Genomic DNA, 57,671 nt, shown 5'->3' on the forward strand with positions numbered 1-57,671 from the left:
GATCTCCTCGTGGGTCAGGCCCTGCCAGGCGCCCGCGTACGTCTCCCGAAGGGCCGAGTCATGGGTCACCGCCAGCCCGGAGATCGCAGCCAGCTCGCCGGCGGTCGCCGCGGCCCGCTGAAGGTCGGAGGCGATGATCGCGTCCGGCTTCAGGGCCGCCAGCAGGCGCGCCGCGCGGCGCGCCTGTCCGAGACCGGCCTCGGTCAGCTCGATGTCCGTGGAGCCCTGGAAGCGGCGCTCCAGGTTCCATGCGGTCTGGCCGTGCCGCCACAGGACGACCCGGCGGCCCCGGCCCGGCTTCGCGTCGCTGCTGTTCAGCTCAGCTCACCGTCCTCCGTCCCACCGTGCAGCTGGGCGTGCTCGGCGGCCTTGCCGCGGGTCTTCTTCGCGTCCTCGGGAAGCGGCAGCTCGGGGCAGTCCTTCCAGAGCCGCTCCAGGGCGTAGAAGACGCGCTCCTCGCTGTGCTGGACGTGCACGACGATGTCGACGTAGTCGAGCAGGATCCAGCGGGCGTCGCGGTCGCCCTCACGGCGCACCGGCTTGGCGCCGAGCTCCTTGTTCAGGCGCTCCTCGACCTCCTCCGCGATGGACTTGACCTGGCGGTCGTTGGGCGCGGAGGCGAGCAGGAAGGCGTCGGTGATCGACAGCACGTCGCTGACGTCGTACGCGATGATGTCGTGCGCGAGCCGGTCGGCGGCCGCCTGAGCGGCGGCGGTGATGAGCTCGATGGAACGGTCCGTGGCGGTCACAAGCTGGCTTTCGTCGGCGGTCAGATCGATTCAGATCGTTCTCCAGGGTCTCACGGACCGCCGACAGCCCCGAAAGGATTACTTGATCTTGTAGTCCTTGCCGAGCACCACGGTGACATCCGCGTTCGCCGCGGCCTTGCCCTGCTTGACCGCACCGGCCGGCAGACCCAGCGTCTTGGCGACCTCTTCGGCCTTCGCCTTCTGCGCCGCGTCACCGTAGGTGACGGAGGACGACGCCGCCGTACTCGCGCCGCCCGCGTCAATGAAGGCGTAGCCGCCGTTGACCAGGTCGACCCGGGCCTTGTCGGCCGCCTTCGGGTTGCCGCTGGCGTTGCTGACACCGACGCGGACCGCGGCGCCCTTGTCGGGGGCCGTGACCGAGCCGCCCAGGATGTCCTTGACCACGCTGTCACTGGCCTGCGCGCTGAGCGTGCCGTCCTGCTGGACCGGCAGCGCCGCGGTCTTGTAGGCGCCGACCTTGGCGTGCTCGGCGAGCTTGGCCAGCGAGGCGCCGAGGTCCGACTCGGGCAGCGAGGGGTCGAGGATCTGCGCCAGCGTCTGCACGGTGATCGTCGCGGCCTTGGGGTCGTCCGAGATCTTGCGCAGCACCCCGTACATCACCTGCCCGAACCGCTGCAGCTGCTTGGCCTCGGCCTCGCCGGGCCCCTTGTACGTGGCGTACGCCACAGCCATCTGCCCGGTCAGCGTCTGGTCGTCACCCTTCTTCACCACGGGGGGCGCGCCCGCCTTGGTGCCCGGCACATCGGCATCCGTACTGATGTCGATGTTGCCGACCAGGTCGACGAGGTTCTCCAGGAAGGGCGTGTCCAGACGCCAGGTTCCGGTGATCTTGGTGCCGAGCAGGGTGCCGAGCGCCTCGCGGGTGCCCTGCGAGCCGTCGCCGTCGACGGACTTGCCGAGCGTGGTGCGGGTGCCGTCGTCGTTGGAGACGGCGAGGGAGTTGGGCAGCAGGACGGTGGTGCCCTGCTTGGTGGTCGCGTTGTTGACGAGCAGCGCCGTGGAGGTGCCGCCCTTCGCGGTGTTGTGCAGATGGACGACGATCACGTCCCGCTTCTGCGCCCCGGTCGCGACCGCCGGCTTCTTGGAGTCCGAGGACGAGGAGACGCCGGGCAGCTTGCCGGCCGACCAGAGGTAGCCGACGCCGCCGACCGCCGCGAGGGCGAGGACCACGACGAGCGCGACCACCCGGTTGCGGCCGCGGCGCCGCGCCTCCTCGCGCCGCTCGGTGCGGCTCTCGGTGAACTTCAGCCAGTCGATGACGTCTTCGGAGTCCTCGTCGGGCTCCTCGATGAACGAGAACTGCTCGGTGCGGTAGTCGCGTTCGTCCTTGCGCTGCTGCGGCAGCACCGGGATCTGCTCGGCCACCGGCTCGGGCTCGGGCTCGGCTTCCCGTACGGGGGCCTGCGCCTGGCCGGACGCCTGGCCGGCCTGCTGGGCCGGGGGCTGCTCGCGGTTCCACTGCTGCGTGGTGTCGTAGCCGTACCCCTGGTTCTGCTGGGGCACGGACGGCTGCGCGGACTGGCCGTACGCGTCGTAGCCGTAGTCGTACGAGGGCTGCTGCTGGGCGTACGGGTCGTACCCGTAACCGCCCTGCTGCTGGCTCTGCTGCCCTTGGTGATCCTGCTGGGGCGGCTGGGCTTGCTGAGACTGGTGGGTCTGCTGCGGCTGGGCCTGGGCGTACGGGTCGTACGAAGCCTGCTGGGGCACCTGTTGGTACACCGGCTGGCCGTACTCGTCATAACCGACAAGTTGCACCTGCGGCGCATAGGGGTCGTACGGGTCCTGTCGGTCGTTCACCGGGTGCCCTTCTCTCACTCGCCGCGGTAGAGCTGGCGCTTGTCGATGTAGCGCACCACGCCGTCCGGAACCAGATACCAGACCGGGTCGCCCTGCGCGACCCTCTCCCGGCAGTCCGTCGACGAGATCGCCAGGGCGGGCACCTCCACCAGCGACACCCCGCCCTCGGGCAGACCGTCGTCCGTCAGTATGTGGCCGGGCCGGGTCACCCCGATGAAGTGGGCGAGCGAGAACAGCTCGTCCACGTCACGCCAGGTGGTGAGGATCTGCGAGAGCGCGTCGGCGCCGGTGATGAAGAACAGGTCCGCGTCGCTGTTGAGGGCGCGCAGATCCCGCAGCGTGTCCACGGTGTACGTCGCGCCGCCGCGGTCGATGTCGATCCGGCTCACCGAGAACTGCGGGTTGGAGGCGGTCGCGATGACCGTCATCAGATACCGGTCCTCGGGCGCGGAGACGTTTTTGTGGCTCTTCTGCCACGGCTGCCCCGTCGGTACGAACACGACCTCGTCCAGATGGAACTGAGAGGCCACCTCGCTGGCGGCCACCAGGTGTCCGTGGTGGATCGGGTCGAACGTTCCGCCCATCACGCCGATGCGCCGCTTGACCGGACCGGTAGGCACTTCCTGCTCTCCCATGCGTGCAGAGCCTACTGGCCCGGTGGAAACGCCCCGACTCAGCGGTCGCGGTTGAAGCGCGTGGTGATCCACAGCAGGAGCAGCAGCACGAACAGGGCGCCACCGCCGGTGACGTACGGGCTGAGGCTTTCGTGGTTGCCGCCGTGCTCGGTGCCCTCGGCGAGGGTGACCAGGTGCGTGGCGGCGGTGCTGGTGAGGCTCATCGTCAGCAGGACCTATCCGGGAGTCGGAGCGGAGACTTCGGGCTCATCGTATGCGGGCCGCCCGGGCACTCTCACGCCGACTCAGCCGTTCAGTCCTTGACGGCGCTCTCCGCGTCGGGGTTCGCGCCCCGGCCCGCCTCGCCGTCCGGCCCGGCCGCGGCCGCGTCGCCACCGTCGTTCGAGCGGTAGCCACGCAGCAACAGCCAGGCCAGGCCGCCCGCACCGAAGATCGACACCAGCAGCAGGATCCGCAGCACATTGCCGGGTCCCTGCTGGTCCGAGGCGGCGGCGAGAAGCGTGACGGCGTCCGTCATGGCAGGTGTCTCCTTGGTTATCCACAGGCCCCCGCCCCACGGTAGCCCCACCGCCTAGGGTGGATGTCGTCAGGGGGACGAGCCGAGACTCTCAGACAGGGGGACACCATGACCGATGACATCCAGGACAGCGTGCCGAGCAGGCAGCGCCGACGCTTCCCCGGGATCTCCTCCCGGGCCTACGAACACCCCGCGGACCGGTCGGCGCTGGTGGCGCTGCGCAAGCTCAGCGGCTTCGACACGGTCTTCAAGGCGCTCAGCGGGCTGCTGCCGGAGCGCAGCCTGCGCCTGCTGTTCCTCTCCGACTCCGTGCGCGTGAGCGACGCCCAGTTCGCGCACCTCAACGCCATGCTGCGGGACGCCTGTTACATCCTGGACCTGGAGAAGGTCCCTCCGATGTACGTGACACAGGACCCCCGGCCGAACGCGATGTGCATCGGTCTCGACGAGCCGATCATCGTCGTCACCACCGGCCTCGTGGAGCTGCTCGACGAGGAGGAGATGCGCGCGGTCGTCGGCCACGAGGTGGGCCACGCCCTGTCCGGCCACTCCGTCTACCGCACGATCCTGCTCTTCCTCACCAACCTGGCGCTGAAGATCGCCTGGATCCCGCTGGGCAACGTGGCGGTGATGGCGATCGTGACGGCGCTGCGGGAGTGGTTCCGCAAGTCGGAGCTGTCCGCCGACCGGGCCGGGCTGCTCGTCGGACAGGACTTGCAGGCCTCGATGCGGGGCCTGATGAAGATAGCCGGTGGCAACCACCTCCATGAGATGAACGTGGACGCGTTCCTGGAGCAGGCCGAGGAGTACGAGGCGGGCGGCGACCTGCGCGACTCGGTCCTGAAGATCCTGAACGTGCTGCCCCGCTCGCACCCGTTCACCACCGTGCGCGCGGCCGAGCTGAAGAAGTGGGCCGCGAGCCGCGACTACCAGCGACTCATGGACGGCCACTACCCGCGTCGTGAGGAGGACAAGGACACCTCAGTCTCCGACTCGTTCCGCGAGTCCGCCGCCTCGTACGCCGAGACGGTCCGGACGAGCAAGGACCCGCTGATGAAGCTGGTCGGCGACATAGCCGGAGGCACGGCGGACCTGGGCGGCAAGCTGTACGGCAAGTTCACGGGCGCGGGCTCCTCCTCGCGCACCTCGGACCGGCCGGCGGACGGCCCCCCTGCCGACGGGGCGAACGGCAAGCCGCAGAACGGACCGCAGGACCGGCCTTCCGGCCCGGCGGCGGACGGCGACGGGCCGCAGGACGAGTCGGGCGGGAAGGCGTAGGAGAGTCCGGACGGTCCGGACTCCGGCCTGACTCGGCCGAGGTCGGCCTGGGGCGCGGGGAGTCCGGGAGGCCCTGCCTATGGTGTCGGCTGGGCGCTGGTGGAGAGGGTGCCGCAGAGGGCCGCGGTGGCGGGGCCGGTCGCGTACGGATCGGTGCCCGCCGGGCCGGTCGCGCTGGTCCGCTCGCCCGCGAGCAGCGGCCGCAGCTGTGCGGACACATCGGCCGAGCAGGCCTGCGGCCCGGCCTCCACATAGCTGAACTGCAGCTCGACCCGGTGCAGCCGCAGGTCGTCGCGGTCGAAGCGGAAGTGCAGCTCACGGCGGACGGTGAAGAGCGAGGCCGCCTTGTCCGGGCCGGTCGCGGCCGGGCGCAGGGCGTACGTGAAGGTGTGGTCGGACGTCACGTCGAGGGTGTCCCGGCCGGACTCGGCGTAGTGGAAAGTGCCCTGCACCCGCACCTGGGAGTCGGCCAGCGCCACTTTGGCCGGATCGAAGCGCACCAGCCAGCCGGTGGCGGCGTGGCGGCCGTCGTCGGCCGGGTTGTCGACGCTCTGGTCGAACTGGGCGAGCAGCTCCGGATCGAGCAGTGCCCGCACCTGGTGCACGGACTTGCCGGTGAGGACCTGGGGGTCGAGGGACGACTGGACCAGATACTCCTTGGCGGTGGTCACACCGGCGATGATCTGGCTCTCGGAGAAGTGGGCGGTCCTGCGGACGGCGGGGAGGTTGATGCCGTCGGCGCCGGTGCGGAACTGGGCGGCCGGGCTGTGGTCGAACAGACGGGCGACGTCGATGCCGGGGACGACGCTCTGCGGGGCCAGAGGTATCACGGTCATCCGCAGGGGCTCTGCGGCGACGCTGCCGCCACCGGGCTGGTAGGGGTGACGCAGGCCCATGTACACGGCGGTACCGAAGGCGATGAAGAGGAGGACCACCAGCGCGACTATCTGCTTGGTGAAGGGCCGCAAGGACCAGCTGGGACGGCTGCGCACCGCACGCGCGTGCTCACGCATCCGTTCCTGGGCGGAGAACTCCTGCAGGCGGGCAGCACGAACGAACGACTCGTCGAATACGACGGATCGGTACTCGTCCTCACCTCCGCCGGGGAGGCCCTCCGGTGTCCCCTCGGGTGGCTCTCCACGCCCTGCCATACCTTCAGGGTAGGTCGCCGGAGGGGCCGGTAAACGCGCTGCTACGCGACAAGTTCTGACGAGTTCCCACGCGGTTGTGCAGGGCGGGGTCAGAGGACGGTCAGAAGGTCGTCGGGACGCGGAAAAGCCGAGGTCAGGGGTGGGGTGGGCGGGGGGCGTGGGGTGGGTGGGGAGGGGGCGGGGGGGGAGGCCCCCCTCCCCCCTCAAGGCCTTCGAGGCACAGCCGCGACCGCCGGCGCCGAGTAGTCGGCCGAGGCGGTCGGGCCGACGCTGGCCGGAATGGGTAGCCCTGATTTGTCCACGTTGCTGGTGGCCGGGGGCGGGACGGGCTCGTCGCGGCTGCTGGAGGCGCTCCGGTAGACGGCCGCGAAGGCCAGGGCGACCATGCCGATGCCCATGATCAGGGCGAGCAGCCAGGCGACGGGGCGGTGCCAGCGGGCCCGGCCGCGGTAGGGGCGCAGTGCGCCGCCGTGCGGGCCGTAGGGGCCGGCTTCGGCGCCGCCGGGGAAGGCGGAGCCGTAGGCGTCGGGGTCGCGGGGGGTGTAGGGGAAGTCGTCGTCGGTTCCGGCGCCCGCGCGGGCTCTGGCCGCTTCGGCCTCGGCGCGGGCCTGGGCGGCGGCCAACAGCCGTTCCACGGCGCTCGGTTCGTGGATCTCGGCGGCCCGTACGAAGTCCTCGTCGAAGACCACGGAGGCGAATGCGTCGTCCGCGCCCCCGCGGTCGTCGTCGGGCTCCCAGCCGTCCGGGAACGGCCTGCCCCCCACGTCGTCCGGCACGGGTTCAGCGTAGCCCCGGCGCGGTCGTTTTGGGCAGGGAGTGGCCGAACTCTGCCCCTCGGGCGTCCCTCGGGGAGGGTTCAGGGCTGCGTTCCCGCTGTTCCCGCTATCGCACGTGCCCGTCCCCGGTGACGATGTACTTGGTGGAGGTGAGCTCCGGCAGGCCCATGGGGCCTCGGGCGTGGAGCTTCTGGGTGGAGATGCCGATCTCGGCGCCGAAGCCGAACTGGCCGCCGTCGGTGAAGCGGGTGGAGGCGTTCACGGCGACGGTGGTGGAGTCGACCAGTTGGGTGAAGCGGCGGGCCGCGGCCTGGGAGGTGGTGACGATCGCCTCGGTGTGGCCGGAGGTCCACTGCCGGATGTGGGCGACGGCCGCGTCCAGGGAGTCGACGACGGCGGCGGCGATGTCGTACGAGAGGTATTCGGTCTCCCAGTCCTCGGCGGTGGCCGGGACGACGGTCGCCTTGGTGGCGGCGGCGTAGGACTGGACGCGCTCGTCGGCGTGGACGGTGACGCCGGCTTCGGCGAGCGCGTCGAGGGCGCGGGGCAGGAAGGCGTCGGCGATGTCCTGGTGGACGAGGAGCGTCTCGGCGGCGTTGCAGACCGAGGGGCGCGAGGCCTTGGAGTTGATGAGGATGTCGACGGCCATGTCGAGGTCGGTCTGGGCGTCCACGTAGACGTGGCAGTTGCCGGTGCCGGTCTCGATGACGGGGACGGTGGACTCCTCGACGACGGTGCGGATGAGGGAGGCGCCGCCGCGCGGGATGAGGACGTCGACGAGGCCGCGGGCGCGCATCAACTCCCGTACGGAGTCGCGGGATTCGCCGGGGACGAGCTGGACGGCGTCGGCGGGCAGTCCGGCGCCGCCGACGGCGTCGCGCAGCACCTGTACGAGCGCGGTGTTGGACTCGTACGCGGAGGACGAGCCGCGCAGCAGGACGGCGTTGCCGGACTTGAGGCAGAGGGCGGCGGCGTCGACGGTGACGTTCGGCCGGGCTTCGTAGATGATGCCGACGACGCCGAGGGGCACCCTGATCTGGCGCAGGTCGATGCCGTTGGGGAGGGTGGAGCCGCGGACGACTTCGCCGACGGGGTCGGGCAGCGCGGCGACGTGGCGTACGTCGGCGGCGATGGCGCGGACCCGTTCGGGGGTGAGGGTGAGCCGGTCGATGACGGTCTCGCTGGTCCCGGCTTCGCGGGCCTTGGCGATGTCGAGGGCGTTGGCCTCGACGATCTCCTTGGTCCGCACTTCGAGCGCGTCGGCGATCGCCAGGAGCGCGTCGTCCTTGGCCGAGCGCGGCAATGGCGCGATATCGGCGGCGGCCGCGCGGGCCCGGTGGGCGGCCTGGGTGACCGGGGACATGTTCTCGTACGGGGGAAACGCGCTCATGTCCGCAGGGTAGTGCTCCGGGCGGGCGCGTTCCGCACCGATTCCACTCCCCGAGACGGCGCTCTCACGGTCCGGTCGCTGCCGTGTCCGGGTGGCTGGTGCCTCAGAAGCCGGGGCCACAGGAGCCGGGGCGTCAGGACGGGCCGGGGCGTCAAAAGGGGTGGACGCCGACGGGTGCGGCCGGTGGCGGCCCGTAGCCCTCGGCGAGGCGCTGGTGGTAGGTCTCGCGGTCGATGACTTCCAGGCCGACGATCTCCCAGGGCGGGAGTTTGGCGGTGGAGCGGTGCTCGCCCCAGAGCCGGAGGGCGACGGCGGCCGCGTCGTGCAGGTCGCGGGCCTCTTCCCAGTAGCGGATCTCGGCGTGGTCGTTGGCGTATCTGCTGGTCAGTAAGAAGGGGTGGTCGTGGGCGAGCTGTTCGAGGCCGCGCCGGACCTCTTTGAGCGGGGCCTCGGCGCCGGAGACGCTGAGGGTGATGTGCCAGAGCCTGGGGGTGTCCCCGGGCTGCTCCCGCTCCTCGGTCTCCGCTATGTCGGCTCCCGTGCCGACGCTGGTCAGGGTCGGCCCGTCCTCTCCCACGGCCCTGCGGGCGTGGGTTCCCCCGACTCGGGGCGCCGCCCCCGGGCGCGCTCGTCTCACCGGCGGCCTCCTGTGATGCTGTGATGCGATGCAGTACCCCTCGCGGGTCACCCCCGCGAGTACCCCGCAACAAAGTTGACCAGTCCGGGCCGGGTCGCGGGGCGGTTTTCGTGAAGGTGTCCGCCCGAAGGCCGGACTTTCAGCCGTTTCAGGGGTGGAGAACGACCAGATCGTCCCTGTGTACGACTTCGCGCTCGTACTCCGGGCCGAGTTCGCGCGCGAGCTCGCGGGTGGAGCGGCCGAGGAGTTGGGGGATCTCCTTGGCGTCGAAGTTGACGAGTCCGCGGGCGACGGCGCGGCCCGCGGTGTCGCGGAGTTCGACGGGGTCGCCGGCGCTGAACTCGCCCTCGACGGCGGCGATTCCGGCGGGCAGCAGGGAGGAGTGGCGTTCGACGACGGCGCGTACGGCTCCGTCGTCGAGGACGAGGTGGCCCTGCGGGGTGGAGGCGTGGGCGAGCCACAGGAGGCGGTCGGCGGAGCGGCGGCCGGTGCGGTGGAAGTAGGTGCCGGTGTCGCGTCCGGCGAGGGCGTCGGCGGCCTGGCTGGCGGAGGTGAGGACGACGGGGACGCCGGCTGCGGCGGCGATGCGGGCGGCCTCGACCTTGGTGACCATGCCGCCGGTGCCGACGCCTGCTTTGCCGGCGCTGCCGATCTGTACGTGGGCGATGTCGTCGGGGCCGTGGACTTCGCCGATGCGGGTGGTGCCGGGTTTGCTGGGGTCGCCGTCGTAGAGCCCGTCGACGTCGGAGAGCAGGACGAGCAGGTCGGCGCGGACGAGGTGGGCGACGAGGGCGGCGAGCCGGTCGTTGTCGCCGAAGCGGATCTCGTCGGTGGCGACGGTGTCGTTCTCGTTGACGACGGGCAGAGCGCCCATGGCGAGGAGCTGGTCGAGGGTGCGGTAGGCGTTGCGGTAGTGGGCGCGGCGGCTGGTGTCGTCGCTGGTGAGCAGGACCTGTCCGACGCGTACGCCGTAGCGGGCGAAGGAGGCGGTGTAGCGGGCGACGAGGAGGCCCTGGCCGACGCTGGCGGCGGCCTGCTGGCGGGCGAGGTCGGTGGGGCGGCGGCGCAGGCCGAGGGGGGCGAGTCCGGCGGCGATGGCGCCGGAGGAGACCAGCACTATTTCCTTCTCGCCGCCGCTGCGGGCTTTGGCGAGGACGTCGACGAGGGCGTCGACGCGGTCGGCGTCGAGGCCGCCGGATGCGGTGGTGAGGGAGGACGAGCCCACCTTGACGACGATCCTGCGGGCCTGGGTCACGTACTGCCTTGCCACTGTCACACCGGGGAATCTATGCCAGGCGGGGGCCTGGGCGCACGGCCGTTTCGAGCGTTGGACGGGCCCCCGCCGGGCGGGGCGGGGGCCTTGTGGGGTCCGGGAGCCGGGTCTCGGGTCCCGGGTGGCTCAGTCGCGCGGGTGGCGCAGCAGCCAGCCCTCCCAGGCGGAGGTGATCATGGCGCGGATGTCGTGGTGGGCGCTCCAGTCGAGTTCCTTGGTGATGAGCTCGGCGGAGGCGACGACGCGGGCCGGGTCGCCGGGGCGGCGCGGGGCGACTTCGGGGGCGGGCTCGGTGATGCCGCTGACCTCGCGGATGATGTCGACCATCTCGGCGACGGAGGCGCCTTCGCCGCGGCCGATGTTGAGGATGAGGGCGGCGCTGGGGTCGGCGGTGAGCCGGCGGGCGGCGGCGACGTGCGCGGTGGCGATGTCCTCGACGTGGATGTAGTCGCGGACGCAGGTGCCGTCGGGGGTGGCGTAGTCGTCGCCGAAGATTAGGGGTGCCTTGCCCTCGGTGAGGCGCTCGAAGACCATCGGGACGAGGTTGAAGATCCCGGGGTCGCCGAGCTCGGGGGAGGCGGCGCCGGCCACGTTGAAGTAGCGCAGCGAGGCGGTGGCCATGCCGTGGGCCTTGCCGACGGCGCTGACGAGCCATTCGCCCGCGAGCTTGGTCTCGCCGTACGGGCTCATCGGCAGGCACTCGGTCTGCTCGGTGACGAGGTCGACGTCGGGCATGCCGTAGACGGCGGCGGAGGAGGAGAACAGGAAGCGGCGTACGCCGGCTTCGGCGGCGGCCTCCAGGACCGTGCGCAGGCCTTCGACGTTCTCGCGGTAGTAGTGGAGCGGGCGTTCGACGGATTCGCCGACCTGCTTCTTGGCGGCGATGTGGATGACGCCGTCCACGTCGTTCTCGCGCAGTACGCGGTCGAGGACGTCGCGGTCGAGGACGGTGCCGTGCTCCAGGCGGACGCCTTCGGGCAGCCGGGCCGGGTCTCCGGTGCTGAGGTCGTCGAGGACGACGACCTGCTCCCCGCCGTCGACGAGGGCCTTCACCACGTGAGATCCGATGTAGCCGGCACCGCCTGTGATCATCCAAGTCATACGGACAGTCTAGGAGGCCGGACCCGCCGACCCGGCCTGCTGTGACTTTTCGTACGAACGTGAAGGCGGCGTAAGCACGACCGCGTGGAAGCCGCGTGGAGGCCCGCGCGGGGGTCTGCCCGGAAGTCCGCTCGGGCGTGCGGAGGTCGCGTACGGAAGTGGCATGCGGAAGAGGCGTACGGGATGGTCCCGTACGCCCCTGTTCGCTCCCGGTCCGCCCGGCTTCGTCCGCCGGTGCGGTGTGTCGGTCAGACGGTGCCCGCGCGCGGCGGGACCCTGGTGACGGCGGGGGTGGTGTTCAGGCCGAGCGTGACCAGGGCGACGCCCGCGCTGGCTCCCTGGACGACGGCGGGGGCACCGACCATGAAGCCGGAGGACGCGTCGCCGTGGAGGGTGACCTGCTTGCCGCTGTCGACCATCTCGATGGAGCCGGTGCCGCTGCGCGAGCTGAGCATGACGCCGCCGGTGGCGAGGTCCTGGCCGTCGACGAGGGCGACCGGGCCGTAGCCGGTGACCTTCTGGTCGGGCAGTTCGGTCCAGCGGCCGGCCTGGCCGCCGCGCAGCTGGGCGACGTTGATCTGGTCGCTGGAGGGCTTGTGGTAGGCGAGCAGGACGGAGCCGTCGTCGGCGGTGGCCGCGTCGGGTGCGTCGCCGGGCCGGGTCTTGAGGCCGCGGGCGCCGCGCACCATGGCGCCGCCTGCGTCCTTCTGGGTCCAGTGCTCGACCCAGCCGAAGGTGGAGCCGAAGACGTGGACGCGGCCGTCGCCGTCGACCGCGGCGGCCAGGCCCTCCTGGAGCTGTCCGCCGCCGGGCAGCTTCTGCCACGGCGACCAGGTGCCCTGCTTGTCGCGCACCCGGGTGCTGATGCCCTTGGCGGCGTTGCGCACGAAGACGTGGACGGTGCCGTCGGGGGCGGTGACCGCGGTGGGCGGGCCGGTGAGGCGGCTGCGGCGGGGGTCGGTCTCGGGGTTGCCGAGGCTGGTCCACCGCTCTTCGAAGTCGCCGCCGGCGCTTTTCTGCTGCAGGACGACTATCTCGCGGGTGTCGTCCTTGTCGGTGGCACCCAGGTTGGTGAAGCGCAGGCCGAAGACGAGGTGGCGTCCGTCGGGGGCGGCGATGGCGCTGAGGGCGGGGGCGAGCGGGCCGCCGCCGAGGTCCTCGGCCGCGCCCCAGCCGCCGCTGTAGGGGCCGGACTCGCGCCAGCGGGCGGCGCGGGTGCCGAGCACGGCGTACGCGCTCATCCGGCCGTCCTTGTCGACGACGACCTTCGGGCCGGCCGTCGGGTAGCGGCGGTGGGTGGAGCGGACCCAGCCCTTCTTGGACTTGAGGACGCCGTTGACGCCGACCGAGTAGTCGCCGCAGCCGGAGGCGTTGCCGCACTGCCAGCTGGAGGCGCCGCCGTAGGCGTTGAGGTACTCGGTCTTCTGGTGGACGGTGTCGTTGGGCAGGTTGTAGGGCCAGCGCTGGTTGTAGTAGCCGCGGAACGCCTCGGTGAGGAAGCCCGGGGTGCGCGCGCCCTGGGGGGTGCCCTGGCCCCACTGGGCGAGGGCGCGCCAGGTGAAGAGGGCGACCGCCGTGTGGTCGGGGTGGTCGGAGTAGCCGACCTGGTCGCTGCCGCGCGGGTGCAGCTTGTCGTGGACCTGGGCGTCCGGGTCCGGGTCGAGGGTGCGCACCAGCGTGGGCCGGTACTTGCGCATCAGGAACAGCAGCGCGTCGGTGAGCTCGTCGCGGCTGTAGGTGTACTTCTCGCGGACCGGGGACTCCGGGGTGGGCTGGGTGCGCAGGACCACGCCGGGGGTGTTCCACAGCTGGGTCATGCCGACCCAGCCGCGGCCGGTCTTCTCGTGCATCCGCACACCGAGGAAGATCAGCTCGGCGCGGCGGCCGTTGTACTCCAGGACGTTGAGCTCGGCCTCGCGCCCGCCCGGCAGCTTCAGGGCGGTGCGGGTCCACGGCGTGAACAGGGTCGCGCCGAGCATCCGGGCGTACGCCTGGCGAAGGCCCTGCTGGCGCGCGGAGACGTAGGCGGGCACGTCGGGGCGGGCCTTGGGCTCGCCGGGTGCCTGGTTGACGCCGAAGGAGCCGCCGCCGGTGACGTACACGGAGACGACCGGGACGCCTCGCTCGATGGTGTGGAGCGTGTCGGGGTTCATGAAGAACAGGTCGTCGTCCGGGTGCGCGACGATCGCCATGGCGAGCGGCCGGCCCGGGGTGTCGAAGCTGCTGCGGTGGTCGACCGGCAGCAGCGAGACGGGCTTCGGTGGTTCACTTGTGACAGCAGCGCCTCTGGCCGACGGGTGCTTGCTGTCGCACCCGGCGATCGCACCGGCTGCCACTACCCCCGCCATCGAAGCCAGCACGGCACGCCGGGAGGCCACTTGGCGTCCCATCTTCGGCCAGCGTCCCATGTCCTTTTCCCACTCCCCGCTCCACGTTCATCTGCGATCAAGCAGACCGCCACCCGAGGAGAGGGCGGAAACTTCATTTGGGTTCCACTCGATGAAGCAATCGTGATGCATCGATAGAATTACGAAGCAACTTGCCGATCTTACGCATTATTGGCAGCATGCAACGCTGACCATTAGCCCAGACGAGAGCTAGGTTCACCGTGAGTGACTCACTGCTGCCCTATGCGGTGGGCGCCGCCAAGCGGGCGCGCCGCGCGGCAGTACGTATGCGCCGACGTGTCGAGCAGATGCATACCGTACCGGCCATCGACGGAGTCAAGCCGCGGCCGCTGCTCAAGGCCGTGCACTTCTCGGTCTCCGGTGGGCGCACCCTCAACTTCGCGGTGACGTTCCCGCGCCGCCCCGGTGCGGTCGGTGCGGCCCATCTGGAGATGTCGCGCGGGCGCAAGGTCGTCCACGTGGAGCTGGAGCAGGAGCCGCAGAGTGACGGAAGTCTCCTTCTGACGGCCACCGCGCCGCTGCGCCATGACGATCCGTCGGAGACCGGCACCCGCGGTCCGGTGCTCTCGTCCGGTATGTGGCGCATGGAGGTCGTGGTCACCGAAAGTGACGGCCGTGAGCTGCGGGCGAAGATCGCGTCGGCTCCCGTGGAGTCGTCCGACGGTCCCACCCTGTCCACTTCGCCATCACCCACCAGCGGCGCCGTCTTCCGTCCGGTGCGTTCGGTCGACGGCCGCTCGATGCTGAACGTGCGCGGCCCGCGCCACCAGGCCGAGCTCTCCTCGTTCGAGCTGCGCTGGGACCGGATCGTGGTGCACGGCCGGCTCATCGCGCCGAAGGCCCCCGTCGAGGAGTACGTCGCGGAGGCGGTGCTGCGGCGCAGCAGCAAGGCGGCCGCGGCCACCGTGGAGTGGGACGGCGACCGCTTCACCTTCGACGTACCGCTCGCCGAGATGGCGGTCGGCCACACCACCCGCACCTGGGACATGCATCTGAGGGCCGGTGGGAACCGGATCAAGATCGCCCGGCGGCTGACCGATGTGCGTCACCCCAAGCAGGTCTACCGGACACCGTTCCGTATCGTCGCTCTCGACAGCGGCGCGCTCGCGCGGGTGCACGCCTATGTCACCCCGGCCGGCGTGCTCGCCGTGTCCTGTACCGGATTCGGAACCGCCCCCCGTGGCGCAGAGGAAGTTGCATGAAGATCACGTTTCTGCTCACCTGGGGCGACGAGATGGGCGGCACCGAGATGGCCGCCTACACCCAGGCGATCCATCTCGCTCCCCGGCACGACGTCGAGGTGCTGAGCGTCTTCAAGACCCGCCCCGAGCCGTTCTTCTCGGCCGCCCAGCAGGTCGAGCGGCGCTACCTGGTGGACAGGACCGGATCCTACGGACGCCCGGTGCGCACCAGCGCCCTGGACGAGAACGCCTGCCGGACGCTGGAGTCGCTGCCGAGCGAACTCATCAAGCCGTCCTGGGAGTCCACCTTCGACCGGCTCTCCGACATCGAGATGACGGCCGCCCTCGGCTCCCTCGACTCCGACGTGCTGGTCACCACCACCCCGGCGCTGCTCGCGGCGGCCGCCGAGCTCGCCCCGTCCCGGGTCGTCACCGTGCACCAGGAGCACCGCGCCTCCCAGCTGCGCGGCGTCTCTGGTGAGCCGCTCCTCGTCTACGGCCCGCGCGTCGACGCGCTGGTGTCGCTGACCGAGCGCACCAACGACTGGTTCTCCGACTCGCTGCGCGAGGCCGCCCCGGAGCTCGCCGCGATCCCCAACGCGGTGCCCGACGGCTACCGTCCGCGCGCCGACCTGGAGTCCAAGACGATCGTCCTGGCTGCCCGGATGACCCCGGAGAAGCAGCTGGACCACGCCATCCACGCCTTCCAGCGGATCTCCGCGGACTTCCCCGACTGGCAGCTGCGGATCTTCGGCGACGGCCCGCAGGAGGTGCGTCTGCGCCGCCTCGTCGAGGGTCTGGGCATGCACTCGCGCATCGAACTGGTCGGCCGCTCCTCGCAGATGGAGCAGGAGTGGGCCAAGGCCAGCGTCTGTCTGCTGCCCTCGCGCAACGAGGCCTTCCCGCTGGTGCTCCTGGAGATGTTCGCGGCCGGCGTGCCGGTCATCGCGTACGACATCGTCACCGGGCCCGCCGAGATCATCCGCCACGACGTGGACGGTCTCCTCGTGCCGCCCGGCGACATCGACTCGCTGGCCGCCGCGATGTCCCGCCTGATGGGCGAGGACGACACCCGGCACGCGTTCGGCAAGGCCGCTCGCAAGGGCGTGTACGAGCGGTTCGGCGGCGAGGACATCACCGCCCGCTGGGAGCAGCTCTTCACCAAGCTGGTCGCCCGCCGCGACACCCCCGAGCGCCTGGCCCAGCGCGCCGACCGCACCGCGCTGCGCATCGCGGCCGGCGGCACCCGCAGCTTCAGCGTCGCCGCCCCCGTCTCGGCCCTGTCGAACTCGGCGGACGAGCAGAAGGCCCGCGAGGTGATGATCCAGGCGCAGGACCGCACCGGGACGCTGATCCGGTCGGCCGGCCGCCTCGCCGAGCAGCGCGACGACATCAACGGCCCGCGCATGGCGCAGATCAACCTGGAGATCACCGCCAAGGTCCTGGAGGACGCGGGGATCCCGTACATCCTGCTGCGCCACGACGCCGGCGTCGCCCACCGCGTCGCCGTCCCCGTCGAGCACCGCCGCCGGGTGATCGAGGCCATGTCCACCGCCCTGCACGGCAAGCCGGTCTACGCCGAGCTGGTCACCCCGCGCGGCGCCGCGCCCGGCGCGGTCCTCGCCGAGCGGCTCGGCGACGTGGGCGAGGTCGCCGGCCTGCGCGTGTTCAAGCCGATCACCTCCGAGAGCCGCACCCTGCGGTACGGACCGGCCTACGGCTGCAGCCTGGAGTTCTGGGCCGAGTCGGAGGAGGACGGCTGGCGCGAGACGCCCCGGCTGACCACCCTGCTCGGGCGGCGCCTGCCGAACCTGGAGGCCACGGCCAAGCTGCGGGTCGGCGAGCGCGACTACCCGACGCTCGCGCAGTTCACCAAGCAGCTGATGTGGGACGTCGACTACCCGATCGACGTCGTCTACACCTGGGTCGACGACACCGACCCGGCCTGGCAGCAGCGCCGCGACTCGGTGCGCCGCAGCCGGGACATGCCGACCAACGACGCCGACAGCGGCGACGTGCGCTTCCGCAACCGCGACGAGCTGCGCTACTCGCTGCGCTCCCTGGAGATGTTCGCGCCCTGGGTGCGCACCATCTACCTGGTCACCGACGACCAGACGCCGGACTGGCTGGACACCGAGCAGCACGGCATCAAGGTCGTCAGCCACCGCGAGATCTTCAAGGACCAGGCCTGGCTGCCGACGTTCAACTCGCACGCCATCGAGAGCCAGCTGTACCGGATCGAGGGCCTGGCCGAGCACTTCCTCTACCTCAACGACGATGTGTTCATCGGCCGTCCGCTCAACCCGTCGTCGTTCTTCCTGAGCAACGGCGTGGCCAAGTTCTTCCGCTCGCCCACGGCCGTCCCGCCGACCGAGCCGTCCCCGGACGACGAAGGCTACTTCGCGGCCGCGAAGAACAACCGGGCCCTGTTGGAGGAGGCGTTCGGGCGGACCACGACGACCAGCTTCCTGCACGCGCCGCACCCGCTGCGCCGCAGTGTGCTGACCGAGATCGCCGACAAGTTCCCGGCCGAGGTGGGCCGTACCGCGGCCAACCCGTTCCGCGCCAACTCGGACCTGTCGATCACCTCGTCGCTGCACCACCACTACGGCTACCTGATCGGCAGCTCGGTGCCGAGCGCGATCTCTTGCAGCTACATCAACGTGGGCAACTACGACCACCACACGGTGCTGACCCGGCTGCTCGCCGAGCGCGCCCACGACACGTTCTGCATCGGTGAGTCCGCCGACGCGGAGGTGTCGGTGGAGGAGCAGGACCGCGTGCTGCGGGCGTTCCTGAGCGCCTACTTCCCGGTGAAGTCGCGGTTCGAGCGGGACTGAGACAGCTGATACAAGAAGGGCCCGCCCCAGACCGGAAGGTCTGGGGCGGGCCCCTTCTCGTTCTGCGTCCGCTAATCCTTCTCGAACGGGCTCCGCACCGGGAAGTACGCGTCGAGGAACGGTGTGATCAGGTCCTTCTGCTCGTGCACGTCCTGCTCGGTGGAGACCGTGTCGTTGACGCAGAACACCGTCTTGTCCCGGTTGGCGAGCAGCCGGCCGAGCCGGGTCTCCGTCCACGGGTGCGTCAGGTCGAGGTAGGTGTACGGGAGTTCGGAGGGCACCGCGCGCTGGGTGTGGTACGCGTAGTAGTGGTGTAGCGACGACGAGATGGAGATGTCGTCCTCGGAGCGGAACCGGCTCGCCTCCGTGTAGCGGTACTCCGGCTCGAACTCCGTCTCGATCTCGGTGAGCAGGCTGCGGCGCAGCGGGTGCGGCATGTGCTTCATCTTCTGCACGACCACCGCCCCGTACCGCTCCTCGATCAGCCGGCGGTTGTTCTTGCCCGCGGCGGCCACCGGCGGGTCCTCGGGGGTGCGCGAGCCCAGCGGTACGAGGGCGGGCGACGGGAAGAACTTGGTGAGGCCGCTGGAGAGGAAGAAGTCCTGCGGGGTGACCTCGTTGCCGAGCATCACGTCGTCGTTGAAGTACAGGAAGTGCTCGGCCAGGCCGTCGATGTGGTGGAGCTGGCTCTCGATGGCGTGCGAGTTGAAGGTCGGCAGCAGGCCCGGGTCGCGGAAGATCTCCTTGTGGCTGACGACCTTGATGCCGGGCTGGGTGGTGTCCAGCCAGTCGGGGGTCTGGTCGTCGGTCACCAGGTAGACGTTGCGCACCCACGGCGCGTACATGTGCAGCGAGCGCAGCGAGTAGCGCAGCTCGTCGCGGCTCAGATAGCGCGCGGCGTTGGCTGACTCGGCGTGGTAGGTCTCGCCCGCGAACTGGGCGCGGCGGCGCAGCCAGGCCGGGTCGGCGCCGTTCACCCACGTGTAGACGACGTCGATCGGGAAGGTGATCTCGTCGGTGGGGTGGATGGCGAACTCGGCGCGGGTGCGCACCTGGGCGGCGTCGGGGGCCTCGCGGGGGGCGAGGTGGGTGAAGTACGCCTCGGAGACCTGCGCCGTGGGGCCCTCGGCGGGGAGCGTCTCGGCGAGCTTGCCGACGCGCGGCGGCACCAGCTGGCCGTCCTCCTCGTGCCAGAACTCGACGTCGCAGCCGTAGCGGTTGCCGAGGGTGAGGCGGTGCGTGGCGTCCGTGCGGTACCAGGTGACCCTGACGGTCCCGGCGGTCTTGAACCGGCGCCAGGTGGAGTCCTCGTACCCCGGCAGGGAGGTCTCGGGGACCGGGTTGTTGCCCTTGACGTGGGTGACGTAGCCGGGCTGGTCGCCGCAGAGCGACTCCAGCACCTTCAGCACGGCCGTACGGTCGTCCTCGCGGACGGCGACGGCTGCGGCGGTCTCCGAGCGGCCGCGCACGCAGAAGTGGTCGAGGCCGGCCGCGTGCAGGGCGCGCAGCACGGTGTCGAGGTTGGCGCGGCGGGCCTGGAGCGGGGTCACGCCGGGGGTGACGAGGGCGACCTTGGGGTCCTTGCCGACGTGCACGACCGTGCGGTCGGCGCCGGAGGCGAGGGTCTGGTAGCGCTTGGTGACGCGGGCGGCGCGCATCTTCTCGGCGACGGCCGCGCCGCCGGCGATACGCATCTTGACGCGGCGCCGCATGTCGGCGTCGACCTGCGAGACGATCGCGCGCCGCACACTCTCGGGCACGGCCCGCCGGTAGACCCCCAGCAGTCGCGGTGCCTCGGGATTACGCACGGGGGGCTACTCCTTGACGTTCGTCGGACATCGTACGTTTGCTGAACGTGTCCAGTATGCCGCTGCGGCCTGCGGCCTCCGACGCGGGGTTTTCCCCACCCCGCCCCTTCCCGAAAGCCCTCTGGCGGGCGGCCTGCTCTGCACTGCGGACCGTGCTGGGTTGCTCGCGCAGTTCCCCGCGCCCCTAGGCAGTTAAGGGGCGCGGGGCTGTGACATTTGCGGCTCCGCCGCGTGGGCGCGACCAGCCCCCACCGGCCCGCAGTCAAAGACACAAACCCCTAGAACGGGTTGAAGTCGTCGAACTCCTGCTGAGCGTCGTCCTTCTCGGCGTCCCGGTCCCGGCGGCGCTGAGCGGCAGGGCGGGGCGCCTCAAGGCGGTGGTCCTCGCCACGGCGGCCCAGCATCTCCGCACCCGCCATCATCGTCGGCTCCCAGTCGAAGACGACCGCGTTCTCCTCGGGGCCGATGGCCACGGCGTCGCCCGCGCGGGCGCCCGCCTTCATCAGCTTGTCCTCGACGCCGAGGCGGCTGAGGCGGTCCGCGAGGTAGCCGACGGCCTCGTCGTTGTTGAAGTCGGTCTGGCGGATCCAGCGCTCCGGCTTCTCGCCGCGCACCCGGTAGACCTCGGCCGCCTCGTCGTAGGTGACCGTGAAGCCCGCGTCGTCGACCGCCTTGGGGCGGATCACGATCCGGGTGGCCTCCTCGACGGGCTTGGCGGCACGCGCCTCGGACACGATCTTGGCGAGGGCGAAGGAGAGCTCCTTGAGGCCGGTGCGGGCGACCGCGGAGACCTCGAAGACCTGGTAGCCACGCTCTTCCAGGTCGCCGCGGATCATGTCCGCGAGGTCCTGGCCGTCCGGGATGTCGATCTTGTTGAGGACGACGATGCGGGGCCGGTCGTCGAGGCCGCCGTACTGCTTCAGCTCGTCCTCGATGACGTCGAGGTCGGAGACCGGGTCACGCTCGGACTCAAGGGTGGCGGTGTCCAGGACGTGGACGAGCACCGAGCAGCGCTCGACGTGCCGCAGGAACTCAAGGCCCAGGCCTTTGCCCTGGCTGGCGCCGGGGATGAGGCCGGGGACGTCGGCGATGGTGTAGACGGTCGAGCCCGCGGTGACCACGCCCAGGTTCGGGACGAGCGTGGTGAACGGGTAGTCCGCGATCTTCGGCTTGGCGGCGGACAGGACGGAGATCAGCGAGGACTTGCCCGCGCTCGGGTAGCCCACCAGGGCCACGTCGGCGACGGTCTTGAGCTCCATGACCACGTCACGGGCCTCGCCGGGCTCGCCGAGCAGCGCGAAGCCGGGGGCCTTGCGCCGGGCGGAGGCGAGCGCCGCGTTGCCGAGGCCGCCGCGGCCGCCCTGGCCGGCGACGAAGGTGGTGCCCTGGCCGACGAGGTCGGCGAGGACGTTGCCGTCCTTGTCGAGGACGACCGTGCCGTCCGGGACGGGCAGGATCAGGTCCTGGCCTTCCTTGCCGGTGCGGTTGTCGCCGGCGCCGGGCTGGCCGTTGGTGGCCTTGCGGTGCGGGCTGTGGTGGTAGTCGAGGAGCGTGGTCACCGACTGGTCGACGACCAGGATGACGTCGCCGCCACGGCCGCCGTTGCCGCCGTCGGGGCCGCCGAGCGGCTTGAACTTCTCCCGGTGTACGGAGGCGCAGCCGTGGCCTCCGTTACCCGCGGCGACGTGCAGCTCGACGCGGTCCACGAAGGTGGTCATGGGCTTGCCTCCAGTACGTACGGAATATCTGTGTAATGCCGTGTTTCATTAGAAACACGCGAAAGGCGGACCTGCTTCCCGTACGGGCTCCGTACGGGAAGTGAGGTCCGCCTCACGAGAGAACCGGTCAGACGACCGGAACGATGTTCACGACCTTGCGGCCACGGTGGGTGCCGAACTGCACCGCGCCGGCCTGCAGGGCGAACAGCGTGTCGTCGCCACCGCGGCCGACACCGGCGCCCGGGTGGAAGTGGGTGCCACGCTGGCGGACCAGGATCTCACCGGCGTTGACGGTCTGACCGCCGAAGCGCTTCACACCGAGCCGCTGAGCGTTGGAGTCGCGACCGTTCCGGGTGGACGATGCGCCCTTCTTGTGTGCCATGTCTCCTCAGTCCCTTACTTCGCAGCCGCGGGGATGCCGGTGACCTTGATCGCCGTGTACTGCTGGCGGTGGCCCTGGCGACGGCGGTAACCGGTCTTGTTCTTGTACCGAAGGATGTCGATCTTGGCACCCTTGTGGTGGTCCACGACCTCGGCCGTGACCTTGATGCCGGCCAGCACCCACGGGTCGCTGGTAACAGCGTCGCCGTCGACAACGAGCAGGGTCGAGAGCTCGACCGTGTCGCCAACCTTGGCAGTGGAAATCTTGTCAACCTCAACGATGTCGCCGACAGCAACCTTGTGCTGGCGACCACCGCTGCGCACGATGGCGTACACGCGGATCTCTCTCTCGCTCGGAACGGAAACCCCTGAAGCCAGCCGCGTCACACGGGCGAACCCGTGATGATCCGGAATGGACGAGCGGCCTCTCCCCGCTACCGCGAACGGTCGCCGGGAGGGAGGTGCTCAGGGGCGGACGCATGGAAACACGCCGAGGGTCAAGGTTACGGGCCGCTTTCCCACGGGTCAAACCAGCCGATCGGCCCCCGGCCGCGCACCCCGCACAGCCGCCCCGGGGCCCGCGTGTCGGAGGTCACTGATTCAATAATCACTCGTGCACCTGCGTTCGCTCCTCTCCATGCCCCGCATGCTCCGCCACGGCTCGTCCGTGGGCGCGGACCTGCCGCCCGACGAGGCCGTCACCCTCGACGCCCCGGACGGCCCGATGAGCGACGCGCTGGCCGCCGTGCACGCGGGCGACCGCGGCCCGGCCGCCGCCCTGCTCGCCGGGACCCGCGAGCGGGCCGAGTGGGAGCGCCGCAGCACCTACGTCACCCAGCTCGCCGCGGCCGCCCTGCACAGCCCCGGCTGGCTGGACGACTGGCTCGCCGAGTCGCCCGAGGACCCCGACGCCGTCCTGGTCAAGGCCGAGCTCTGCGTCCACCAGGCGTGGGAGATACGCAGCGCGGCGCGCGCCAGGGACGTGGCGCCCGAGCAGTTCCAGGCGTTCTTCGCGCTGCTCGGGGACGCCGTCCCGGTGGCGTCCGCGGCCGCCCGGCTCAACCCCACCGACCCGGTGCCCTGGCAGATCGCGCTCACCCACGCCCGCGGCAGCCAGGCATCGCGCGAGGTGTTCGACGCGTACTGGGCGGAGGCCGTCGCCCGCTCCCCGCACCACTACGGCTGCCACGCGGCGGCCCTGCAGTACCTCTCCGAGAAGTGGTACGGCTCGCACGGCGAGATGTTCGCCTTCGCCGAGCGGGCCGCCGAGAGCGCGCTGCCCGGCTCCAAGCTGCACGCGCTGCCGCTGCTCGCTGCCGTCGAGTACGTGGTGGTCTCCGACGACCCGCGCCAGAGCCCCGTCGAGCGGGCCAGGATCGACGCCGCCGTCGAGCGCGGCCTGGAGCTCTCCACCTGGTACGAGCCGGGCGACCCGGACGCGGCGGACTTCCGCAACCACCTCGTCCTGATGCTGATCCTGCACGAGCGGTGGGCCGAGGCGCTGGACGTGTTCCGGGCGATCGGGGTGCGGGCGCGCACATATCCGTGGGCGCATCTGGGCGAGCCGCGCACCGAGTTCGTGGAGCTGCGCTCGGGGGTGCGGATGCAACTGGCGTCGCGGACGCCGCTGTTCTCCCGGCCCGGGCGGCCGGGCGGCCCGGACGCGGGCGTCCCCGCCGGATCCGCCGCCGCGTCCGGGGACGCGCGCACCCTCGGACCCCGCTCGCTCGCGATAGCCGCCGCGCCGCCGCACGAGGTCGCCGAGGCCGCGCTGATGTGCGGCGTCTCCCTGCGGATCGCGCCCGCGCGGACCGGCATGAGTTACGTGGAGCTCGTCCCGGACCCCTCGCCCGGGCGGCGCGCGGCGCTGGCCCGCGACGACCGGCTGACGGCCGCGGCCGACAGCTTCACCACCGGCGAGAAGTGGGCCGCGCTCGTCCTGCGCCGTACCGGGCCCCGGTACGGGCTCACGCTCCTCCAGAAGGGCAAGGAGACCGCGGCCCACCAGTGGGACCCTGCGGCCCCGGTCACCGACCACGCGGTGGCGTCCGCGACCGCGCAGGCCCTGGCGGCGGCGTTCTCGGTCCGCGACGCCCGGCCGCTGGTGACGCTGCTGCGGGGCGCGGACTCCCCCGCCCGCCGCCAGGCCGACCTGGTGGCGGCGCTCGGCCTGCCGCCGCTGCCGCCGGGCTTCGGCGAGCACGACGAGGTCCTGCTCACCGCCCCGGACGCCCAACTCCTGGCCCGCCGGGGCGTGTTGCGCGGCATCCGCGACTCCCTGTCCACGGACCTGGGCACCCCGGCGATCCCGGTGCCGCGCAGCCGCCGCTGGTGGCGCCTGCGGGCCGCGGGGCTCGCGGTCCTGATCCCGGCGGCCGCGTACGCATGGACGACCCCGGACTGCTACCGCGCGACCATCCCGACCCTGGCGTCCTTGTTCCTGGCGAGCCAGTTGCGCACGGCGTGGAGGGGCAGGGGCTGAGGCCGGGCCCGGGGTTCGTGTGCGGACCGCATGTGGCTGGTCGCGCAGTTCCCCGCGCCCCTAGATGCGCCCCTCCGGGCCGCCCAGGGGATTGCCGCGCAGCGGCATCTTCAGGGGCGCGGGGAACTGCGCGACCAGCCCCCACCGGCCCGCACACGGACACGAGAAGGCCCGGCCCCGAAATCCCGGGGCCGGGCCTTCAGTGGCGCGTCAGACCGGCGACGGTCAGCTCTCCGACGACGTCGACACCGGCTCGGCCGCCGCCTTCTTCGTCGTCTTCTTCGCCGTCGTCTTCTTGGCCACCGTCTTCTTCGCCGCCGTCTTCTTGGCGACAGCCTTCTTCGCGGTGGCCTTCTTGGCCGTCTTACGGGCCGTCTTCTTGGCCGGGGCCGGGGCCGACTCGTCCGCGACGGGCTCGGCCTCGGGCGCCGGGGCGCTCTCGACCACGAGCACCGCGGCCTCCTCCGCGCCCGACGGCGAACCGGCGGGAGCGGTGGCCTTGCGGGTCACCCGGCGACGGGCTCGCGGCGGGGCGGCGACGGGCGCCTCCTCGACGACGGGCTCGGCCACGACGACCGGCTCCGGCTCGACGACCACGACCGGCTCGGCCACGACGACCTCGGCCGGGGCCTCGGCGACCGGGGAACCCGCCGGGGCGGACGCCTTGCGGGTGGCCCGGCGACGGGAGCGGCCACGCGGCGCGTCGTCCTCGATGAAGGACGCGACCGTCACCGGCTTCGGCTCGGCCTCGGGCTCCGCCACGACCGGCTCGGCCTCGGTGACCGGCTCGGCGCCCCGCTTGGGCGCACCGGCCGGAGCCGACGCCTTGCGGGTCGCGCGGCGCCGCGACCGGCCGCCACGGGCCGCGGCCTCCGCCTCGGCGGCGCTGCTGTAGAGCTCCTCGTCCGGCACGAACTCCGGCTCGGCGAGCGGGACGGGGGCCGCGACCTCGGCCGCCACCTCCGCCTCGGTCTCGACGGCCTCGGTGTCGAGGGCCTCCTGCTCGTGCACCTCGTGCTCGTGCACGTCGTGGTCGTGCTCGGCGCCGCCCCGGCCGCGCTTCTTGGAGCGCTTGCCGTTGCCGCCGCCACCGACGCCGGTCGGCTGCTCCATGTGCACGATCACACCGCGCCCGTTGCAGTGGACACAGGTCTCGGAGAACGACTCAAGGAGGCCCTGGCCGACCCGCTTGCGGGTCATCTGGACCAGGCCCAGCGAGGTGACCTCCGCGACCTGGTGCTTCGTACGGTCGCGGCCCAGGCATTCGAGCAGTCGCCGCAGCACCAGGTCCCGGTTGGACTCCAGGACCATGTCGATGAAGTCGATGACGACGATGCCGCCCAGGTCGCGCAGCCGCAGCTGGCGCACGATCTCCTCGGCCGCTTCGAGGTTGTTCCTCGTCACGGTCTCTTCGAGGTTGCCGCCCTGGCCGGTGAACTTGCCGGTGTTGACGTCGACGACGATCATCGCCTCGGTCTTGTCGATCACCAGCGAGCCGCCGGACGGCAGCCAGACCTTGCGGTCCAGCGCCTTCATCAGCTGCTCGTCGATCCGGTACGTCGCGAAGACGTCGACCTCGGAGGTCCACCGGGAGAGGCGGTCCGCCAGGTCGGGTGCCACGTGCGAGACGTAGCCGTGGATGGTCTCCCAGGCCTCGTCACCGCTGACGATGACCTTGGTGAAGTCCTCGTTGAAGATGTCGCGCACGACGCGGACGGTCATGTCCGGCTCGCCGTACAGCAGGCTCGGCGAGCTCGTCGAGATCTGCTTGGCCTTCTTGGAGATCTCCTCCCACTGGGCCTGCAGACGCTCGACGTCACGGCGCAGCTCGTCCTCGCTCGCGCCCTCGGCGGCGGTGCGCACGATGACGCCCGCGTCCTCGGGGACGATCTTCTTGAGGATGGTCTTCAGCCGCGCCCGCTCGGTGTCCGGGAGCTTGCGGCTGATGCCGGTCATCGAGCCCTCGGGCACGTACACGAGGTAGCGGCCGGGCAGCGAGACCTGGCTGGTCAGGCGGGCGCCCTTGTGGCCGATCGGGTCCTTGGTGACCTGCACCAGGACCGACTGGCCGGACTTGAGGGCGGCCTCGATGCGGCGCGGCCCGTTGGCCATGCCGAGCGCCTCGAAGTTGACCTCACCCGCGTACAGGACGGCGTTGCGGCCCTTGCCGATGTCGACGAAGGCGGCCTCCATCGACGGCAGCACGTTCTGGACCTTGCCCAGGTAGACGTTGCCGACGTACGAGGTGGCCTGCTCCTTGTTGACGTAGTGCTCGACCAGCACGTTGTCTTCCAGGACGCCGATCTGGGTGCGCTCGCCGCTCTGGCGGACGACCATCACGCGCTCGACGGCCTCGCGGCGCGCCAGGAACTCCGCCTCGGTGATGATCGGCACCCGGCGGCGGCCCTGCTCGCGGCCCTCGCGGCGGCGCTGCTTCTTCGCCTCCAGACGGGTCGAGCCCTTGATGGACTGCACCTCGTCGGACGGCTCGGCCTTCTCGCGCGCCGGACGCGGCTCACGGACCTTGACGACCGTGCGCTCCGGGTCGTCCTGACCCGACTCGTGGTCGCCCCCGTCACCGCTGCGGCGACGGCGCCGGCGACGACGGCGGCTGCTGGCGGTGCCGGCGGCGGAGGGGGTGTCCTCGGACTCGTCCTCCTCGTCCTCGAACGCCTCGGCCTCGCCCTCGGCGGACTCCTCCGACTCCGACTCCTCGGACTCGGCGGACTCGCCCCGGCGACGGCGGCGGCCACCGCGGCGGCGACGGCGCGAGGGACGGTCGTCCTCGTGCTCCTCGGCCTCGGCGCCCTCCGGCTCCTCCTCGGACTCGACCTCGTCGGCCTCCTCGGCCACGGGGGCCTGCGGCTCGGGCGCGGCCTCGGCGGCCTCGCCGCGGCGGCGGCGACGACGGCGCGAACCGCCCTGCGGCTCGGCCTGCTCGACGACCGGCTCGACCACGGTCTCCTCGGGCTCCTCCTCGTCCGTCACCTCGGTGGCCGCCTGGGCGGCGGCCGCGGCGGCGGTCTCGGGGGTCTGGAACATCGGCTCGTGGAAGACCGGCGCCTGGAAGACGGCGACGGCGGGGCGGGCGGCCCGGCGGCGGCGGCCGGTCTCCGGCTTCGGCTCGGCCTCCCGCTTCGGCTCCGCTTCCGCCTTCGGCTCGGCCTCGGGCGCCTTCACGGGCTCCTCGGCGGCGGCCGGAGTGAACTGCGGCGCGGTCGCCTTGCGGGTGGCGCGGCGACGGGTGCGCCCACGGGGCGCCTCGTCCTCGGCGGCGGGCTCGGCGGCCTCTTCGGCCACAGCGGTCTCGACGACCGCGGCCGCGACCGGCTCGGCCACGACGGCCTCGGTCTCCTCGGCGGCCTTGGGCGCACCGGCCGGAGCCGTGGCCTTACGGGTCGCACGGCGACGGGTCCGCGCCGGAGCGGCGGGCTCCTCGGCGGCGGCCAGGACAGCGGCCTCCTCGGCCGGGGAGGCGACCGGGTCCTCGGCGGCGACGGCCGGCGGCGCGCCGATGGCGGCCGGGGTCTCCTCGACGGCGGGGGCACCGGCGGGCGCGGTGGCCTTACGGGTGGCACGGCGACGGGTCCGCGCCGGGGCGGCGGGCTCCTCGACGGCCTCGGGCTCGACGGCCTCCTCGGCCACGACGGCCTCGGGGGCCACGACGACCTCGGTCTCCTCGGCGGCCTTGGGCGCACCGGCCGGAGCCGTGGCCTTACGGGTCGCACGGCGACGGGTCCGCGCCGGAGCGGCGGGCTCCTCGGCCTCGACGGCCTCGGGCTCGACGGCGGCCGGGGCCTCGACGGCCTCGGGCGTCTCGTCGGCGGCCTTGGGCGCACCCGCCGGAGCGGCCACCTTGCGGGTGGCACGGCGGCGCGGGCGAGCCGGAGCGGCCTCGTCGTCAGCGGCGGCGGGGGTTTCCGCCGTCTCGGTGGCGGCCGGGGTCTCCTCGGCGGCAGCGGCGGGCGCACCCGCCGGAGCGGTCGCCTTACGGGTGGCACGGCGGCGAGTGGGGGTACCTCCCTGGCCCTTAAGGCCTTGGGGGAGCGCCGGAGCGGCCTCGTCGTCGGCGGCGGGGGTCTCGGCCGGGGCCTCGGTGGCCGCGGCGGCCGTCTCGGGCGCGTCGGCGCCCGCGGCTCCCGGCGGACCGGCGGGCCGCGACGCCGCGCGGCGCCGACGGCGCGGCGGCAGCGTGTCGCTGGGGCTGTTGTTGTCGTCCCCGGTCACACCGGGTTCGTTCTTCTCGTTCTCAAGCATGCGGGCGTAGCTCCCGTCACGCTCCCGGGCGCCGCGCCTGGTTCCGGTCCGGCGGCACGTCCGCGTGATGTGCGCGGGTGCCGTCGTCCGGGGCGCGGGCGCCGCACGGGAGCTGATATGTCCGGCTCGCCGGTTCCGTACGCGATGTACGCACGGCCTGGCGAAAGTCTTCTGGTCTGTGCGCTGCCCGACCCAGGTGGCTCCCGAGTACCAGGGCTGCGCTACAACGACTGCCCTTACGCGGCGGGACCTTCCGACGCCGTCGCAGAGGCGGTCCCGGCGGCCTTGGGTGGAGCGGCCGGGGCTGCCTCGCGGTCGGGCGCGAGTGGGTCGGTCACCGTGCCGGACTCCTCGTCGAAGAGCCCCTGCGCCAGCCTGGTCACCGCTGCGGGGACCGGCGGCGCCAGGTCGGCCACAGCTCGGAGACCGGACAGGACGTCGTCGGGTCGCACGGCAGGTGTCAGGTGCCGTACCACCAGGCGCAGTATCGCACAGGGCTTGTCCACCGGCCTATCAGCCTGTGGAGGAAGCGCCTGCAGACCCGCTACCGCGCCGCGCGTGTCGAAGGTGCGCATGCCGTTCTTGGTCTTGCGCTGGACCTCGACGGTCTCGGCGGCGAGGAAGGCCTCGACGGCCTTCTCGGCGTCCTCGACGGGCACGCCGTCGAGGCGCATCTCCCAGATGGAGGCGGTCAGCCGGTCGGCGAGGCCCGAGGTGCGGGCCTCCACTGCGTCGGTGATGTCGAGCCCGGTGGGCAGCGACTCGTCGAGCAGCGTGAGCAGCGTCGCCGGGTCGCGGTGCTCGGTGAGCGCGATCTCCAGGTACTCGGCCTCGGAGCCGGTGCCGGTGGGGGCGGCGTTCGCGTACGAGACCTTGGGGTGCGGGGTGAAGCCCGCCGAGTACGCCATGGGCACCTCGGCGCGGCGCAGCGCGCGTTCGAAGGCGCGTTGGAAGTCGCGGTGGCTGGTGAACCGGAGGCGGCCGCGCTTGGTGTAGCGCAGTCGGATGCGCTGCACCGCAGGTGCGGGCGGCGGGCCTTCGGGCTGTCGCTTGCCCAGTGGTTCTTCTCCTCGTGCGGGGCGGGCGCGGTGGGCGCCGCCCACCTGTCCTGTGGGGGCCCTCCGGTCACAGCCCGCGCGCCGCCCGGCTCATCCCTCCGTCTTGTGGAGGGAGATCTCGGGGGCGGGCACCGCGCCGGAGGCAGTAGTTGTACTACCCAGAGTACGCGCAGGATGCGGTGCCGGTTCCCGGGGCGGGCCGCCCACGAGCGCCCGCCAGGCGTCGGCGCGGGCCTGCCGTACGGTGTCGCGGGCCGAGGCGAGGGCTTCGCGCGCGGTGCGTCCGGCGGTGCCGAGCGCGGCGCCCACGGCCCGCCCGGCCTCGACGGCGGCCCGCTTCACCGGGGCCCACACCGTGTCCCGCACCCAGCGCAGGACCGGCGCGCACACGGTCCGCCACACCCAGCGCACCGGCCGTCCGACCAGCTGCCATCCGAGCCACTTCAGCCCGCGCCCGACGGCCCGGGAGAGGTGCCCGGCGATCCGCCAGGCGTGCCCGAACGCGGCGGCGACTTCGCGGACGACGACCGCGACGCCGTGCCCGATCGGCGTCAGCACATGCCGGTAGAACCACCCGACGGGTACCACAAACAAGATCAAACCCACTCGAACGAGGGCAGTCCCGATCGCGGAGACGACCACGCCGATGCCCCGGGCGACCCAGGCAAGTCCCACGCCGATCCCCCGCGCGACCCAGGCAAGTCCCACCCCGAGCCCGGCGGCAAGCCAGGACAACCCAGCCCACGCCCCGCTCGCGATCCAGACCAGCCCCGCCGCCACCCCGGCGGCCACCCACGCGATGCCGTGGCCCACCGGAGTGAGCACATACCGGTACAGCCACGCCACCGGGGCGACCACCCCGTACCGCCACACCGGCACGACCAGCCACCGCCACAGCCATGTCAGCGGGGTCACCACCAGCGTGCGGAACAGCCAGGACAGACAGTGGCCGAGGAAAGTGACGGGGACTACCACCAGCGTGCGGAACAGCCAGGACAGACAGTGGCCGAGGAAAGTGAGGGGGACGACGATCAGCGTGTGGCCCAGCCACTTCAGCGCGCGGCCCGTCGGGCGCAGGATCGTGAGGTGGAGGGCACGGGCGGCCGCGGCGAGGACGTCCCAGATCATGCGGACCGGCACGACCAGGACCAGGACGACGATCCGTACCGGGATCCGGATCGCGACGGTCAGACAGCCCTCGGGCTGTCTCGGCGGCGGCTGCTGCGGGAGTTCCATGAACGTCAGGACGCGGCGAAGGCCCCGCATCGTTGCGATGCGGGGCCTGCCGTGATCAACCGGTGATCGAGTGGTTACTTGACGACCGTCAGCGGGAGCAGCTTCTTGCCCGTCGGGCCGATCTGGATTTGCGTGTCCATCTGCGGGCACACACCGCAGTCGAAGCACGGCGTCCAGCGGCAGTCCTCGACCTCGGTCTCGTCCAGCGCGTCCTGCCAGTCCTCCCAGAGCCAGTCCTTGTCGAGACCGGAGTCCAGGTGGTCCCAGGGCAGGACCTCCTCGTACGTACGCTCGCGCGTGGTGTACCAGTCGACGTCCACGCCGTACGACGGGAGCGTCTTCTCGGCGCAGGCCATCCAGCGGTCGTACGAGAAGTGCTCGCGCCAGCCGTCGAAGCGGCCGCCGTCCTCGTAGACGGCGCGGATGACCGCGCCGACGCGGCGGTCGCCGCGCGAGAGCAGGCCCTCGACGATGCCGGGCTTGCCGTCGTGGTAGCGGAAGCCGATGGAGCGGCCGTACTTCTTGTCGCCGCGGATCTTGTCGCGGAGCTTGCCCAGGCGCTCGTCCGTCTGCTCGGCGGAGAGCTGCGGCGCCCACTGGAACGGGGTGTGGGGCTTGGGGACGAAGCCGCCGATCGACACCGTGCAGCGGATGTCGTTCTGGCCCGACACCTCGCGGCCCTTGGCGATCACGTTGACCGCCATGTCGCCGATCTGCAGGACGTCGTCGTCGGTCTCGGTGGGCAGGCCGCACATGAAGTACAGCTTCACCTGGCGCCAGCCGTTGCCGTACGCGGTCGCGACGGTACGGATCAGGTCCTCTTCGGAGACCATCTTGTTGATGACCTTGCGCATGCGCTCGCTGCCGCCCTCGGGGGCGAAGGTCAGACCGGAGCGACGGCCGTTCCTGGTCAGCTCGTTGGCGAGGTCGACGTTGAAGGCGTCCACGCGGGTGGAGGGGAGGGACAGACCGATCTTGTCCTCGGTGTACCGGTCCGCGAGGCCCTTGGCGATCTCACCGATCTCGGTGTGGTCGGCGCTCGACAGGGACAGCAGGCCGACTTCCTCGAAGCCGGTCGCCTTCAGGCCCTTCTCCACCATCTCGCCGATGCCGGTGATGCTTCGCTCCCGCACGGGGCGCGTGATCATGCCGGCCTGGCAGAAACGGCAGCCGCGGGTGCAGCCGCGGAAGATCTCGACGGACATGCGCTCGTGGACGGTCTCCGCGAGCGGCACGAGCGGCTGCTTCGGGTAGGGCCACTCGTCGAGGTCCATGACGGTGTGCTTGCTGACCCGCCACGGCACGCCCGACTTGTTCGGGACGACACGGCCGATGCGGCCGTCCGGCAGGTACTCGACGTCGTAGAACGCCGGGACGTAGATGTTGCCCGTCTTGGCGAGGCGGAACAGGACTTCCTCGCGGCCGCCGGGACGGCCCTCGGCCTTCCACGCGCGGATGATCCCGGTCATGTCGAGGACGGCCTGCTCGCCGTCGCCGATGACCGCGCAGTCGATGAAGTCCGCGACCGGCTCGGGGTTGAAGGCCGCGTGGCCGCCCGCGAGGACGATCGGGTCGTCGATGGTGCGGTTCCTGGACTCCAGCGGGATGCCCGCGAGGTCCAGGGCCGTGAGCATGTTGGTGTAGCCGAGCTCGGTGGAGAAGCTGAGGCCGAAGACGTCGAAGGCGCCGACGGGGCGGTGGCTGTCCACGGTGAACTGCGGGAGCTTGTGCTCGCGCATCAGCGCTTCCATGTCCGGCCACACGCTGTACGTGCGCTCGGCGAGGACGCCCTCGCGCTCGTTCAGCACCTCGTAGAGGATCATGACGCCCTGGTTGGGCAGCCCGACCTCGTACGCGTCCGGGTACATGAGTGCCCAGCGGACGTCGCAGCTGTCCCAGGCCTTGACCGTGGAGTTGAGCTCACCGCCGACGTACTGGATCGGCTTCTGCACATGCGGGAGCAGCGCTTCGAGCTGTGGGAAGACGGATTCGGCGGCAGTCATCTCGACGAACTTTCGTGAGCCGGCAGGGGGCGACTATCTAGCGTAACCCGCTCGGGAGGTGCCCCCCGCCCGCCGGAATCCCCTCGGCTCAGGCTTGCAGCCGCTCCCGCAGCTTCGGCCGGGACGCCCTGTGCCAGACCTCGGGCAGCTCGCGCTCGCGGTCGGCCGCCGCCGCCACCTCCTGGCCGTACAGAAGTCCCCAGGTGAACGCGGACTCGCCGGCCAGGTGGGCCTGGACCGCCAGGCCGCGCAGGGCCTCGCGGGCCACCACGCTGTCCTGGTGGTCGCCCAGGACCGTCTGCACCGCCTTCATCCGCTTGGCGAACTTCCGCGCGGGGGCGCCGAGCGCGGGCCTGGCGGCCTCGGCGGCGTACCGGGCGCGCTTGGCCGCCTTGCGGGCCTCGTGCATGGCCAGGTCGCGCGGCTCGCCGGGATCGAGCTCCAGGGCCTGCGCTATCCGGCCCGCCAGCCGCTCGTAGTCCTTGATCACCGCCTTGGGCAGCACCTCCGCGAACGGCCGCCGGGCCGCCGGGCGCAGTGGCGGGCCGTCGAGCAGCGCGTCCAGGGTGTCGAGCAGTACGAGGTAGCGCTTGCTGTCCAGGACGGCGATGGTCTTGCGGCGCGAGCCGGAGCGGCGGGCGACGCTCCAGGTGCGCAGCCGCCCCCGGACCGGTCCCAGCAGGAGGGTGCGGGGCAGGGCGGCGATGCGGCTCTGGAGGCGTTCGGTGAGGACTTCCTGGTCGCGGTCGACGCCGAGTTCGCCCGCGAGCCACTTCAGCTCCTCGCCGACGGGGTCGGTGACGGTCCGGTCGAGGACCTTCCCGTACGACTTGAAGGCGCTGCGCAGCCGGCGCGTGGCGACGCGCATCTGGTGGACGGAGTCGGGCAGGTCGCGCCGGACGGCGGGGTCGAGGTCGACCAGGGCGTCGCGCTGGGCGCGGAGGTAGCCGAGGACGTGGTCACCGGCGGTGGCCTCGTCCCCGGCAGAGGGCTTGTCCGCGGCAGAGGGCTTGTCCGCGACCGGGGGCTTCTGGAGGTCCGGTACCGACGGGGCCGTCTCCGCCAGCGCCCGCGCCAGCTTCGACGCGCTGTGCGAGGGGCGCAGGCCCGCCTTGCGCAGGCGCTTCTCGACGCGGTCGAGGAGGTCGGGGTCCACTTCGTCGGCGAGCTCCACCTCGATCTCGGTCCAGGCGGCCGTGGCGACCTGCCCCGGGCTCAGCCGCTGCGCCCGCACCGCGTCGACGCTCACCTCGGCGAGCAGCACGCTGTCCTCGTCGAGCAGATGGCGTACGTGGCGGGAGGAGAGCAGCCGTACGACGGGGGCCAGTCGGGCGTCGCGGACGCGGGAGCGCAGGAGTGCGGCCAGGGTGCGGGGGACGTCCGGGGACAGGGGTGCGCGGATCTCGTCGCGGATGCCGGTGGCGACCGGGAACTTCAGGTGCCAGCCCGCGTCGTCGCCGCCCGTTCTGCGGCGCAGGGTGAGGGAGTCCGCGGCCAGGCGCAGGTCCTGGGTGTCGTAGTAGACGGCGTCCAGCTCCGCCACGCCCTTGTCGACAACGCTGGCGACGCCCGCGGCCTTGGTGAGGTCGGGGAGCCGGACGTCGTCGCCGGTGGCTTCGTACTTCCGCTCGATCTCGCGCTTCGTCTCCGCCATGAATTGAATCTAGACGCGAAACCGGGCCCTAGACAGAGCACCGGACCGGCCATCGCGGCCGGTCCGGCATCCCTCGTGGCCCGCGGCGGGCGCTAGGCCGTTATCGGGCGCTGCACCCTGATCGACTGGAGGAGGCCGATCGCCACCCAGACGGCGAACATCGACGATCCTCCGTACGACACGAACGGCAGTGGCAGGCCCGCCACCGGCATGATGCCGAGCGTCATCCCGATGTTCTCGAAGGACTGGAACCCGAACCAGGCGATGATCCCGGCCGCCACGACCGTGCCGTACAGCTCGGTCGTCTCGCGGGCGATGCGGCAGGCGCGCCACAGGACCACGCCGAGCAGCACGAGGATCAGTCCGGCGCCGACGAAGCCGAGCTCCTCCCCCGCGACCGTGAAGACGAAGTCCGTCTGCTGTTCGGGGACGAACTGGCCGGTGGTCTGGCTGCCCTTGAACAGGCCGGTGCCGGTCAGTCCGCCGGAGCCGATGGCGATACGGGCCTGGTTGGTGTTGTAGCCGACGCCCGCCGGGTCGAGGTTGGGGTTGGCGAAGGCCGCGAAGCGGTTGATCTGGTACTCGTCGAGCAGCCCGAGCGCGGCCACCGCGACCGCGCCCGCCACGCCCGCTCCAATCAGGCCGAGCACCCACCGGTTGGAGGCTCCGCAGGCGAGCAGCACGCCCAGAATTATGATCACGATGACCATGACCGAGCCGAGGTCCGGCATCATCATGATGATCAGGATCGGGAGCGCGGCCAGGCCCAGCGACTTCATCACCGTGCGGTGGTCGGGGTGGAGCTGGTCCCCGGCGTCGACGCGCGACGCCAGTATCATCGCCATCCCCAGGATGATCGTGATCTTGGTGAACTCGGACGGCTGGAGCGAGAAGCCGCCGCCGATGATGATCCAGGCGTGCGCGCCGTTGACGGTGGCGCCCAGCGGGGTCAGCACGGCGAGGATCAGGACCACCGAAAGCCCGTAGAGCACCGGCACCGCGCCCCGCAGGGTGCGGTGGCCCAGCCAGATCGTGCCGATCATCAGGCCGAAGCCGATGCCGGTGTTCATGGCGTGCCGGATCAGGAAGTAGTACGGGTCGCCCTGGTTGAGCTGGGTGCGGTTGCGGGTCGCGGACCACACGAGCAGCGAGCCGATGAAGGACAGCGCGAGCGCCGCGAGCAGCAGCGGCCAGTCGAGCCGGCGCACCACCGAGTCGCGCGCGGTCAGCTTGGCGAAGGTGGAGCGCTCCGGTGCGTAGCGCTGGACGGAGAAGCCGGCCATGGTGCTCAGTCCCTCCGTCCGTGGCGCGCGCCGTTGCGGTTGTCGGTGTTGGCCGCGGCGAGCTGCTGCTCACCGGTCTTCTTCTCGGGGATCTTCTGCGAGTCCGGGTCGTACGGCTCGATCTTCGGCGCGTCGATGGAGCCGTCGGTCTGGATCCTGGGCAGGGCCTGCTGCGGCTCGGGCAGCAGGGCGCGCTTGAGGTCCTGGGTGCCCGCGTCGTCGAGCCCGTAGAGCGCGTCGTAGATGTTGCGCACGGCGGGGCCGGAGGCGCCGGAGCCCGTACCACCCTGGGAGATCGTCATGACGATCGAGTAGTCCTTGGTGTACGTGGCGAACCACGAGGTCGTCTGCTTGCCGTAGACCTCGGCGGTGCCGGTCTTCGCGTGCATCGGGATCTGCTTCTGCGGCCAGCCGCCGAACCGCCACGCGGCCGTACCGCGGGTGGCGACTCCCGCGAGGGCTTCGTCTATGTCGTCGCGGGTGGCCTGGGTCATCGGCAGCTTGCCGTGCGCCTTGGGCTTGATCTCGTTGACCGACTTGCCGTTGGCGCTGATCACGGCCTTGCCGACGGTCGGGTCGTAGAGGGTGCCGCCGTTGGAGATCGCCGAGTAGATCGTCGCCATCTGGATGGGGGTGACGAGGGTGTCGCCCTGGCCGATGGAGTAGTTGACCGAGTCACCCGCGCGCATGAGGTTTCCCTCCAGGCAGTTCTCGTACTCGATCTTCTCGACGTAGTCGCCGTCCTTCTTGCCGTGCTTGCACCAGGCGTCCTTGTTGGCCGTCCAGAACCGCTGCTTCCACTGGCGGTCGGGGACCCGGCCGGGGACCTCGCTGGGCAGGTCGACTCCGGTCTTGGAGCCGAGCCCGAAGTCGTGGGCGGTCTTGTAGAACCAGTCGGAGGCGTCCTTCTTCGGCTTCATGCCGCCGTCCTTGAGCCACTGGTCGTGCGCGAGGCCGTAGTACACGGTGTCGCAGGAGACCTCCAGGGCCTGGCCGATGCTGATGTTGCCGTGGCCCTGGGACTCGAAGTTCTTGAAGACCTGGCCGCCCACCGAGTACGAACTGGGGCAGGGGTAGCTGCCGTTGAAGGCGTATCCGGCGCGGACCGCGGCCGCCGAGGAGACCACCTTGAAGATCGAGCCGGGGGCGGCCTGGCCCTGGATGGCCCGGTTGAGCAGCGGGTAGTTGGAGTCCTTGCCGGTGAGGGCCTGGTAGTCCTTGGCGGAGATGCCGCCGACCCAGGCGTTCGGGTCGTAGTTGGGCAGCGAGGCCATGGCGACGACCCGGCCGGTCTTGGCCTCCATCACCACGACCGCGCCCGCGTCCGCCTTGTAGTTCTCGTTGGTGTTCTTGTCGAACTCCTTGCGGGCCTCTTCCATCGCGTGGTTGAGCTCGTACTCGGCGACGGCCTGCACCCGTGCGTCTATCGACGTGACGATGTTCGAGCCCGGCTCGGCCTTGTCGCTCTGCGCCTGCCCGATGACCCGGCCGAGGTTGTCCACCTCGTAGCGGGTCACGCCCGCCTTGCCCCGCAGCTGCTTGTCGTACGTGCGCTCAAGGCCCGAGCGGCCCACCATGTCCGAGCGCAGATACGGCGAGTCGGTGTTCTTCGCCTTGGTGATCTCCTCGTCGGTGACCGGCGAGAGATAGCCGAGGACCTGGGCCGTGTTGGCCTTGCCCGGCGAGGTGTAGCGGCGCACCGCGGTGGGGTCGGCGGTGATGCCGGGGAAGTCCTCGGAGCGCTCGCGGATCTGGAGGGCCTGCTGGGTGGTGGCCTTGTCGGTGACCGGGATCGGCTGGTACGGCGAGCCGTTCCAGCACGGCTTGGGCGTCTTGGCGTCGCAGAGCCGGACCTTGTCCATGACGTCCTGCGGCTTCATGCCGAGGACGGTCGCGAGCCGGGTCAGCACCGCCTTGCCCTTGTCGGGCATCTTCGTCAGATCGGTACGGGACGCGGAGACCACGAGCCGGGTCTCGTTGTCGGCCAGCGGTACACCGCGCGCGTCCAGGATCGCGCCGCGCACGGCGGGCTGGACGACCTGCTGCACATGGTTGTTCTTGGCCTCGTCCTCGTACTCCTGCCCGTTGCGGATCTGGAGGTACCAGAGCCGCCCGCCGAGGGTGAGGAGCAGGGAGAAGACCAGGACCTGGATGATGATGAGCCGGATCTGCACCCGGGGGGTGCGTCCCGTCTCGGGGATGTTGCTCACGCCGTGGCCCCCTCGTTCACAGTCGCTTGACGCCCTTGATGCGGCCGGCCCGGGCCGCGCGGTTGCGGGCGGCCTTCACTCGCAGGCCGCCCTTCTGGTTGCCGATGCGCAGCCCGGTGCCACCGGAGAGCCAGCCGGAGGCGATGCTGGTGCCGTTCTTGGCCGAGCCGCCGCCCCCGGACGTCTCGGCGAGCGGGTCGTTCTCGGCCCGTCTGGCCAGCGCCATGATCAGCGGCACCGTGAACGGGGCGAGGAGCAGGTCGTAGACGGCGGCCGTGAACAGCAGGTTCATCAGGCCGACGTGGCGGGCCGCGGTGTCGCCGACGAGGGCGCCCACGCCCGCGTAGAGCAGCGTGGAGCCGACGGCCGCGCAGACCACCACGGCCATGGGCCCGCTGGCCGAGCGCAGCCGGCCGTGGTCGGGCTTGGCGAGCCCCGCCGCGTAGCCGATCACGCAGAGGACCAGGGCGTACCGCCCGGCGGCGTGGTCGGCGGGCGGGGCGAGGTCGGAGAGCAGCCCGGCGCCGAAACCGACGAAGGCGCCGCCGAGGTGTCCGTAGACGAGGGCGAGGCCGACGACGGTGAGCAGGACCAGGTCCGGGACGGCGCCCGGGAGCTGGAGCCGGGCGAGGACGCTCACCTGGACGACGAGGGCGACGACGACCAGGGCGGAGGAGAGGATGACCCTGTTGATACGCATCTGGATCAGCTCCTACTGGTCGCCGTCGGCGGCGGCGTCGTTGTTCGCGTTGCCGTTGTTCGCGGGGCCGTTGGGGTTGGCGTTGGGATTCGCGGCGCCATTGGGGTTCGCGGCCCCGTTGGGATTCGCGTTGCCGTTGGGGTTCGCGTTGTTCGGGTCGCCGCCCGGGATCGGCACGTTCTGGTCCGCCGCGTTCGGGTTCGCCTGGTTCGGGTTCGGGGCCGGGGTGACCGTCACCGTCACGGTGGGCGTCGGGGTCGGCCTGGGCTTGGCGGGCAGCACCTGGTCGCGCGGGTCGGTGCGCGGGGCCTGGACGACGACGCCGACGATGTCGAGCTTGGTGAACCCGACGTACGGACGTACGTAGATGGTCCGGGTCAGGTCGCCACCGGAGGGGTCGACCTTGACGACCTCACCGACCGGGACGCCCGGCACGAACGGCTTGTCGGACTGCGAGCCGAAGGTCACCAGGCGGTCGCCCGACTTGACCTTGGCCTTGCCGTTGAGCAGCTGCACCGACAGCGGCCGGTCGCCCTGGCCGGTGGCGAAGCCCAGCTCGTCGCTGTTCTCCATCCGGGTGCCGACCGTGAAGTCCGGGTCGTTGGCGAGCAGGACGGTGGCGGTGGACGGGCCGACGGTGGTGACCCGGCCGACGAGCCCCTCCCCGTTCAGTACGGTCATGTCGCGCTTGATGCCGTCGCGCGAGCCGGCGTCGATGGTGACGGTCCAGGAGAAGCCCTGGGCCGCTCCTATCCCGATGACCTGCGCGGCCTTGATGCCGTACTGGCCCTCGCCGGCGGTCTTGAGCATCGAGTCGAGCTGGTTCAGGCGCGAGCGGTTGCGGGCGTCGCTGCCGAGCTTCTGCTTCAGCGCCTCGTTCTCGCGCTGGAGGTCGGCGATCTTGTTGTGGCGCTCGCCCGAGTCGCGCACCGCGCCGATGGCGTTGCCGACCGGGTCGACGGCGGCCGCCATGCCGTTCTCCACCGGCCCGAACACCGTGGCGGCGGCCTGCCGGGCGCCGTCCACCGGTGAATTCTCCCCACCCCGGATGTCGACCGTGATCAGCGCGAACGCTACGGCGATCAGCAGCACCAGGAGCAGCCGGCTCTCTCGTGTGTCCCTCACGTGCGGCGGCCGTGCCTTCCTCGTCGGAATCTGTTCGATCTGTATATCAACGATCCGCCGTACGGGTTGGCAGTGGCCCGTACGGGCGGTCCCCCCAGGTCACTCGCTGACTCGGGGGGACGGCTGCCGGTGGCGCTTATCGGCGCGGCTGGGCGTCGAGGACCTGCTGGAGCGCCTCGAACTCCTCGACGCACTTGCCGGATCCCAGAGCGACCGAATCCAGCGGGTCCTCGGCGATGTGGATCGGCATGCCGGTCTCGCGGCGCAGCCGCTCGTCGAGGCCGCGCAGCAGGGCGCCGCCGCCGGTGAGGACGATGCCGCGGTCCATGATGTCGCCGGAGAGCTCCGGCGGGCACTTGTCGAGCGTCGTCTTCACGGCGTCGACGATCGCGTTGACCGGCTCCTCGATGGCCTTGCGGACCTCGGCGGCCGAGATGACCACGGTCTTGGGCAGCCCGGAGACCAGGTCGCGGCCGCGGATCTCGGTGTGCTCGTCCTTGTCGAGGTCGTACGCCGAGCCGATGGTGATCTTGATCTGCTCGGCGGTGCGCTCACCGAGGAGGAGGCTGTACTCCTTCTTGATGTGCTGGATGATCGCGTTGTCCAGCTCGTCGCCGGCGACGCGGATGGACTGCGCCGTGACGATTCCGCCGAGCGAGATCACCGCGACCTCGGTGGTGCCGCCGCCGATGTCGACGACCATGTTGCCGGTCGCCTCGTGGACGGGCAGGCCCGAGCCGATGGCCGCGGCCATGGGCTCCTCGATGATGTGCACCTGGCGGGCGCCGGCCTGGGTGGAGGCCTCGATGACGGCACGGCGCTCGACTCCGGTGATGCCGGAGGGCACACAGACGACGACGCGCGGGCGCGCCAGGTAACGCCGCTTGTGGATCTTCAGGATGAAGTAGCGGAGCATCCGCTCCGTGATCTCGAAGTCGGCGATGACGCCGTCCTTCAGCGGTCGTACGGCCACGATGTTGCCCGGCGTACGGCCGATCATCTTCTTCGCCTCGGCGCCGACCGCCAGGATGCCGCCGGTGTTGGTGTTGATGGCGACGACGGACGGCTCGTTCAGGACGATTCCGCGGCCCCTGACGTACACCAGCGTGTTGGCGGTCCCGAGGTCGACAGCCATGTCACGGCCGATGAACGACATGTTGTTGCTCCCCATGAGGATGCGTCCGGCCTTCCCTAATCGAGCGTTGACGGCTTTTTAGGTCGGCGAGGTGGGTGCTGTGGGCGTGAGGCTCCATCGTAGTGCCGCCTGCACGGACACGGCGCGTTGGTCCACCTCTAGTAATGGTGACGATGTGTCGGTGCGATGCGTTCCCGACTTCGCCCCGCATATGCCGAAGGGCGACCGAAATTCCTTCGGTCGCCCCAGGTCATGAGCGCTATATGGCTGACGCCCGGTCAGGAAATGGACCGGACCCGACTCAGACCAGACCCGGGAAGAAGATCTTCAGCTCACGCTCGGCGGACTCCTCGGAGTCCGAGGCGTGGATGAGGTTCTCCCGGACGATGGTGCCGAAGTCGCCCCGGATGGAGCCGGGCGCGGCCGCGATCGGGTCGGTGGGACCCGCCAGCTGGCGGACGCCCTCGATGACACGCTCGCCCTCGGCGACGAGGACGACGACGGGGCCGGAGGCCATGAAGCCCATCAGGGGCTCGTAGAAAGGCTTGCCCTTGTGCTCGCCGTAGTGCGTCTCCAGGGTCTCCTGGTCCAGCGTGCGCAGCTCCATCGCCGGGATGGTCCAGCCGGCCTTGCGCTCGATACGGCCGATGATCTCGCCGATCAGGCCGCGCCGGACGGCGTCGGGCTTGAGGATGACGAGAGTGCGCTGGGTCATGGTGTCCGGCTCCTTGCAGGCATACGTGTGCGGTGAGGCGAGGCTACAGGGGGCGCGTGGTACGGCCGCACCCGGACCAGCCCTCGTTTCGGCTGCGGACCGTATGTGGCTGGTCGCGCAGTTCCCGGCGCCCCCAACTGCCTACGTCTGCGGCTCCGGCTCCGCCGCCTGCGCCGCGAAGCGGGCCTTCGCCGCGTCCACCTGACGGCCGTAGTGGATCGAGGCCCACCACAGGCCCGCGAACACCGCGCCGAGGAAGAACATGTGCGGGACGACGAAGCCGCTCGCGATCAGGGCGATCTGGAGCGCCCAGCCCAGCTGGAGCCCGCCGGGACGGGTCAGCACACCGCACAGGAGCAGCGAGAACAGCATGGCGATACCGCTGACCGTCCAGACGGTGGACACCGTCAGGCTGTCGTCCTTCATGGCGACCAGACCGGCGAACCCTATGACGAAGAATTCACCGATGAGGGTGGAAGCGCAGAGCGTGCGCATCGGGCGTCAGCCCCTTCCCAGGAGCAGCCGGGCCTCGCCGACCGTGATCACGGAACCGGTGACGAGGACCCCCGCACCGGCGTATTCGTCCTCTTCCTCCGCCAGGGTGATCGCCGCCTCCAGCGCGTCGTCCAGACGCGGCTCGACCACCACCCGCTCGTCGCCGAAGACCTCGACGGCGACCGCGGCCAGCTCGTCGACGTCCATCGAGCGGTGGCTGGAATTGGCGGTGACGACGATCTCGGCGAAGACCGGCTCGAAGGCCTCCAGGAGGCCCTTCACATCCTTGTCGGCGCTGGCCGCGACCACGCCGATCAGCCGCGAGAAGCCGAACGCCTCGGTCAGCCCCTCGGCCGTGGCCAGGGCGCCCGCCGGGTTGTGGGCGGCGTCCAGGACGACGGTGGGGCTGCGGCGCACGACCTCCAGGCGGCCGGGCGAGACCACCGAGGCGAACGCCTTGCGGACGGTGTCCACGTCCAGCGGGCGGGCGTGCTCGGAGCCGATGCCGAAGAACGCCTCGACCGCGGCGAGCGCCACCGCCGCGTTGTGCGCCTGGTGCGCGCCGTACAGCGGCAGGAAGACGTTGTCGTACTCGCCGCCGAGGCCGCGCAGCGTCAGGAGCTGGCCGCCGACCGCGACCTCGCGCGCGACGATGCCGAACTCCATGCCCTCGCGCGCGACCGTCGCGTCCGCCCCGACGGCCTTCTTCAGCATCACCTGGGCCGCGTCGACCGGCTGCTGGGCCAGGATCACGGTCGCGTCCTGCTTGATGATCCCGGACTTCTCCACGGCGATCTCGGCGGGCGTGGAGCCGAGCCGGTCGGTGTGGTCCAGGGAGATGGGGGTGACCACGGCCACCGACGCGTCGATCACATTGGTCGCGTCCCAGCTGCCGCCCATGCCGACCTCGACGACGGCCACGTCCACGGGGCTGTCCGCGAACGCCGCGTACGCCATGCCGGTGAGGACCTCGAAGAAGGAGAGGCGGTAGTCCTGCTGGGCGTCGACCATCTCCACGTACGGCTTGATGTCCTCGTACGTCTCGATGAAGCGCTCGGCCGTGATCGGCGAGCCGTCCAGGCTGATGCGCTCGGTGATCGACTGGACGTGGGGGGACGTATACCGCCCGGTGCGCAGGTCGAAGGCGGCGAGCAGCGCCTCGATCATGCGGGCCGTGGACGTCTTGCCGTTGGTGCCGGTGATGTGGATCGAGGGGTACGCCCGCTGGGGCTCGCCCAGGACGTCCATCAGCGCCGAGATGCGGGAGACCGAGGGCTCCAGCTTGGTCTCGCCCCAGCGCGTCGCCAGCTCCGTCTCGACCGCGCGCAGCGCCTTGTCGACCTCCGGGTCGGCGGGGCGGGCGGGGACGGGGTCGCCCTGCGGGAGGCCGCCTTGGGTGCGCAGGGTGCGGCTGCCGGCCTCGATCACCGCCAGGTCGGGGTCGCGTGTGGTCTCCGCCTCGACGATGTCGTCGAAGTGGTCGTCGGGGCTGCTGCTGCGGTCGGGCTGCTCGGTCACGACCCCAGTCTACGGAGGGGGACCGACAGGACCTTGGACCCGCCCCTTTCGGGACGTTCGGCCCCCGGTCCCCACAGGAGACGGGGGCAAACTTGGCGATCATGGACATAGGGATCGACCTCGGCACGGCCAACACGCTTCTGTACGCACGCGGTCAGGGCATCGTGCTCAACGAACCGTCCGTGGTGGCGATGAAGGAGGGCGGGCGCACCGCGCTGGCCGTCGGGACGGAGGCCAAGGAGACGATCGGGCGTACGCCGGGCTCCATCACCGCGATCCGTCCGCTGCGGGACGGGGTGATCAGCGACTACGAGGCGGCGGAGGAGATGATCCGCCACTTCGTGCGCAAGGCGGTGCCGGGCCGCCGTCCGCGCACCCGGATGGTGGTGTGCGTGCCGAGCGGGGTGACCCAGGTCGAGCGGCGGGCCATCGTCCACGCCGCGCAGCGGGCGGGGGCGCGGGCCGTCCACCTCATCGAGGAGCCGATGGCTGCCGCGATCGGGGCGGGGCTGCCGGTGGCGGAGCCGCGCGGGTCGATGGTGGTGGACATCGGCGGCGGTACGACGGAGGTCGCGGTGATCTCGCTGGGCGGGATCGTCACCTCGCAGTCGCTGCGGGTGGGCGGCGACCGCCTCGACGCGGCGATCACGGACTACGTACGCAAGGAGCACGGGCTCCTGATCGGGGAGCGTACGGCGGAGGACGTGAAGGTCGCGATCGGGTCGGCGTGGCCGGTGCCGGGGGATGCAGAGCTGGAGTCGCGTACGTTCCCGGCGCGGGGCCGGGAGAAGGTGGGCGGCCTCCCCCGGTCCCTCTCCCTTTCGGCGCGGGAGGTACGGGCGGCTCTGGACGAGCCGGTGTCCCAGATCGTCGCGGCGGTGCGGGTCACTCTGGAGGAGTGCCCGCCGGAGCTGTCCGGGGACGTGATGGAGCACGGGATCGTGCTGACGGGCGGGGGCGCGCTGCTGCCCGGCCTGGACCTGCGGCTCGCCTCCGCGACGGGGATTCCGGTGTTCGTGGCGGACGCGCCGCTGGAGTGTGTGGCGGTGGGGTCGGGGAAGTGCGTGGAGGACTTCGACGGGTTGCAGCGGCTATTGACGGCGAAGTAGGCCCCTCCCCGCCCCTTCACCGCTGTGACACTTGCGGCTCCGCCGCGTGGCCTCCGGGGGTGGGTGGGGGTGGAGGCGGCTTTCCCGAGGGCTGCGCCCCCGGACCCCGCTTCGTTCGTCTGCGGGCTGTGTGTGGCTGGTCGCGCAGTTCCCCGCGCCCCTGGGGGTACGGGCGGGGCGACGGCGAAGCCGAGCCCTTCAGGGGCGCGGGGAACTGCGCGACCAGCCCGCCACCGGCCCGCAGACGAACACCGGGCCGAAAATCACGCCGTGCCCGACGGCAGCGTTGCCTCGACCTCGTATGTCGTCGATGTGCGCCGCGTCGTCAGCGCACCCCCCATGCTCTCCACCCGCTCCCGCATCGAGAACGTCCCCGTCCCCGACGACACCGGCGCGGTCGGCGGCACCGTGGACGGCAGGCTGTTGCGGACGTGGACGTGGAGTTCGCCGCCCCGGACTCCGATGGTCACCGCCACCCCCTCCCCCCGCGCATGCTTCACCGCGTTCGTGAGGCATTCCTGGACTACCCGGTACACCGCCGCCTGGCGAAGCGGGGACAGCCCGTACGCCCGCTCGGCCACCGCCAGCGTCACCGGCGTCCCCGCCCGCCGCGTCTCGGCCGCCAGGGACGGCAGGCCGTCAAGCCCGGGGGTCGCCGTCCGTTCGTCCGCCCGCGCGACGAGGATCTCGTTGAGCATATGGTGTGCGCGCCGCGCCGTCTCGGCCAGGGAGTCGAAGTCCTGCTCGTGGGGGCCGCCCAGGGCCCGCCGCGCCCGTACCTCCGCCGTCACCGCCAGCATCGTCAGCTCGCGCCCCACCATGTCGTGGACGTCCCGCGCCACCGACGCCCGTTCGGCCTGTACGGCCTGGAGCGCCTGGACCTCGCGTACGAGATCCTGGCGGTACGTTGCCACGCCCACCGCCGACGACAGCACCCCCACCGGCACCACGATGCTCAGGAACGAGCTGAGGGTGTCGGCGCGGTGCCCGAGCCAGCCGGGGACGTAGTACAGCGTGGACGCCACCGCCACGTACAGCACCGTCGCCACCACCGCCGTGCGCCGGCCCCGGAAGCGGCCGAGCGAGTACAGCGCGAACTGGATCAGCGTCAGCTGGTGCAGCCAGCCGAGGAAGAGCAGCGCGGCGAGGTAGGGGATCCACGGCCATCTGCGGCGCAGCAGCAGCGTGGCCGAGCCCGCCGCGAGCACCGGCGGCACCGTGGCCCCGCTGAGGGAGTTGTCCGCCGCCGCGAGGCCCGGCACATCGATGATCATCAGCGCGAAGGCGGCCAGCGCGATCAGTACGTCCAGGGCCCGGTCGTCGCCCAGCGCGCGCCGCAGTGCGGAGGCGGGGGACGGAGCGTACATGCCTTCCATCATGCAAGGTCTTTGGACCTTTCATGGCTGACTTTCGACCCTGGTTGGGGCTAATCGCGTGATTTGACCCACGTCGCGCCCGCAGGCAAAACCGAAGGGCCCCGGACCGTTCAACGGTCCGGGGCCCTTCGCGGCCCTGTTTACGCCTGCGGCAGGTTCGCCAGCTGCGTCGTGATCCGGTCGATGTCCGCCTCGGCCTTGGCAAGGCGCGTACGGATCTTGTCGACCACGTTGTCCGGCGCCTTGGCGAGGAACGCCTCGTTGCCGAGCTTGCCGTTGGCCTGCTGCTTCTCCTTCTCGGCCGCGCCGAGGTCCTTCGCCAGGCGCTTGCGCTCCGCCTCGACGTCGATCGTGCCCGACAGGTCGAGCGCGACGGTGGCGCCCGCGACCGGCAGCGAGGCGGTGGCGTGGAAGCCCTCGCCCGCCGGCTGGAGCCGCAGCAGCTGGCGGATGGCCGCCTCGTGCGGGGCCAGCGCCGTACCGGTCAGGGTGAGCTCGGCCGGGACCTTCTGGCCGGGCTGGAGGCCCTGGTCGGAGCGGAACCGGCGGACCTCGGTGACGACCTGCTGGACCAGCTCGATCTCACGCTCGGCGGCGTCGTCGCGGAAGCCGCTGTCCGTGGGCCAGTCGGCGATGACGAGGGACTCGCCGCCGGTGAGGGTCGTCCACAGGGTGTCGGTGACGAACGGGACGACGGGGTGCAGCAGGCGCAGGGTGACGTCCAGGACCTCGCCCAGGACCCGGCCGGAGACCCGCGCCTGCTCGCCGCCCTCGAAGAAGGTCGTCTTCGACAGCTCGACGTACCAGTCGAAGACCTCGTCCCACGCGAAGTGGTAGAGAGCCTCCGACAGCTTCGAGAACTGGTAGTCCTCGTAGAGGGCGTCGACTTCGGCGACAGTCTTGTTCAGTCGGGACAGGATCCAGCGGTCGACCGCCGACAACTGCTCGGCGGGCGGCAGTTCGCCCTCGACCGTGGCGCCGTTCATCAGCGCGAAGCGCGTGGCGTTCCAGATCTTGTTGGCGAAGTTCCGGGACGCCTGGACCCAGTCCTCGCCGATCGGGACGTCGACACCCGGGTTCGCGCCGCGCGCCAGGGTGAAGCGGACCGCGTCGGAGCCGTAGGTGTCCATCCAGTCCAGCGGGTTGACCGCGTTGCCGAAGGACTTCGACATCTTCTTGCCGAACTGGTCGCGCACCATGCCGTGCAGGGCGATGGTGTGGAACGGCGGGGTGCCGTCCATCGCGTACAGACCGAACATCATCATCCGGGCGACCCAGAAGAAGAGGATGTCGTAGCCGGTGACCAGGACGGAGTTCGGGTAGAACTTCGCGAGGCTCTCGGTCTGCTGCGGCCAGCCGAGGGTGGAGAACGGCCACAGGCCGGAGGAGAACCAGGTGTCGAGGACATCGGTGTCCTGGCGCCAGCCCTCGCCCGACGGCGGCTGCTCGTCCGGTCCGACACAGACGATCTCGCCGTTCGGGCCGTACCAGACGGGGATGCGGTGGCCCCACCAGAGCTGGCGCGAGATGCACCAGTCGTGGAGGTTGTCGACCCAGTCGAAGTAGCGCTTCTCCATCTCCTGCGGGTGGATCTTGACCTTGCCGTCGCGGACCGCGTCACCGGCGGCCTTGGCGAGCGGGCCGACCTTGACCCACCACTGCATCGACAGACGCGGCTCGATGGTGGTCTTGCAGCGCGAGCAGTGGCCGACGGAGTGGGTGTACGGGCGCTTCTCGGCGACGATGCGACCCTCGGCGCGCAGGGCGGCGACGATGGCCGAGCGGGCCTCCAGCCGGTCCAGCCCCTGGAAGGGGCCGTGGACGGTGATGACCGCGTGCTCGTCCATGACGGCGAGGTTCGGCAGGCCGTGGCGCTGGCCGATCTCGAAGTCGTTCGGGTCGTGCGCCGGGGTCACCTTGACGGCGCCGGTGCCGAACTCGGGGTCGACGTGCTCATCGGCGACGACGGGGATACGGCGGCCGGTCAGCGGCAGCTCGATCTCGGTGCCGACGAGGTGCCGGTACCGCTCGTCCTCGGGGTGCACGGCGACGGCCGTGTCGCCCAGCATCGTCTCGGCGCGGGTGGTCGCCACGACGATGGAGGCGTCACCTTCCCCGTACCGGATCGAGACGAGCTCGCCCTCGTCGTCCTGGTACTCGACCTCGATGTCGGAGATCGCGGTGAGACAGCGCGGGCACCAGTTGATGATGCGCTCGGCGCGGTAGATCAGCTCGTCGTCGTAGAGCTTCTTGAAGATGGTCTGGACGGCCTCGGACAGGCCCTCGTCCATGGTGAACCGCTCGCGGGACCAGTCGACGCCGTCGCCGAGGCGGCGCATCTGGCCGGAGATCTGGCCGCCGGACTCGCCCTTCCACTGCCAGACGCGCTCGATGAACGCCTCGCGGCCCAGGTCGTGGCGGGACTTGCCCTCCTTGGCGAGCTCGCGCTCCACGACGTTCTGGGTGGCGATGCCGGCGTGGTCCATACCCGGCTGCCACAGCGTCTCGTAGCCCTGCATGCGCTTGCGGCGCGTGAGGGCGTCGATCAGCGTGTGCTCGAAGGCGTGGCCCAGGTGCAGGCTGCCGGTGACGTTGGGCGGCGGGATGACGATGGTGTACGGAGGCTTGTCGCTCTTGGCGTCGGCCTCGAAGTAACCGCGCTCCACCCAGCGCTCATACAGCTCCCCCTCTACCTGGGCCGGCGCGTACTGGGTCGGCAGTTCGGTGGTGGGCGCTGGGTTCTGCTGCTGAGTGTTCTCGGTCACGGGGCTCAGTTTAGAGGTGTCACGGGCCGGTACTGAAACGGGAATCTTTGGTAACGGTCGGGCCCCCGATGCGCCGTACAGCCGGGCCGTCCGCCAGGATGTCGGGATCGGATAAGCATTCCTAGGGGGAATCCCAGCAATGAGCTACAACCAGCCGGGCCCGTACGGCGGCCAGCCCCAGCAGCCCGGCCCGTACGGTCAGCAGCCGCCGCAGCAGCCGTACGGGCAGCCCGGGCAGCCGCAGCCCGGCTACGGCTACCCGCAGCAGCCCCCGCAGGGCGTCCCGCCCCAGCAGGGCTACGGCTACCCGGCCCAGCAGCCCCAGTACGGCCAGCAGCCGCCCTACGGCGCGCCCATGCCGCCCGCCCCGGCCAAGAAGAAGACGGGCCTGATCGTGACGGCCGTCGTCGTCGCGGTCGCGGTCATCGGCGGCGGCGTGTGGTTCGCGACGAAGGGCGGGGGCGGCGGCAACGGCGACGTCTCCGCGAGCACCAAGGGCTACAAGCTGGTGGCCCCGGCGACGGTCGGCGAGTACAAGAGCTCCAGTTCCTCTTCGTCCTCCGACAAGAAGATGTCGGACAAGGACAAGAAGGAAACCGAGGCGATGGGGATCAAGGACCCCTCGGAGGTGTCCAGGTCCTACAAGGTGGCCGGTGACGCCAGCAACCCGCTGGGCGGCAAGATGCTGATGTTCCACGGCATCTACGGTGACGTCAGCGACCCCTCGAAGGCGCTCGACGCCACGTTCGCGAAGCTCCAGGAGAGCAGCGACAAGGACAAGAAGAGCGACTCGAAGGACGACACCAAGGTCGAGCTGGTCGGCAGCCCGACGTCGGTCAAGCCCGCCGGGTTCTCGGGCGCGCTGATGAAGTGCCAGAGCGCCAAGGTCACCGACACCAAGGACGCCAAGACCGCCGAGGTCCCGATCTGCATCTGGTCGGACTTCTCCACGGTGGGTGTCGTCGAGGCGATCGACATGGCGGCCATGCTCGGCAAGGGCGGCGGCGCGGCCATGCCGACCGACCAGGTCGCCGACCTCGCCGCGAAGCTGTACAACAGCGCGCGTGTGAAGAAGTAACACGGAGACAAGAAGGGCGCCCGGCCAGTTGGATCTCCAACTGGCCGGGCGCCCTTCTGTGTTCGGCTACCGGCTACGCCGACTTCTCGTGCCGCCCGTCGTTCTTCACGATGCGCGGCTCGCGCGGGACCAGCGTCGGGTTGACGTTGTTGTGGACGACGTCCGAGGTGATGACCACGCGGGCCACGTCCTTGCGGGACGGGACCTCGTACATCACCGACATCAGGACTTCCTCCATGATCGCGCGCAGACCGCGCGCCCCCGTGCCGCGCAGGATCGCCTGGTCGGCGATGGCCTCCAGGGCCGGGCGGTCGAAGTCCAGCTCCACGCCGTCGAGTTCGAAGAGGCGCTGGTACTGCTTGACCAGCGCGTTGCGCGGCTCGACCAGGATCTGGAGGAGCGCCTCGCGGTCGAGGTTGTGGACCGAGGTGAGGACGGGCAGGCGGCCGATGAACTCGGGGATCATCCCGAACTTCACCAGGTCCTCCGGCATGACCTCCTGGAACTGGTCGCTGGCCTCGATCTCCCGCTTGGAGCGGATCGTCGCGCCGAAGCCGATGCCCTTGGCGCCGGCCCGGGACTCGATGATCTTCTCCAGGCCCGCGAAGGCACCGCCCACGATGAACAGCACGTTCGTCGTGTCGATCTGGATGAACTCCTGGTGGGGGTGCTTGCGGCCGCCCTGGGGCGGGACCGAGGCCGTCGTGCCCTCCAGGATCTTCAGGAGGGCCTGCTGGACGCCCTCGCCGGAGACGTCACGCGTGATCGACGGGTTTTCGCTCTTACGGGCCACCTTGTCGATCTCGTCGATGTAGATGATCCCCGTCTCGGCCTTCTTGACGTCGTAGTCGGCGGCCTGGATGAGCTTCAGGAGGATGTTCTCGACGTCCTCGCCCACGTACCCCGCCTCCGTGAGCGCCGTCGCGTCGGCGATGGCGAACGGGACGTTGAGCATCCGGGCGAGGGTCTGGGCGAGCAGCGTCTTGCCGGAGCCCGTGGGGCCGAGCAGCAGGATGTTGGACTTGGCGAGCTCGATCGCGTCGTCACGGCCCGTCCCGCCGCCGTTCTCGCCGGCCTGGACGCGCTTGTAGTGGTTGTAGACCGCCACGGAGAGCGCCTTCTTGGCGGGCTCCTGGCCCACCACGTAGCTCTCCAGGAACTCGTAGATCTCGCGCGGCTTGGGCAGTTCCTCCCACCGCACCTCGGAGGACTCGGCGAGCTCCTCCTCGATGATCTCGTTGCAGAGATCGATGCACTCGTCGCAGATGTACACACCGGGGCCTGCGATGAGCTTCTTCACCTGCTTCTGGCTCTTGCCGCAGAACGAGCACTTGAGCAGGTCGCCGCCATCACCGATGCGTGCCACGAGGTGCTTCCCCTTCGCCTGGGAGACGCCACGTTCAGCGGCTCCTGGTGCCTCATATCCGACGGTACCTTGCCTGGCCCCCCGTTCGGGCCCCCCTTGGCGCGGTTCACTTCGACGTGGACCGTCATATGGACCGCGCCAGGGGCTCCGGCTGCGTCAGGCGGCCGCGGCCGACGTCGTCTTGCGGGTCGACACGATCTGGTCGACCAGGCCGTACGCCAGGGCGTCCTCGGCGGTGAGGATCTTGTCCCGCTCGATGTCGTCCCGGATCTTCTCGATGGGCGTGGTGGAGTGCTTGGCCAGCATCTCCTCCAGCTGGCTGCGCATGCGCAGGATCTCGTTGGCCGCGATCTCCAGGTCGGAGAGCTGCTCGCGGCCGGTCTGCGAGGACGGCTGGTGGATCAGCACGCGCGCGTTGGGCAGCGCCATGCGCTTGCCGGGGGTGCCCGCGGCGAGCAGCACGGCGGCGGCGGAGGCCGCCTGGCCCATGCAGACCGTCTGGATGTCGGGCTTCACGAACTGCATCGTGTCGTAGATGGCCGTGAGGGCCGTGAACGAGCCGCCGGGGCTGTTGATGTAGATCGAGATGTCGCGGTCCGGGTCCATCGACTCCAGGCACAGCAGCTGCGCCATGACGTCGTTGGCGGAGGCGTCGTCGATCTGCACGCCGAGGAAGATCACGCGCTCCTCGAACAGCTTCGCGTACGGGTCGTACTCGCGCACGCCCTGCGAGGTGCGCTCGACGAAGCGCGGCACGATGTAGCGGTTGTCCACCTGCGGGCCGGTGTAGAGGCCGCTTGCGGAGAGGTTGTTCTGCATGTCGGGGTTCACCATCCTGGTGGCGTTCTGTGGGCTCGGGTGCTCAGGGGCCGGGGCTGGGGTCCCCGGCTCGCAGGGAGCCGGGGAGAGGGGCGCTCAGGCCCCGGTGCCGCCGCCGCCCGGAACACCGGCCGCGTGGGCCATGATGTCGTCGATGAGGCCGTACTCCTTGGCCTCCTCCGCCGTGTACCAGCGGTCGCGGTCGCCGTCGCGGATGATCGTCTCGACCGTCTGGCCCGAGTGGCGGGCGGTGATCTCCGCCATGCGCGTCTTCGTACGCAGCAGGTACTCGGCCTGGATCTTGATGTCCGAGGCGGTGCCGCCGATGCCGGCGGAACCCTGGTGCATCAGGATGTCGGTGTTCGGCAGCGCGAAGCGCTTGCCGGCGGTGCCGCCGGTGAGCAGGAACTGGCCCATCGAGGCCGCCATGCCCATACCGATCGTGACCACGTCGTTCGGGATGTACTGCATGGTGTCGTAGATCGCCATGCCGGCCGTCACCGAGCCGCCGGGGCTGTTGATGTAGAGGTAGATGTCCTTCTCCGGCTCGGCGGCCAGGAGGAGGAGCTGTGCGGTGATCTTGTTGGCGATGTCGTCGTCGACCTGCTGGCCGAGGAAGATGATGCGCTCGTTGAGCAGCCGGTTGTAGACATGGTCGCCGAGGCCACCACCGAGGGACGGCTCGCCGGCGGCGTAAGGCATCAGATTCGTCACGTATCCACCTGCTCGTCTCTGACGGCTTCGGCCGTCTCAGCGTCTTCATTCAGAGGGCGGGGCCTTGCGGCCGACTTCACCGGCTGACTCCACGCCCCCGTATTCATGGACCCTAACGCGCAGGTAGGACAACGCCATCCCGGTTCCCGAACTGTTCGCTCGGAGCGCAAGGTGGTTGAAGCGCGGGGGCGTACGGAACCGGCCATGGGGCGCCTGGACGCGGGCCCGGTCCGGGTACGCGGAAGGGCCCGGACGCGGCTGCGTCGCGGGCCCCTCCTTACGTACTTCGTACGTGGTCAGGCGGTGCCTGCCGTACTGGGTCGGACAGAGGCTCAGGCCTCGGTCTTCTCCTCGGCGTCGGCGTCGACGACGGCCTCGACGATCTCGGCGGCGGCCTCGACCTCGTCTTCGTCGTCTTCCAGGTCAACGGCCTCACCGTTGGTGTCGACGACCTTGGCGGACTCGACGACCACGGCCAGCGCCTTGCCGCGGGCGACCTCGCCGACGAGCATCGGCACCTGGCCACCCTCGACGACGGCCTGGGCGAACTGGTCGGGGGACATGCCGGAGGAGGCGGCACGGCGCACCAGGTGCTCGGTGAGCTCCTCCTGGTTGACGTTCAGCTTCTCCTTGTTGACGAGCTCGTCGAGGATGAACTGCGTCTTGATGCCCTTGACGGCCGCTTCCTCGGTCTCGGCGTCGAACTCTTCCTGCGTCTTGCCCTGGATCTCCAGGTACTTGGCGAGGTCGAGGCCCATCTGGCCGAGCTGGTGGTGCTCAAGGTTGTGCTTGCGGGTCTGGATCTCGTCCGCGAGGAGCTTCTCGGGGATCGGGACCTCAGTGATCTTCAGCAGCTCGTCGAGCACGCGCTCCTGGGCCTGGGTGGCCTGGTCGAACTGCTTCATGTTCTCAAGGCGCTTGCGGCTGTCGGCCTTGAGCTCGTCGAGGGTGTCGAACTCCGACGCGAGCTGCGCGAAGTCGTCGTCCAGCTCCGGCAGTTCGCGCGCGGCGACCTGGCTGACCTTGACGGTGACCTCGGCGTCCTTGCCCTCGGCGGTGCCGCCCTTGAGCTGCGAGGTGAAGGTGGCCTCGCCACCGGCCTCCAGGCCCTTGACGGCCTCGTCGATGCCGTCGAGGAGCTCGCCGGAACCGATGGTGTACGAGACACCCTCGGCCACGCCGTCCTCCAGGACCTCGCCGTCGACCTTGGCCTCAAGGTCGATCGTCAGGACGTCGCCGTCCTGGGCGGCGCGCTCGACCGGGGAGGTCGAGGCGAAGCGCTCGCGCAGGTCCGAGACGGCCTTCTCGACGTCCTCGTCGGAGACCTCGACCGCGTCGACGGTCACCTCGATGCCCGAGTAGTCCGGGATCTCGATGGTCGGGCGGATGTCGACCTCGGCGGTGAAGTTCAGCGTCTCGCCGTCCTTCAGCTCCGTGATGTCGACCTCGGGCTGACCCAGCGGGTTCAGCTCGGCCTCGTTGACCGCCTCGGTGTAGAACTTCGGGAGGGCGTCGTTGACGGCCTCCTCCAGCACAGCACCACGGCCGAACCGCTGGTCGATGACTCGGGCCGGGATCTTGCCCTTACGGAAGCCCTTCACCGTGACCTGCTGGTTGATCTTCTTGTACGCCGCGTCGAGGCTGTCCTTGAGCTCCTCGAAGGGCACCTCGACAGTGAGCCGAACCCGAGTCGGGTTCAGGGTCTCCACGGCGCTCTTCACGGTTCGGTCTCCTTGTGGCTGACTTCTGGGGGTTCTGCCCGGTGGCCGACGGCCGCGGGCGGATCGGGCCCGGTTCATCGGATTCATCAGACACACGGGCACGCAGCTTGCATAGTAACCGCAAGCGGGATGCCACCCACAATGTGATCTTGTACGCGGAGATCGTGTATGGCGTGCACGGAGAGTCTTCGAAGGTCATCCGGGGACGCCATCGGCCACTGCCGGGCGCTGCTGGTCGGGGTGGCGGGATTTGAACCCACGGCCTTCCGCTCCCAAAGCGGACGCGCTACCAAGCTGCGCCACACCCCGTCGGTGCGACACGTAGGGTACATGCCCGCGGGGAATACGTCGGCCGCTTTGCGCACCGGGCCGCACGGCCGGATGCGGTGTGCACGCGCGGGGGGTGACCCGCTACGATGCTCTTCGTGCCGCGGTCAGGACGGAAAGTCATGACCTGCGACGCGACGCACGCGGGCGTAGCTCAATGGTAGAGCCCTAGTCTTCCAAACTAGCTACGCGGGTTCGATTCCCGTCGCCCGCTCCACGGCCTCGGGCCCGGTGACCAGCTCACCGGGCCCGAGGTGTTTCCGGGACCCGGCGGGTGTGCTCAGAACTTGATCTGGTCGATCGTTTCCGCCAGCGAGTTCAGGAAGCGGTTTATCGACGGCGCCATCCCGGTCGACGCCATGAAGAAACCGAAGAGCGCGGCGACTATGGCCGGGCCGGTCTTGATGGAGCCGCCCCGGATCATCACCACGAGGACGATCGCCAACAGCAGCACCACAGACAGTGAAATGGCCACAACTGATCACACCCTTGGTCGGTCCGCCTTGCCGGCCCGGAGCGTGCCGCCGAGCACACCCCGCAGGTTCCATCGTGCCACCAACACCCCTGCAGATGCTGCCGCCTGACACATAGCCAAGGTATCGATCACGCCAAGCCCAGAAGGGCGCGCATGGTGGCGTATTTGTGGGTGAGGCGGGTTCGGGTGGGCTCGTCGAGGGCGGCGAGGCGGGCCGGGTCCGCGTTGTGGGCCAGGTCCGCCTCTTTGACCAGCAGCGCGCCCGGGGTGGCGAGGATTCGGGCCGCGTAGGCCGGAAGGGCCTCGCCCTTCCTTTTGGTCACCGCCATCACCATCTCCCCTACCCCGGGCGCCAGTTCCGCCCCCTCCAGCCACTCCTGCGACAGCGCCCCGTCCTCCACCGCGTCGTGCAGCCACGCCGCCGCGATCTGCTCATCGGTGCCGCCACGCGCGCGTACGCCTTCGGCCACGGCCGCCAGGTGTTCGCTGTACGGGCGGCCCGCCTTGTCGGTCTGGGCGGCGTGGGCCGCTCTCGCCAGCGCTTCGACCTCGGGGAGTGTGAGCATGCGGCTCAGCGTAGGGCCGCTCGGGCCGGGAGCGCCGTGGAGGCGAGGCCCAGGCCCAGGATGCCCGCGGCGAACGAGCCGTACAGGACGGGCGGGATGTACGGGCTCTCGCCCGTCAGGCCGTTCATCATGGGGATGAGGGTGGCCAGGGCTATCGCCGTGCCCAGGATCAGGCCCGCCGACGTCACCAGGAGCGCCTCCCAGCGCACCATGCCCATGACCTGGCGGCGGGTGGTGCCGATCAGGCGCAGTGTGCCGAGTTCGCGGCGGCGGTCCAGGATGGTCATGACCAGCGTGTTCGCCGCCGCGACGGCCGCGAAGCCGCCGAGTACGGCCGCCATGGTGGTGTTGGCCCAGGCGTTCAGGTCGCGTTCCACGCTCTTGGCCGTGGCGTAGCCCGCGGCGTCCGTGACCGTGCCGAGGGGGGTCAGCGCGGACGCCTCGGCCTTGCCCTTCAGCAGGAGTTCCGTCGGCATGTCCACCGTCGTCGTGTGGGAGGCCAAGTCGCCCTGCGGGAGCGTTATTTGGGACAGGCCCAGGCCCCTGTCGTACGTGGCCACCACCCTCGGGGACGCCTTCGTGCCGTCGGGGAGCAGGATGTCGAGCCGGTCGCCCACGCGCGCGTGCGTGTCGTTCGCCAGGGTTTTGTCCAGGGCGATCGTGCCGGGCTTCAGGGCCTCCAGGGAGCCCTTGCGTACGCCCAGGTCCTGGACGCGCGCGAGGTCCGCGCCGGTGCCCGTGAAGCCCTGCGTGGAGATCGACTGGAGGGAGCCGCCGGCGTGGACCAGGACGGACGTACGGGTCAGGCCCACCGCCACCTCGACGCCCGGGGTCGTCTTCGCCCGCGCCACCGCGTCCGAGGTCAGGACCGACGGGCCGGTGACCACCCGGTCGGCGACGAGGCCCGCCCGCTGCTGCTTCTCGGTGACGCGGTCCTCGCTGGTGTGCATGAAGACGAGGGTGGAGGAGAACGCCATGGCCAGCACGATCGGGGTGATCGCGGAGGCCAGACGGCGGGCGTTCGTACGGGAGTTGGCCGCCGCCAGCGACGCCGGGGCGCCCGCCGCGCGCAGCGGCAGACCGAACAGACCGGCGCAGGCGCGGGCGATCAGCGGGCCGAGGAGGGCCACGGCGAGCATGAAGAGCATGACGACGCCGAGGGCCGCGTTCGCCGCGTTCTCGCCCTTCTCGGACGCGGCCACGCCGGTGAAGGCGATGCCGCCGCCGAGGGCCGCGACGCCCAGGGGCGTACGGATCCAGCCGATGCGCAGCCGCTCCACCGAGGCGTCCCGCAGTGCCTCGCCCGGCTTGGTGCGGGACGGGCGGCGGGCCGCCATGTACCCGGCGAAGAGCGAGGTCAGCACGGCCGCGCCGACCGCCGCCGCCATCGGGATCCACGACACCGACAGGTCCACGGCCTCCGGGACCGCGCCCTTGTCGCGGAGCTGGCCGAACCACCAGCTCGCGAGCGCCACGCCCGGGAGGCAGCCGAGCGCGCCCGCGAGCGGGGCGACCAGCATGGTCTCGGTGGCGATGGTGCGCCGGATCTGGCGCGGGGTCGCGCCGATCGCGCGCAGCAGGGCGTACTCGCGGCGGCGCTGGCCGACGGAGAGCGTGACGGTTCCGGCGGCGGTGAAGACGGCGACCATGGTGGCCATGCCGCCGAAGGAGCCGCCGAGCGCGGTGAGCATCTCCTTGGCGTAGGCGAGGCCGCGGGTCTCGACGGCGCCGCGCCCGTCACCGGTGTGGACCTCGACCGCGTCCCCGAGCCGCTGTTCGACCTGGTCGGCGAGGGCGGAGGCGGTGACACCGGGCTTGGCGAG

At 70.9% G+C, this 57,671-nt stretch carries 45 protein-coding genes and 2 tRNA genes (2 of these 47 only partly in view); 7 read left to right on the top strand and 40 right to left on the bottom strand.

Annotation, left to right across the window (positions count from 1 at the left end; translation table 11 throughout):
* The 6 genes from OG965_RS15630 to OG965_RS15655 all read right to left on the bottom strand — a co-directional run.
* A protein-coding gene (locus tag OG965_RS15630) for a histidine phosphatase family protein (RefSeq protein WP_371656950.1) crosses the window boundary here: on the bottom strand, window positions 1-318 show its start. Its footprint begins 342 nt before the window's first position; the window shows 318 of its 660 coding nt (coding positions 1-318); its start codon is at window positions 316-318; the stop codon falls past the left edge of the window.
* Window positions 315-749: a ribosome silencing factor gene (rsfS, locus tag OG965_RS15635; RefSeq protein ID WP_371652683.1), complete on the bottom strand. Its 435-nt coding sequence runs from the start codon at window positions 747-749 to the stop codon at window positions 315-317. The genes OG965_RS15630 and rsfS overlap by 4 nt, the downstream gene beginning before the upstream one ends.
* A 78-nt stretch (window positions 750-827) precedes the next feature.
* A complete protein-coding gene (locus OG965_RS15640; RefSeq protein ID WP_371652684.1) occupies window positions 828-2,567 on the bottom strand; it encodes a LytR C-terminal domain-containing protein in 1,740 nt (579 codons plus the stop codon).
* Window positions 2,568-2,581: 14 nt separating this feature from the next.
* Window positions 2,582-3,202, bottom strand: coding sequence for a nicotinate-nucleotide adenylyltransferase (nadD, locus tag OG965_RS15645; RefSeq protein WP_371652685.1), 621 nt, complete (start codon window positions 3,200-3,202; stop codon window positions 2,582-2,584).
* A 38-nt stretch (window positions 3,203-3,240) separates the two neighbouring features.
* A complete protein-coding gene (locus OG965_RS15650) occupies window positions 3,241-3,405 on the bottom strand; it encodes a hypothetical protein (RefSeq protein WP_371652686.1) in 165 nt (54 codons plus the stop codon).
* 89 nt (window positions 3,406-3,494) lie between these two features.
* Window positions 3,495-3,719, bottom strand: a complete 225-nt coding sequence (locus OG965_RS15655; RefSeq protein WP_371652687.1) for a hypothetical protein — start codon at window positions 3,717-3,719, stop codon at window positions 3,495-3,497.
* 108 nt (window positions 3,720-3,827) lie between these two features.
* On the opposite strand from OG965_RS15655, the gene OG965_RS15660 reads away from it, so the two are divergent.
* Complete coding sequence (locus OG965_RS15660; protein WP_371652688.1) at window positions 3,828-4,997, top strand: M48 family metallopeptidase; 1,170 nt, start codon at window positions 3,828-3,830, stop codon at window positions 4,995-4,997.
* A 77-nt stretch (window positions 4,998-5,074) separates the two neighbouring features.
* Here OG965_RS15660 and OG965_RS15665 read toward each other — a convergent pair whose 3' ends face one another.
* The 7 genes from OG965_RS15665 to OG965_RS15695 all read right to left on the bottom strand — a co-directional run bounded on the left by OG965_RS15665 (window position 5,075) and on the right by OG965_RS15695 (window position 13,715).
* Window positions 5,075-6,148: a hypothetical protein gene (locus tag OG965_RS15665; RefSeq protein WP_371652689.1), complete on the bottom strand. Its 1,074-nt coding sequence runs from the start codon at window positions 6,146-6,148 to the stop codon at window positions 5,075-5,077.
* A 203-nt stretch (window positions 6,149-6,351) separates the two neighbouring features.
* Window positions 6,352-6,924 carry a hypothetical protein gene (locus OG965_RS15670; protein ID WP_371652690.1) on the bottom strand — a complete coding sequence of 191 codons (573 nt, stop codon included), beginning with the start codon at window positions 6,922-6,924 and terminating at the stop codon, window positions 6,352-6,354.
* A 106-nt stretch (window positions 6,925-7,030) separates the two neighbouring features.
* Window positions 7,031-8,314, bottom strand: a complete 1,284-nt coding sequence (locus tag OG965_RS15675) for a glutamate-5-semialdehyde dehydrogenase (RefSeq protein WP_371652691.1) — start codon at window positions 8,312-8,314, stop codon at window positions 7,031-7,033.
* A gap of 151 nt (window positions 8,315-8,465) precedes the next feature.
* Window positions 8,466-8,951, bottom strand: a complete 486-nt coding sequence (locus OG965_RS15680) for a hypothetical protein (RefSeq protein WP_371652692.1) — start codon at window positions 8,949-8,951, stop codon at window positions 8,466-8,468.
* Window positions 8,952-9,099: 148 nt separating this feature from the next.
* Window positions 9,100-10,227: a glutamate 5-kinase gene (proB, locus tag OG965_RS15685; protein ID WP_371652693.1), complete on the bottom strand. Its 1,128-nt coding sequence runs from the start codon at window positions 10,225-10,227 to the stop codon at window positions 9,100-9,102.
* A gap of 123 nt (window positions 10,228-10,350) precedes the next feature.
* Window positions 10,351-11,325: a UDP-glucose 4-epimerase GalE gene (gene galE, locus OG965_RS15690; RefSeq protein WP_371652694.1), complete on the bottom strand. Its 975-nt coding sequence runs from the start codon at window positions 11,323-11,325 to the stop codon at window positions 10,351-10,353.
* 248 nt (window positions 11,326-11,573) lie between these two features.
* Window positions 11,574-13,715: a PIG-L family deacetylase gene (locus OG965_RS15695; protein WP_371652695.1), complete on the bottom strand. Its 2,142-nt coding sequence runs from the start codon at window positions 13,713-13,715 to the stop codon at window positions 11,574-11,576.
* Between the two features lie 218 nt (window positions 13,716-13,933).
* Here OG965_RS15695 and OG965_RS15700 point away from each other — a divergent pair, with 218 nt between their 5' ends.
* Together OG965_RS15700 and OG965_RS15705 are read left to right on the top strand one after the other, a co-directional pair.
* Window positions 13,934-14,935, top strand: coding sequence for a hypothetical protein (locus OG965_RS15700; RefSeq protein ID WP_371652696.1), 1,002 nt, complete (start codon window positions 13,934-13,936; stop codon window positions 14,933-14,935).
* The gene (locus tag OG965_RS15705) at window positions 14,932-17,754 is read left to right on the top strand and encodes a stealth conserved region 3 domain-containing protein (protein ID WP_371652697.1); all 2,823 of its coding nucleotides are present in this window, start codon (window positions 14,932-14,934) and stop codon (window positions 17,752-17,754) included. The genes OG965_RS15700 and OG965_RS15705 overlap by 4 nt, the downstream gene beginning before the upstream one ends.
* 71 nt (window positions 17,755-17,825) lie before the next feature.
* On the opposite strand, the gene OG965_RS15710 is transcribed toward OG965_RS15705, so the two are convergent.
* From OG965_RS15710 to rplU, 4 genes are all read right to left on the bottom strand, one after another.
* Window positions 17,826-19,562: a stealth family protein gene (locus tag OG965_RS15710; protein ID WP_371652698.1), complete on the bottom strand. Its 1,737-nt coding sequence runs from the start codon at window positions 19,560-19,562 to the stop codon at window positions 17,826-17,828.
* Window positions 19,563-19,840: 278 nt separating this feature from the next.
* Window positions 19,841-21,280, bottom strand: a complete 1,440-nt coding sequence (gene obgE / locus OG965_RS15715; protein WP_371652699.1) for a GTPase ObgE — start codon at window positions 21,278-21,280, stop codon at window positions 19,841-19,843.
* 127 nt (window positions 21,281-21,407) lie between these two features.
* The gene (gene rpmA / locus OG965_RS15720; protein ID WP_371652700.1) at window positions 21,408-21,662 is read right to left on the bottom strand and encodes a 50S ribosomal protein L27; all 255 of its coding nucleotides are present in this window, start codon (window positions 21,660-21,662) and stop codon (window positions 21,408-21,410) included.
* A 14-nt stretch (window positions 21,663-21,676) separates the two neighbouring features.
* The gene (gene rplU, locus OG965_RS15725; RefSeq protein ID WP_015033583.1) at window positions 21,677-21,997 is read right to left on the bottom strand and encodes a 50S ribosomal protein L21; all 321 of its coding nucleotides are present in this window, start codon (window positions 21,995-21,997) and stop codon (window positions 21,677-21,679) included.
* Between the two features lie 301 nt (window positions 21,998-22,298).
* Between rplU and OG965_RS15730 the strand changes: the two genes are divergently transcribed.
* Complete coding sequence (locus OG965_RS15730; RefSeq protein WP_371652701.1) at window positions 22,299-24,143, top strand: hypothetical protein; 1,845 nt, start codon at window positions 22,299-22,301, stop codon at window positions 24,141-24,143.
* Window positions 24,144-24,368: 225 nt separating this feature from the next.
* Here the strand turns inward: OG965_RS15730 and OG965_RS15735 are convergent, their stop codons facing one another.
* From OG965_RS15735 to OG965_RS15795, 13 genes are all read right to left on the bottom strand, one after another.
* Window positions 24,369-28,400 (bottom strand): ribonuclease E/G, encoded by a 4,032-nt coding sequence (locus tag OG965_RS15735; RefSeq protein WP_371652702.1) that lies wholly within the window; start codon window positions 28,398-28,400, stop codon window positions 24,369-24,371.
* A gap of 236 nt (window positions 28,401-28,636) precedes the next feature.
* Entirely contained in the window at window positions 28,637-29,416 is a 780-nt protein-coding gene (locus tag OG965_RS15740) for a TIGR03936 family radical SAM-associated protein (RefSeq protein WP_371652703.1), read from the bottom strand.
* Window positions 29,417-29,548: 132 nt separating this feature from the next.
* The gene (locus OG965_RS15745) at window positions 29,549-30,694 is read right to left on the bottom strand and encodes a hypothetical protein (protein WP_371652704.1); all 1,146 of its coding nucleotides are present in this window, start codon (window positions 30,692-30,694) and stop codon (window positions 29,549-29,551) included.
* 74 nt (window positions 30,695-30,768) lie between these two features.
* The gene (locus OG965_RS15750) at window positions 30,769-32,697 is read right to left on the bottom strand and encodes a TIGR03960 family B12-binding radical SAM protein (protein WP_371652705.1); all 1,929 of its coding nucleotides are present in this window, start codon (window positions 32,695-32,697) and stop codon (window positions 30,769-30,771) included.
* An 88-nt stretch (window positions 32,698-32,785) separates the two neighbouring features.
* Window positions 32,786-34,351 (bottom strand): CHAD domain-containing protein, encoded by a 1,566-nt coding sequence (locus OG965_RS15755; protein ID WP_371652706.1) that lies wholly within the window; start codon window positions 34,349-34,351, stop codon window positions 32,786-32,788.
* A 92-nt stretch (window positions 34,352-34,443) separates the two neighbouring features.
* Window positions 34,444-35,634, bottom strand: coding sequence for a rod shape-determining protein RodA (rodA, locus tag OG965_RS15760; RefSeq protein WP_371652707.1), 1,191 nt, complete (start codon window positions 35,632-35,634; stop codon window positions 34,444-34,446).
* A gap of 5 nt (window positions 35,635-35,639) precedes the next feature.
* Window positions 35,640-37,844: a penicillin-binding protein 2 gene (gene mrdA / locus OG965_RS15765; protein ID WP_371652708.1), complete on the bottom strand. Its 2,205-nt coding sequence runs from the start codon at window positions 37,842-37,844 to the stop codon at window positions 35,640-35,642.
* 16 nt (window positions 37,845-37,860) lie between these two features.
* The gene (mreD, locus tag OG965_RS15770; protein ID WP_371652709.1) at window positions 37,861-38,544 is read right to left on the bottom strand and encodes a rod shape-determining protein MreD; all 684 of its coding nucleotides are present in this window, start codon (window positions 38,542-38,544) and stop codon (window positions 37,861-37,863) included.
* Between the two features lie 12 nt (window positions 38,545-38,556).
* Window positions 38,557-39,669: a rod shape-determining protein MreC gene (gene mreC / locus OG965_RS15775; protein ID WP_371652710.1), complete on the bottom strand. Its 1,113-nt coding sequence runs from the start codon at window positions 39,667-39,669 to the stop codon at window positions 38,557-38,559.
* Window positions 39,670-39,805: 136 nt separating this feature from the next.
* On the bottom strand, window positions 39,806-40,825 hold the full coding sequence (locus OG965_RS15780; RefSeq protein WP_053727412.1) for a rod shape-determining protein: 1,020 nt from the start codon (window positions 40,823-40,825) through the stop codon (window positions 39,806-39,808).
* A 280-nt stretch (window positions 40,826-41,105) separates the two neighbouring features.
* A complete protein-coding gene (gene ndk / locus OG965_RS15785) occupies window positions 41,106-41,519 on the bottom strand; it encodes a nucleoside-diphosphate kinase (RefSeq protein WP_371652711.1) in 414 nt (137 codons plus the stop codon).
* 141 nt (window positions 41,520-41,660) lie between these two features.
* Window positions 41,661-42,014, bottom strand: coding sequence for a DUF4233 domain-containing protein (locus OG965_RS15790; RefSeq protein ID WP_371652712.1), 354 nt, complete (start codon window positions 42,012-42,014; stop codon window positions 41,661-41,663).
* A 6-nt stretch (window positions 42,015-42,020) separates the two neighbouring features.
* Window positions 42,021-43,532, bottom strand: a complete 1,512-nt coding sequence (locus OG965_RS15795; RefSeq protein WP_371652713.1) for a folylpolyglutamate synthase/dihydrofolate synthase family protein — start codon at window positions 43,530-43,532, stop codon at window positions 42,021-42,023.
* A 101-nt stretch (window positions 43,533-43,633) separates the two neighbouring features.
* Between OG965_RS15795 and OG965_RS15800 the strand changes: the two genes are divergently transcribed.
* Complete coding sequence (locus tag OG965_RS15800) at window positions 43,634-44,641, top strand: rod shape-determining protein (protein ID WP_371652714.1); 1,008 nt, start codon at window positions 43,634-43,636, stop codon at window positions 44,639-44,641.
* A 263-nt stretch (window positions 44,642-44,904) separates the two neighbouring features.
* On the opposite strand, the gene OG965_RS15805 is transcribed toward OG965_RS15800, so the two are convergent.
* Window positions 44,905-46,008, bottom strand: coding sequence for a sensor histidine kinase (locus OG965_RS15805; RefSeq protein WP_371652715.1), 1,104 nt, complete (start codon window positions 46,006-46,008; stop codon window positions 44,905-44,907).
* Window positions 46,009-46,157: 149 nt separating this feature from the next.
* Complete coding sequence (locus OG965_RS15810) at window positions 46,158-48,782, bottom strand: valine--tRNA ligase (RefSeq protein WP_371652716.1); 2,625 nt, start codon at window positions 48,780-48,782, stop codon at window positions 46,158-46,160.
* A 139-nt stretch (window positions 48,783-48,921) separates the two neighbouring features.
* Between OG965_RS15810 and OG965_RS15815 the strand changes: the two genes are divergently transcribed.
* Entirely contained in the window at window positions 48,922-49,860 is a 939-nt protein-coding gene (locus OG965_RS15815) for a hypothetical protein (RefSeq protein WP_371652717.1), read from the top strand.
* 73 nt (window positions 49,861-49,933) lie between these two features.
* Here the strand turns inward: OG965_RS15815 and clpX are convergent, their stop codons facing one another.
* The 5 genes from clpX to OG965_RS15840 all read right to left on the bottom strand — a co-directional run bounded on the left by clpX (window position 49,934) and on the right by OG965_RS15840 (window position 54,789).
* Window positions 49,934-51,226, bottom strand: coding sequence for an ATP-dependent Clp protease ATP-binding subunit ClpX (gene clpX, locus OG965_RS15820; RefSeq protein WP_371652718.1), 1,293 nt, complete (start codon window positions 51,224-51,226; stop codon window positions 49,934-49,936).
* A 156-nt stretch (window positions 51,227-51,382) separates the two neighbouring features.
* Entirely contained in the window at window positions 51,383-52,060 is a 678-nt protein-coding gene (locus OG965_RS15825; RefSeq protein WP_306822805.1) for an ATP-dependent Clp protease proteolytic subunit, read from the bottom strand.
* A gap of 81 nt (window positions 52,061-52,141) precedes the next feature.
* On the bottom strand, window positions 52,142-52,759 hold the full coding sequence (locus tag OG965_RS15830) for an ATP-dependent Clp protease proteolytic subunit (RefSeq protein ID WP_361386536.1): 618 nt from the start codon (window positions 52,757-52,759) through the stop codon (window positions 52,142-52,144).
* Between the two features lie 332 nt (window positions 52,760-53,091).
* On the bottom strand, window positions 53,092-54,480 hold the full coding sequence (tig, locus tag OG965_RS15835; protein WP_371652719.1) for a trigger factor: 1,389 nt from the start codon (window positions 54,478-54,480) through the stop codon (window positions 53,092-53,094).
* Window positions 54,481-54,712: 232 nt separating this feature from the next.
* Window positions 54,713-54,789, bottom strand: a tRNA-Pro gene (locus OG965_RS15840).
* 161 nt (window positions 54,790-54,950) lie between these two features.
* Between OG965_RS15840 and OG965_RS15845 the strand changes: the two genes are divergently transcribed.
* Window positions 54,951-55,024 (top strand) — tRNA-Gly (locus OG965_RS15845).
* A gap of 63 nt (window positions 55,025-55,087) precedes the next feature.
* Here OG965_RS15845 and OG965_RS15850 read toward each other — a convergent pair.
* The 3 genes from OG965_RS15850 to OG965_RS15860 form a co-directional block, all read right to left on the bottom strand.
* Window positions 55,088-55,282 carry a hypothetical protein gene (locus OG965_RS15850; protein WP_101388310.1) on the bottom strand — a complete coding sequence of 65 codons (195 nt, stop codon included), beginning with the start codon at window positions 55,280-55,282 and terminating at the stop codon, window positions 55,088-55,090.
* A gap of 128 nt (window positions 55,283-55,410) precedes the next feature.
* On the bottom strand, window positions 55,411-55,848 hold the full coding sequence (locus OG965_RS15855; protein ID WP_371652720.1) for an HD domain-containing protein: 438 nt from the start codon (window positions 55,846-55,848) through the stop codon (window positions 55,411-55,413).
* Window positions 55,849-55,853: 5 nt separating this feature from the next.
* Window positions 55,854-57,671 carry the 3' portion of an ABC transporter permease gene (locus OG965_RS15860; RefSeq protein WP_371652721.1) on the bottom strand. The gene runs 630 nt beyond the window's last position, so only the last 1,818 of its 2,448 coding nucleotides appear in the window; its start codon lies beyond the right edge, outside the window; the stop codon is at window positions 55,854-55,856.

Source organism: Streptomyces sp. NBC_00224, from assembly GCF_041435195.1.
Lineage (GTDB): Bacteria > Actinomycetota > Actinomycetes > Streptomycetales > Streptomycetaceae > Streptomyces.

Excerpts from the sequence above, each read along its gene's own strand:
- OG965_RS15755 (WP_371652706.1), bottom strand. The coding sequence starts at position 34,351 with ATGGCGGAGACGAAGCGCGAGATCGAGCGGAAGTACGAAGCCACCGGC.
- nadD (WP_371652685.1), bottom strand. The coding sequence starts at position 3,202 with ATGGGAGAGCAGGAAGTGCCTACCGGTCCGGTCAAGCGGCGCATCGGC.
- ndk (WP_371652711.1), bottom strand. The coding sequence starts at position 41,519 with ATGACCCAGCGCACTCTCGTCATCCTCAAGCCCGACGCCGTCCGGCGC.
- OG965_RS15780 (WP_053727412.1), bottom strand. The coding sequence starts at position 40,825 with ATGTCGTTCATCGGCCGTGACATGGCTGTCGACCTCGGGACCGCCAAC.
- OG965_RS15855 (WP_371652720.1), bottom strand. The coding sequence starts at position 55,848 with ATGCTCACACTCCCCGAGGTCGAAGCGCTGGCGAGAGCGGCCCACGCC.
- OG965_RS15750 (WP_371652705.1), bottom strand. The coding sequence starts at position 32,697 with ATGACTGCCGCCGAATCCGTCTTCCCACAGCTCGAAGCGCTGCTCCCG.
- OG965_RS15815 (WP_371652717.1), top strand. The coding sequence starts at position 48,922 with ATGAGCTACAACCAGCCGGGCCCGTACGGCGGCCAGCCCCAGCAGCCC.
- obgE (WP_371652699.1), bottom strand. The coding sequence starts at position 21,280 with ATGACCACCTTCGTGGACCGCGTCGAGCTGCACGTCGCCGCGGGTAAC.
- OG965_RS15790 (WP_371652712.1), bottom strand. The coding sequence starts at position 42,014 with ATGCGCACGCTCTGCGCTTCCACCCTCATCGGTGAATTCTTCGTCATA.
- OG965_RS15665 (WP_371652689.1), bottom strand. The coding sequence starts at position 6,148 with ATGGCAGGGCGTGGAGAGCCACCCGAGGGGACACCGGAGGGCCTCCCC.
- OG965_RS15735 (WP_371652702.1), bottom strand. The coding sequence starts at position 28,400 with ATGCTTGAGAACGAGAAGAACGAACCCGGTGTGACCGGGGACGACAAC.
- mreD (WP_371652709.1), bottom strand. The coding sequence starts at position 38,544 with ATGCGTATCAACAGGGTCATCCTCTCCTCCGCCCTGGTCGTCGTCGCC.
- OG965_RS15695 (WP_371652695.1), bottom strand. The coding sequence starts at position 13,715 with ATGGGACGCCAAGTGGCCTCCCGGCGTGCCGTGCTGGCTTCGATGGCG.
- OG965_RS15705 (WP_371652697.1), top strand. The coding sequence starts at position 14,932 with ATGAAGATCACGTTTCTGCTCACCTGGGGCGACGAGATGGGCGGCACC.
- OG965_RS15825 (WP_306822805.1), bottom strand. The coding sequence starts at position 52,060 with ATGGTGAACCCCGACATGCAGAACAACCTCTCCGCAAGCGGCCTCTAC.
- OG965_RS15730 (WP_371652701.1), top strand. The coding sequence starts at position 22,299 with ATGCCCCGCATGCTCCGCCACGGCTCGTCCGTGGGCGCGGACCTGCCG.
- OG965_RS15650 (WP_371652686.1), bottom strand. The coding sequence starts at position 3,405 with ATGAGCCTCACCAGCACCGCCGCCACGCACCTGGTCACCCTCGCCGAG.
- OG965_RS15660 (WP_371652688.1), top strand. The coding sequence starts at position 3,828 with ATGACCGATGACATCCAGGACAGCGTGCCGAGCAGGCAGCGCCGACGC.
- galE (WP_371652694.1), bottom strand. The coding sequence starts at position 11,325 with ATGACTTGGATGATCACAGGCGGTGCCGGCTACATCGGATCTCACGTG.
- rodA (WP_371652707.1), bottom strand. The coding sequence starts at position 35,634 with ATGGCCGGCTTCTCCGTCCAGCGCTACGCACCGGAGCGCTCCACCTTC.
- OG965_RS15805 (WP_371652715.1), bottom strand. The coding sequence starts at position 46,008 with ATGTACGCTCCGTCCCCCGCCTCCGCACTGCGGCGCGCGCTGGGCGAC.
- rpmA (WP_371652700.1), bottom strand. The coding sequence starts at position 21,662 with ATGGCACACAAGAAGGGCGCATCGTCCACCCGGAACGGTCGCGACTCC.
- OG965_RS15675 (WP_371652691.1), bottom strand. The coding sequence starts at position 8,314 with ATGAGCGCGTTTCCCCCGTACGAGAACATGTCCCCGGTCACCCAGGCC.
- OG965_RS15745 (WP_371652704.1), bottom strand. The coding sequence starts at position 30,694 with ATGGAACTCCCGCAGCAGCCGCCGCCGAGACAGCCCGAGGGCTGTCTG.
- OG965_RS15655 (WP_371652687.1), bottom strand. The coding sequence starts at position 3,719 with ATGACGGACGCCGTCACGCTTCTCGCCGCCGCCTCGGACCAGCAGGGA.
- OG965_RS15800 (WP_371652714.1), top strand. The coding sequence starts at position 43,634 with ATGGACATAGGGATCGACCTCGGCACGGCCAACACGCTTCTGTACGCA.